Source organism: Blautia sp. AM42-2 (genome assembly GCF_003480245.1).
GTDB lineage: Bacteria > Bacillota > Clostridia > Lachnospirales > Lachnospiraceae > Fusicatenibacter > Fusicatenibacter saccharivorans.
This window is the reverse complement of the sequence record NZ_QUIM01000003.1, coordinates 57,672-115,342: the sequence shown is the minus strand read 5'-3', so window position 1 is coordinate 115,342 and position 57,671 is coordinate 57,672. Positions and strand designations below refer to the sequence as shown.

47 protein-coding genes, 2 pseudogenes, 1 riboswitch and 1 other annotated feature (2 of these 51 cut by a window edge) are annotated in these 57,671 nt (G+C 49.2%); of the genes and pseudogenes, 7 read left to right on the top strand and 42 right to left on the bottom strand.

Annotated features, from left to right (window positions below; translation table 11 throughout):
• Positions 1-263, bottom strand: partial view of a tRNA (N(6)-L-threonylcarbamoyladenosine(37)-C(2))-methylthiotransferase MtaB gene (gene mtaB, locus DW915_RS05790; protein ID WP_118741769.1) — the 5' portion only. 1,072 nt of this gene lie to the left of the window's left edge; the window shows 263 of its 1,335 coding nt (coding positions 1-263); it begins with the start codon at positions 261-263; the stop codon falls past the left edge of the window.
• 162 nt (positions 264-425) lie between these two features.
• Between mtaB and DW915_RS05785 the strand changes: the two genes are divergently transcribed.
• Positions 426-659 carry an HPr family phosphocarrier protein gene (locus tag DW915_RS05785; protein WP_022461844.1) on the top strand — a complete coding sequence of 78 codons (234 nt, stop codon included), beginning with the start codon at positions 426-428 and terminating at the stop codon, positions 657-659.
• A 134-nt stretch (positions 660-793) separates the two neighbouring features.
• Here the strand turns inward: DW915_RS05785 and thiI are convergent, their stop codons facing one another.
• From thiI to DW915_RS05735, 10 genes are all read right to left on the bottom strand, one after another.
• Positions 794-1,972, bottom strand: coding sequence for a tRNA uracil 4-sulfurtransferase ThiI (gene thiI, locus DW915_RS05780; protein WP_082424694.1), 1,179 nt, complete (start codon positions 1,970-1,972; stop codon positions 794-796).
• 9 nt (positions 1,973-1,981) lie between these two features.
• Entirely contained in the window at positions 1,982-2,638 is a 657-nt protein-coding gene (gene thyX, locus DW915_RS05775; RefSeq protein WP_118741768.1) for an FAD-dependent thymidylate synthase, read from the bottom strand.
• A gap of 29 nt (positions 2,639-2,667) precedes the next feature.
• Positions 2,668-3,822 carry a cysteine desulfurase family protein gene (locus DW915_RS05770; RefSeq protein ID WP_118741767.1) on the bottom strand — a complete coding sequence of 385 codons (1,155 nt, stop codon included), beginning with the start codon at positions 3,820-3,822 and terminating at the stop codon, positions 2,668-2,670.
• Positions 3,822-4,574: a 16S rRNA (uracil(1498)-N(3))-methyltransferase gene (locus DW915_RS05765; RefSeq protein ID WP_118741766.1), complete on the bottom strand. Its 753-nt coding sequence runs from the start codon at positions 4,572-4,574 to the stop codon at positions 3,822-3,824. Before DW915_RS05765 ends, DW915_RS05770 begins: the two co-directional genes overlap by 1 nt.
• Before the next feature lie 42 nt (positions 4,575-4,616).
• Positions 4,617-5,573, bottom strand: coding sequence for a 50S ribosomal protein L11 methyltransferase (prmA, locus tag DW915_RS05760; RefSeq protein WP_055227747.1), 957 nt, complete (start codon positions 5,571-5,573; stop codon positions 4,617-4,619).
• A 112-nt stretch (positions 5,574-5,685) separates the two neighbouring features.
• A complete protein-coding gene (locus tag DW915_RS05755) occupies positions 5,686-7,047 on the bottom strand; it encodes an MFS transporter (RefSeq protein WP_118741765.1) in 1,362 nt (453 codons plus the stop codon).
• A gap of 495 nt (positions 7,048-7,542) precedes the next feature.
• Positions 7,543-8,412 (bottom strand): dTDP-4-dehydrorhamnose reductase, encoded by an 870-nt coding sequence (rfbD, locus tag DW915_RS05750; RefSeq protein ID WP_022461851.1) that lies wholly within the window; start codon positions 8,410-8,412, stop codon positions 7,543-7,545.
• Positions 8,413-8,592: 180 nt separating this feature from the next.
• Positions 8,593-9,483 (bottom strand): glucose-1-phosphate thymidylyltransferase RfbA, encoded by an 891-nt coding sequence (gene rfbA, locus DW915_RS05745; RefSeq protein WP_117813014.1) that lies wholly within the window; start codon positions 9,481-9,483, stop codon positions 8,593-8,595.
• A gap of 265 nt (positions 9,484-9,748) precedes the next feature.
• Positions 9,749-10,972, bottom strand: a complete 1,224-nt coding sequence (locus DW915_RS05740; RefSeq protein ID WP_118741764.1) for a chloride channel protein — start codon at positions 10,970-10,972, stop codon at positions 9,749-9,751.
• Between the two features lie 37 nt (positions 10,973-11,009).
• On the bottom strand, positions 11,010-11,492 hold the full coding sequence (locus tag DW915_RS05735; protein ID WP_118741763.1) for a MarR family winged helix-turn-helix transcriptional regulator: 483 nt from the start codon (positions 11,490-11,492) through the stop codon (positions 11,010-11,012).
• Positions 11,493-11,657: 165 nt separating this feature from the next.
• Between DW915_RS05735 and DW915_RS05730 the strand changes: the two genes are divergently transcribed.
• Positions 11,658-12,086, top strand: coding sequence for a hypothetical protein (locus DW915_RS05730; RefSeq protein WP_055220783.1), 429 nt, complete (start codon positions 11,658-11,660; stop codon positions 12,084-12,086).
• Positions 12,087-12,217: 131 nt separating this feature from the next.
• On the opposite strand, the gene DW915_RS05725 is transcribed toward DW915_RS05730, so the two are convergent.
• Complete coding sequence (locus DW915_RS05725; protein WP_055220785.1) at positions 12,218-12,862, bottom strand: DUF4317 family protein; 645 nt, start codon at positions 12,860-12,862, stop codon at positions 12,218-12,220.
• 87 nt (positions 12,863-12,949) lie between these two features.
• Entirely contained in the window at positions 12,950-13,108 is a 159-nt protein-coding gene (locus DW915_RS15715) for a hypothetical protein (protein WP_158581028.1), read from the bottom strand.
• A gap of 109 nt (positions 13,109-13,217) precedes the next feature.
• On the opposite strand from DW915_RS15715, the gene DW915_RS05715 reads away from it, so the two are divergent.
• On the top strand, positions 13,218-14,135 hold the full coding sequence (locus DW915_RS05715) for a metallophosphoesterase family protein (RefSeq protein ID WP_118660030.1): 918 nt from the start codon (positions 13,218-13,220) through the stop codon (positions 14,133-14,135).
• A 148-nt stretch (positions 14,136-14,283) separates the two neighbouring features.
• On the opposite strand, the gene dapB is transcribed toward DW915_RS05715, so the two are convergent.
• The 3 genes from dapB to DW915_RS05700 form a co-directional block, all read right to left on the bottom strand.
• On the bottom strand, positions 14,284-15,045 hold the full coding sequence (gene dapB / locus DW915_RS05710; RefSeq protein ID WP_117510456.1) for a 4-hydroxy-tetrahydrodipicolinate reductase: 762 nt from the start codon (positions 15,043-15,045) through the stop codon (positions 14,284-14,286).
• A gap of 35 nt (positions 15,046-15,080) precedes the next feature.
• Entirely contained in the window at positions 15,081-15,971 is an 891-nt protein-coding gene (dapA, locus tag DW915_RS05705) for a 4-hydroxy-tetrahydrodipicolinate synthase (protein ID WP_022461866.1), read from the bottom strand.
• Positions 15,972-16,122: 151 nt separating this feature from the next.
• A riboswitch (Lysine riboswitch) is annotated at positions 16,123-16,297 on the bottom strand.
• 55 nt (positions 16,298-16,352) lie between these two features.
• Complete coding sequence (locus DW915_RS05700) at positions 16,353-16,982, bottom strand: single-stranded DNA-binding protein (protein ID WP_055220802.1); 630 nt, start codon at positions 16,980-16,982, stop codon at positions 16,353-16,355.
• Positions 16,983-17,387: 405 nt separating this feature from the next.
• Between DW915_RS05700 and typA the strand changes: the two genes are divergently transcribed.
• A complete protein-coding gene (typA, locus tag DW915_RS05695) occupies positions 17,388-19,217 on the top strand; it encodes a translational GTPase TypA (protein ID WP_055220803.1) in 1,830 nt (609 codons plus the stop codon).
• 87 nt (positions 19,218-19,304) lie between these two features.
• Here the strand turns inward: typA and DW915_RS05690 are convergent, their stop codons facing one another.
• The 15 genes from DW915_RS05690 to DW915_RS16545 form a co-directional block, all read right to left on the bottom strand.
• Complete coding sequence (locus DW915_RS05690) at positions 19,305-20,396, bottom strand: polysaccharide deacetylase family protein (protein WP_118741761.1); 1,092 nt, start codon at positions 20,394-20,396, stop codon at positions 19,305-19,307.
• A 380-nt stretch (positions 20,397-20,776) separates the two neighbouring features.
• Positions 20,777-21,991, bottom strand: a complete 1,215-nt coding sequence (locus tag DW915_RS05685) for a hypothetical protein (RefSeq protein WP_117761432.1) — start codon at positions 21,989-21,991, stop codon at positions 20,777-20,779.
• Between the two features lie 21 nt (positions 21,992-22,012).
• Positions 22,013-22,249 (bottom strand): hypothetical protein, encoded by a 237-nt coding sequence (locus tag DW915_RS05680; protein ID WP_055266947.1) that lies wholly within the window; start codon positions 22,247-22,249, stop codon positions 22,013-22,015.
• 308 nt (positions 22,250-22,557) lie between these two features.
• Entirely contained in the window at positions 22,558-26,274 is a 3,717-nt protein-coding gene (gene rpoC / locus DW915_RS05675; protein WP_118741760.1) for a DNA-directed RNA polymerase subunit beta', read from the bottom strand.
• A gap of 38 nt (positions 26,275-26,312) precedes the next feature.
• Positions 26,313-30,152: a DNA-directed RNA polymerase subunit beta gene (gene rpoB, locus DW915_RS05670; protein ID WP_118741759.1), complete on the bottom strand. Its 3,840-nt coding sequence runs from the start codon at positions 30,150-30,152 to the stop codon at positions 26,313-26,315.
• Between the two features lie 347 nt (positions 30,153-30,499).
• Entirely contained in the window at positions 30,500-32,050 is a 1,551-nt protein-coding gene (locus DW915_RS05665; RefSeq protein WP_118741758.1) for a carboxylesterase/lipase family protein, read from the bottom strand.
• A gap of 165 nt (positions 32,051-32,215) precedes the next feature.
• A complete protein-coding gene (locus DW915_RS05660; RefSeq protein WP_158581027.1) occupies positions 32,216-34,714 on the bottom strand; it encodes a GH39 family glycosyl hydrolase in 2,499 nt (832 codons plus the stop codon).
• A 114-nt stretch (positions 34,715-34,828) separates the two neighbouring features.
• Positions 34,829-36,502, bottom strand: coding sequence for an alpha-glucosidase (locus DW915_RS05655; protein ID WP_055266937.1), 1,674 nt, complete (start codon positions 36,500-36,502; stop codon positions 34,829-34,831).
• A gap of 149 nt (positions 36,503-36,651) precedes the next feature.
• Positions 36,652-38,346 carry a CocE/NonD family hydrolase gene (locus DW915_RS05650; RefSeq protein WP_158581026.1) on the bottom strand — a complete coding sequence of 565 codons (1,695 nt, stop codon included), beginning with the start codon at positions 38,344-38,346 and terminating at the stop codon, positions 36,652-36,654.
• 4 nt (positions 38,347-38,350) lie between these two features.
• The gene (locus tag DW915_RS05645; RefSeq protein ID WP_022462826.1) at positions 38,351-38,650 is read right to left on the bottom strand and encodes an AtuA-related protein; all 300 of its coding nucleotides are present in this window, start codon (positions 38,648-38,650) and stop codon (positions 38,351-38,353) included.
• Positions 38,651-38,654: 4 nt separating this feature from the next.
• A complete protein-coding gene (locus DW915_RS05640; protein ID WP_118741755.1) occupies positions 38,655-40,007 on the bottom strand; it encodes an acyclic terpene utilization AtuA family protein in 1,353 nt (450 codons plus the stop codon).
• Positions 40,008-40,202: 195 nt separating this feature from the next.
• Positions 40,203-40,685: a helix-turn-helix domain-containing protein gene (locus tag DW915_RS05635; RefSeq protein ID WP_055220827.1), complete on the bottom strand. Its 483-nt coding sequence runs from the start codon at positions 40,683-40,685 to the stop codon at positions 40,203-40,205.
• A 270-nt stretch (positions 40,686-40,955) separates the two neighbouring features.
• Entirely contained in the window at positions 40,956-41,330 is a 375-nt protein-coding gene (gene rplL, locus DW915_RS05630) for a 50S ribosomal protein L7/L12 (RefSeq protein WP_118741754.1), read from the bottom strand.
• A 71-nt stretch (positions 41,331-41,401) separates the two neighbouring features.
• A complete protein-coding gene (gene rplJ, locus DW915_RS05625) occupies positions 41,402-41,911 on the bottom strand; it encodes a 50S ribosomal protein L10 (RefSeq protein ID WP_022462822.1) in 510 nt (169 codons plus the stop codon).
• 37 nt (positions 41,912-41,948) lie between these two features.
• Positions 41,949-42,093: a sequence feature (ribosomal protein L10 leader region), on the bottom strand.
• 415 nt (positions 42,094-42,508) lie between these two features.
• Positions 42,509-42,604 (bottom strand): DUF5605 domain-containing protein, encoded by a 96-nt coding sequence (locus DW915_RS16545; protein WP_416822253.1) that lies wholly within the window; start codon positions 42,602-42,604, stop codon positions 42,509-42,511.
• Between the two features lie 13 nt (positions 42,605-42,617).
• Here DW915_RS16545 and DW915_RS05620 point away from each other — a divergent pair, with 13 nt between their 5' ends.
• On the top strand, positions 42,618-42,848 hold the full coding sequence (locus tag DW915_RS05620) for a hypothetical protein (protein ID WP_158581024.1): 231 nt from the start codon (positions 42,618-42,620) through the stop codon (positions 42,846-42,848).
• 295 nt (positions 42,849-43,143) lie between these two features.
• On the opposite strand, the gene DW915_RS05615 is transcribed toward DW915_RS05620, so the two are convergent.
• The 7 genes from DW915_RS05615 to trkA all read right to left on the bottom strand — a co-directional run bounded on the left by DW915_RS05615 (position 43,144) and on the right by trkA (position 51,706).
• Positions 43,144-44,931, bottom strand: a complete 1,788-nt coding sequence (locus DW915_RS05615) for a glycoside hydrolase family 2 protein (protein WP_118741752.1) — start codon at positions 44,929-44,931, stop codon at positions 43,144-43,146.
• A 195-nt stretch (positions 44,932-45,126) separates the two neighbouring features.
• Complete coding sequence (locus DW915_RS05610) at positions 45,127-45,339, bottom strand: small, acid-soluble spore protein, alpha/beta type (RefSeq protein ID WP_055220834.1); 213 nt, start codon at positions 45,337-45,339, stop codon at positions 45,127-45,129.
• 272 nt (positions 45,340-45,611) lie between these two features.
• Positions 45,612-45,896, bottom strand: coding sequence for an HPr family phosphocarrier protein (locus DW915_RS05605; protein WP_118741751.1), 285 nt, complete (start codon positions 45,894-45,896; stop codon positions 45,612-45,614).
• Positions 45,897-46,084: 188 nt separating this feature from the next.
• The gene (locus DW915_RS05600; RefSeq protein ID WP_118741750.1) at positions 46,085-47,461 is read right to left on the bottom strand and encodes an MATE family efflux transporter; all 1,377 of its coding nucleotides are present in this window, start codon (positions 47,459-47,461) and stop codon (positions 46,085-46,087) included.
• A 121-nt stretch (positions 47,462-47,582) separates the two neighbouring features.
• Positions 47,583-48,656, bottom strand: a complete 1,074-nt coding sequence (gene hisC, locus DW915_RS05595; protein WP_118741749.1) for a histidinol-phosphate transaminase — start codon at positions 48,654-48,656, stop codon at positions 47,583-47,585.
• A 161-nt stretch (positions 48,657-48,817) separates the two neighbouring features.
• On the bottom strand, positions 48,818-50,260 hold the full coding sequence (locus DW915_RS05590; RefSeq protein ID WP_118741748.1) for a TrkH family potassium uptake protein: 1,443 nt from the start codon (positions 50,258-50,260) through the stop codon (positions 48,818-48,820).
• Positions 50,261-50,275: 15 nt separating this feature from the next.
• Positions 50,276-51,706 (bottom strand): Trk system potassium transporter TrkA, encoded by a 1,431-nt coding sequence (trkA, locus tag DW915_RS05585; protein ID WP_279220261.1) that lies wholly within the window; start codon positions 51,704-51,706, stop codon positions 50,276-50,278.
• A 114-nt stretch (positions 51,707-51,820) separates the two neighbouring features.
• Between trkA and DW915_RS05580 the strand changes: the two genes are divergently transcribed.
• Positions 51,821-53,644 carry a S8 family peptidase gene (locus DW915_RS05580; protein ID WP_118741747.1) on the top strand — a complete coding sequence of 608 codons (1,824 nt, stop codon included), beginning with the start codon at positions 51,821-51,823 and terminating at the stop codon, positions 53,642-53,644.
• A 264-nt stretch (positions 53,645-53,908) separates the two neighbouring features.
• Here DW915_RS05580 and DW915_RS05575 read toward each other — a convergent pair whose 3' ends face one another.
• The 3 genes and pseudogenes from DW915_RS05575 to DW915_RS05560 all read right to left on the bottom strand — a co-directional run bounded on the left by DW915_RS05575 (position 53,909) and on the right by DW915_RS05560 (position 56,530).
• A complete protein-coding gene (locus tag DW915_RS05575) occupies positions 53,909-54,301 on the bottom strand; it encodes a VOC family protein (protein WP_118741746.1) in 393 nt (130 codons plus the stop codon).
• 225 nt (positions 54,302-54,526) lie between these two features.
• Positions 54,527-54,793: pseudogene (locus tag DW915_RS05565) on the bottom strand (GntT/GntP/DsdX family permease); the annotation flags it as partial.
• Positions 54,794-54,910: 117 nt separating this feature from the next.
• Positions 54,911-56,530 carry a mannitol dehydrogenase family protein gene (locus tag DW915_RS05560; RefSeq protein WP_118741744.1) on the bottom strand — a complete coding sequence of 540 codons (1,620 nt, stop codon included), beginning with the start codon at positions 56,528-56,530 and terminating at the stop codon, positions 54,911-54,913.
• A 250-nt stretch (positions 56,531-56,780) separates the two neighbouring features.
• Between DW915_RS05560 and DW915_RS05555 the strand changes: the two are divergent.
• A pseudogene (locus DW915_RS05555) lies at positions 56,781-57,286 on the top strand (helix-turn-helix domain-containing protein).
• A gap of 45 nt (positions 57,287-57,331) precedes the next feature.
• Here DW915_RS05555 and DW915_RS05550 read toward each other — a convergent pair.
• Positions 57,332-57,671: the 3' portion of a hypothetical protein gene (locus tag DW915_RS05550; protein WP_022462808.1), read on the bottom strand. 77 nt of this gene lie beyond the right edge of the window; only the last 340 of its 417 coding nucleotides appear in the window; its start codon lies off the right edge, out of view; it ends in the stop codon at positions 57,332-57,334.

Here is a 57,671-nt window from a genome sequence, read left to right as displayed (position 1 = left end):
AGTTTTTCCCCAGCCGCCTGCACATAACAGCCGCAGGCCACGACAACCGCATCGGGATTCATCTTTTTCGCTTTGTGCAGCATCTGCCGCGATTTCCGGTCCGCAATGTTCGTCACGGTACACGTATTGATAATGTAAACATCCGCTCCCGGTGCAAAAGGCACGATCTCGTACCCTCTGTCTTCGAGGAGCTGCTGGATGGCTTCCAGCTCATATGCGTTCACTTTACACCCAAGATTATGCAAAGCTACCGTTTTTTTCATGCCATACTCCTTTCTTCTTCATCTTTATTATTAAAAATCACGAAGATTCCACTTTATCTTTGTATGTTTTCGCATTGACTTTTTCCCCTCCAAACGGTAAGATAAAGCTGTTAAATGAGGGTAATAAATAATGTTAACCAAATAACAGGGAGGATTACAAACATGAAAACAGTACAGATTTCTCTTAATTCTATCGACAAAGTAAAATCTTTCGTCAACGACATTTCCAAATTCGATTTTGATTTCGATCTGGTATCCGGAAGATACGTAATCGACGCAAAATCCATCATGGGAATCTTCAGTCTCGACCTTTCCAAACCGATCGACCTGAACGTCCATGCTGATGGAGATGCTCTTCAGACCGTACTTGATGTTCTTGCTCCGTACATTGTATAATTACGATAGAACATAAGGGCCGCGCACTCGCCGCGGCTCTTTTTTTGTCTTTGTTTATCATCAGGACCGGATCTTGTTTTTCAGAACCCCCAAAACAAGATCCGGCCTTTTTTGTTCTTTAAAGCAAGTTTTCCTTAGCAGACCTCGATCGTCTCTGCGGTAGAAACTGCGCGTTCCATCATCTCATCGATCACGTCGTCCAGATGGCGCTCGGAGCATTTGATGACATTCAGGTTCGGTTTTGTCACCGGATGCTTTGCAACGAAGATCGTGCAGCAGTCCTCATACGGCAGAACGGATGTCTCGTACGTACCGATTTTTTCGGAAATATCGACGATCTCCTGTTTGTCGAAACCGATCAGCGGACGGAAGACCGGCATGGTGCAGACTTCGTTGGTAACGGCAAGGGAATGCATCGTCTGGCTTGCCACCTGTCCGATACTCTCTCCGGTGATCAGGCCAAGGCATTTGTCCTGACGTGCAAACGCTTCTGCGATCTTCATCATATAACGGCGCATGATGATGGTCAGCTCGTCGTGCGGGCATTTTTCGTAGATTGCAAGCTGGATCTCGGTGAAGTTGACCACATGCAGACGGATCGGGCCGCTGTAGCGTGCAACGAGTTTTGCAAGATCCACAACCTTCTGTTTGGCTCTCTCGCTGGTGTACGGCGGAGCGTGGAAGTAAACGGCATCAATCTTAACACCGCGTTTTGCGATCATGTATCCGGCAACCGGGCTGTCGATACCGCCGGAAAGCAGCAGCATGGCCTGTCCGTTTGTGCCGACCGGCATACCGCCAGGGCCTGCGATGCTCTCGCAGTACAGATAAATCTTCTGACGCAGCTCGACGTTCAGATAGATATCCGGCTCGTGAACGTCTACTTTGAGATTTGGGCAGACATCGAGGATGCGGCCGCCCAGCTCGCAGTTGACTTCCATCGTGTGCATCGGATAGTTTTTATTGGCACGGCGTGCGCATACTTTAAAGGTTTTCTCCTCGGTCGGATACAGCTCTTTCACGTAGGAAACCACAGCCTCTGCCAGATCTTCAAAGCCGGTGTCCTCTAAAATGACAACCGGGCAGATCTCGGCGATACCGAAGACTCTTGTCAGCGCGTCAACAGCGCCCTCATAATCAAAGTCTCCTTCGGTGTTGACATAGATTCGTCCCATCTCACGGGTGACCTGGAAATTTCCGTCTACCGGGGCAAGCGCGTGCTCCATTTGTACGCAGAGCGCTTTCTCGAACAGATGACGGTTCTTTCCTTTAATACCGATCTCGGCATATTTTACCAGAAATGCTTTGTACATCATCGTTTTTTATTCTCCTTTTTTCTCAGCCAGATCGCGGAAGAACAGAGGATATTCCTCAGAAAATTTCTTCAGGATCAGGTCAGATACCTGACGCATCTGCGGATGTGCGGCGTTGGCGCTTCTCAGCTTGATAAAGTGGCGCCACTCTCTTAAGTTCATGGTCATGACGATCTCGGTTTTCAGGGAGTTCGGAAGAATGCTTCTTGCCTCCTCCGGCTTTGCACCGAGTTCGAGCATCTGGAAGTAATACTGCTCTGCAGCTTCCATTGCCTTCTGCCATACCTCATATTTTTTACGGTCGTTTTCGTCGTTCAGATCATAGGAAAATCCGGTTGCCAGGTCGATGCATGTGATCTGGTTTCCGAATTTATCTTTCGAATAGTTGCAGTAGCGGGTGCTCTCCTGGCTGTAGCTTGCGATACGGTGGCGGACGATCTCATGGGTCACGCCGCGGTCGCACGTTACTTTTACGGTGATGGAACCGTGCTCAATGACAGATTCGTGGCCGCGTTTGATGATGCCTGCGATGAATTTCTCTGCAGTGCCTTCTCCAATGCGCTCCTCGCTCTTGTAGCAGACTCTTCCGATTTTCTCGATCCGGCGCAGCATGTCCTCGTAGGATTCCGTGCTCAGGATTTCAATTTCCGGCTGTATTGTAATCATGTTTTTTCCTCTTTCTATAATGATAACTCTTACTTCCTGGTAAATCTGCGCAGCATCGGTAACACTTCACGCAGTGTATCCAGGGTGTAGTCAATCTGTTCCAGTGTCGTAAATTCGCTGAAGCTGAACCGCACGGCAGACTCCATCTCGGCTTTCGATGCGCCGATAGCAGTCAGTGTCGGGCTTCCGGCTCTCTTGTGCGATGAGCAGGCGCTTCCGGCGGAGACGTAGATCTGGCGGTCCTCCAGTGTGTGCAGGAGCACTTCACTCCGCACGTTTAAGAACGATGCGTTGACGATCTGCGGTGCACCTTCTTCTTCCGGCATGCCGTGGATGACCACATCGTCCAGCTCCCGTAAGCCTTCGATCAGATGGTGTTTGCAGGCACGCATCTGCGCGGTCTGCTCGTCAAAATGCTTGTAAACGATCTCAGCGGATTTCGCAAGGCCTGCGATGCCCGGCACATTGTCGGTTCCGGAACGCATGCCGTTCTGCTGGCCGCCGCCTAAGATCAGCGGACGGATTTTTACTTTCTCATCAATATATAAAAAGCCGCTTCCCTTCGGTCCGTGGATCTTGTGGCCGCTCACGGAGAGCATGTCGATGCCCATCCGTTTCGGATAAATCCGGTATTTGCCGAACGCCTGGATCGCATCGACATGAAAATACGTTTTCGGATTTTTCGCCTTGATTCTGCGTCCGATCTCCCCGATTGGCTCAACAGCACCGATCTCATTGTTGACATACATAATCGAAACGAGAATCGTCTCCGGCGTGATCGCTTCTTCGAGTTCGTTCACATCCACAAGACCTTCTTTATTTACCGGCAGGCGCGTAATACGGAATCCCTGCTCCTCCAGAAATGCCAGCGGTGCCGACACGGCCGGGTGCTCGACCGCGCTTGTGATGATGTGGTTTCCCGTTCTCTTATTTGCCATTGCTGTTCCGACGAGCGCCCAGTTGTCGGACTCTGTGCCACCGGAGGTAAAGAAAATTTCTTTTTCTTTGACTTTCAAAATCTTTGCCAGCGTTTCCTGGGCGGTTCTGATATATTGTTCTGCTTCTACCCCTTTTTGATGCATCGCAGACGGATTTCCATAATGATTTACCATCAGATCACAGACGAGATCTGCGGTTTCCTGATAAACACAGGTGGTTGCGGAATTATCCAGATATGCTTCCATTATCTTGTTCGTTCCCTTCCTTCTAAAAGATACACCAGAATGGAAAGCACGGTCATTCCGGCCGTTTCCGTGCGCAGAATGCGCTTTCCGAGCGTAATCGGCTCTACCTTTGCCTTCATGGCCATTTCCACTTCCGCTTCGTCAATGCCGCCCTCCGGTCCGATCAGGATCGCAATAGATTCACCCGGTTCAATGGATTCCAGAATTTTTCTCGTTCCTTCCATCCCCTCTGCGTTCTCATACGGCATCAGGCGAACGTCTGATCCTGCTATCATTGCAAGCGCCTGCTGAAATGTAACAGGCATGTGTACCGTCGGAATCTGCATCCGTTTGGACTGCTTTGCCGCACCAAGCGCGATCGTCTGCCAACGCTCTGCTTTCTTTTCCGCCTTTTTCCGGTCCAGCTTCACAACGCAGCGTTTCATCTCCACCGGAACAATTTCCGTCGCACCAAGTTCCACTGCTTTTTGGATGATCAGTTCCATTTTGTCACCTTTTGGCAGACCCTGAAACAGCACAATTCGGGACGGGAGTTCTCTGTCTGCTGCTGTGACTTCTTCTACTGCGGCAAGAACCTCCCCTTCCGGGAAATCCGAAACGGCACAATGATATTCCTTTTCGCCTCCGGTACTGACCAGTATTTTTTCGCCCGGCCGCATGCGGAGCACATTTTTGATGTGATTAACGTCACTGCCCGTGATGTGGACAGTGCCGTCATAAATCTGACTTTCTTCTACAAAAAAACGGTACATGAATCTGTTCTCTTTCTCTTCTGGTGTTTCGCTTTTCTTAATTTACATCGGTTTTCTTGCTGTAACAGAAACCCATTCGCCCTGATGTGTAACTTCAACTACTTCAAGTCCCGCTGCAACGACTGCCTCTTTGACAACTTCCTCTTTCACATCGAGAATGCCGGATGTGATATAAACAGCGCCCGGCTTCATCTGGTGTACGATTACCGGCGTCAGCGGAACAAGAACATCTGCAAGAATATTTGCGGTAACGATATCGTATTTTTCGTATCCGACTTTGTCCTGTACTTCTTTGTCATCAATGATATTTCCGATCATCATATCAAACGCTTCTACCGGAATTCCATTGACTTCTTTGTTTTCCTCAACCGCAGGAACCGCACACGGATCGAGGTCTGTTCCGACCGCATGACGCGCACCAAGCTTCAGTGCAATAATCGAAAGAATACCGCTTCCGGTTCCGACATCAAGCAGCTCGGTATCCTTTGTCACATATTTCTTTAACTGACGGATGCAAAGCTGTGTTGTCTCATGCATACCCGTTCCAAAGGCTGTGCCCGGATCGATATGGATGATCATTTTATCCCGGTCTTCCGGCTTTACTTCCTCCCAGGACGGGATGATCAGAATGTCGTCTACATAGAACTGTTTGAAATACTGTTTCCAGTTGTTGATCCAGTCCTTGTCCTCTGTCTCAGACTCTGTGATGGTGCACTCTCCAAGGTCCAGGAACTCCTGCATTTCTGCAAGTGCCGCGCGGACATCTGCAAGAACCTTCTCCTTGTCCTCATCCACATCGAGGTAAAAATTCAGATAGGCAATGCCGTCGTCATCCGGAATATCCGGCATGATATCCACGAACATCTGCTGTTTGTCGCTCTCGGTCAAAGGCTGTTTGTCCTGAATTTCCACGCCTTCGATTCCCACATCAGCCAGAGTGGAGATCACAATGTCTTCCACTTCCGATCTTGTTTTTAATGTAAATTTATTCCATTTCATTGTTTAAACTCCTTTTTGCGCTTCTCTTTTCCATACGTGCAAAGAAAGCCACATTTATCATACACGATATCGTTCCTGTTGTAAATGTTATTTTCGGCTTTTACGGCCCGTCTCAATCCGAAATCTTTGTCAGAAAGCCATTTTTTTTCGCCTTCTGATAACGCCATATCAGCCCGAGTGTGGATAAAATGCGAACCCCAAGATCTATCAGGTTGAACCGGTACAGTGCCGTAAGATCTGCCCCAAATGCCGTATACAGACGGACACCAAGCAACGGCAGAACACTGTTGGTCAGCGTCGTCATCATCGTAAAGAGGCCGATCAAAAGCGAACGGTTCTTTTCCGGTGCGGCATTTAAAAGAATCTGTACCGTGCAGAGTGCAACGGCACACTGTGGAGCGTTCAGAACCGTCATCAGAACAATAAAAGTAACCCCGCGGTACGCCAACGGTAAATGTGGAACCAAAATCATAATAACCGGGCAGAAGCAAAGACCGATCCCGGCGAAAATCAGTGCAAAATCCGGCGATTTTTTCCGGACAACCTTCGCGATCATTCCAACTGCCGCAAGCTGGCCGATATTGAAAACACCGTTGCAGATGGAAAGTGTCATCTCCGACATTTTGCAATATTTGACCTGTCCTAAATACCACATGCTCCAGTCAAGCTGCCAGGTGATATAGAAAAAGACCACCGGCACGAAAAACCAGCGCAATGCTTTATTTTTCCCCACGCTTGTGATCGCCTCCAGCAGATCAGAAACAGAAAAACGTGAGGATGCCTTCCCCGCTTCTACCGGAGCTTTGCCCTCCTCCTGCTGTTCCACCGGAATTTTTTTGATTGCAGCGGCCTGCAACAAAACACAGACAGCACACAGATAAAAGAAGCTTCGGAGTACCAGAAGCTTTCCATCGGCCGTGTGGCATCTTCCCATCAGAATCCCGCAGATCACCGGTGCAAGAATGCCAATCACAAACATGAACTGATTCCGAAAGGCATAGACATCGTTTCGCTGCCGCAGTGAAACCGCAGCACCGAACATTGCCTGCCACTGCGCATTGTAAATAGCAAGCGCCCCCGCAGTAAATGCCAGTGATACAAAAAACAGCTCCATACATCTCTCGCCGAGTGCCGGTACACTTCCAAGAAATGCATAGCCGGCACACATCACAAGAAGCGTAAGCATCGGTATCGTCTTTGTCGACTTCAGACGATCCGCCAGAATTCCAAGCGGCAGCAGTGCTGCACACGCTACAATGTTCGGCACCATCTGGATAATGCCGATCTGACTGTCGGTTGCACCCATGTTTGTCGCATACAGATTCAGACCGAAACCGTTAATCGATGTGATATATTGCAGAAATACACCCTCGACGGCAAACAGCAGCATGATCTGCGCAGATGGCGGCATCTTTTTTGCCCGGTAAAACAGACTCTTTTTCATTGCTTCATCCCCCATGCCTTCTTTTGTCATCTTCACGTTCCTGCCCCCTGCCGGATACGTAAAGATTCTGCTTTCATAATGGCAATTTCATGTTCAAATGTCAACAGAAATACCCGGATCCAATGTGAGAATTTTAACGGCATTTTCTGTCAATATTCACAAAAGAAAAAAGGGCATTCTCCCTGTTGAATGCATGGGTTTGGCATAAGAAAAAGGAGCCCCCGTTTTACCTGGGAACTCCGCATATTGGAAATGTTTATAGCAATCTCAGAAACTATAGCAAGACCAGAAAATAACGCAAAAAAGGCAGTGCTGCAGGGCGCAAATTACAAGGAACGGATTTGAAGGCGTACCGGGGTACGACGAAAATCCGTGACGCAGTAATTCACGTTCTGCAGTGCTGAATTTTTTGCGTTATTTTCTGGTCTTGCTATAAATTCATCTCCCACCGCAGAACGTGTCTTCTTGCCGGAAGAGGATAAAAAATTCAGAACTGCTTTTTTGCGTTATTTTCGGGGTTTGCTATCAGAATTCGATCTCGCGCAGATATCTGTGCAGCGCATCCTGCCAGGTCGGCAGTTTTTCGAATCCGTTCTCGGTCAGTTTCTCTTTGCTCATGCGGCTGTTGGACGGACGTTTTGCTTTTGCCGGGTACTGGTCAGAGCTTACCGGTGATACACTTACTTTTCCGTAAGCCGGATCGATCTCAGCGGCCTGTTTGAAAATCTCGCAGGCGAACTCATACCAGGAGCAGAGTCCCTCGTTTGTTGCATGGTAGCGGCCGTAGTTCTCTTTCTCTGCCATGTCGACAAGCAGGCGGGACAGGTCGTAGGTGTAGGTCGGGCTTCCTACCTGATCATCTACAACAGTCAGATGATCGTGTGTCTTTCCAAGGTTCAGCATGGTCTTGATGAAGTTCTTTCCGTTCACGCCGAATACCCATGCGATGCGGACGATGTAGAATTTTTTCACCCATTTCTCTACCGCGAGCTCTCCCTCGTATTTCGTCTGGCCGTATACGTTCAGCGGATGACGCTCATCATCCGGCTCCCACGGGCGGGTACCCTGGCCGTCGAATACGTAGTCGGTGGAGATGTAGATCATTTTGCAGTCAAGGTCATGGCAGACTTTTGCGATGTTCTCGGTTCCGACTGCATTGACCTGATGTACTTTTTCTTTTTTGTCATCATCCTCAGCAAGGTCTACAGCGGTCCATGCTGCACAGTGGATTACGACATCCGGGTTTGCTTCGGTAATGACTTTTCTTACGCTTTCTGCATCGGTGATATCCATTTCTTCAATATCAACGCCGATTCCTTCATGACCGCGTTTTGCAAGTTCATTCATGACGTCATGGCCGAGCTGGCCTTTTACACCTGTTACAAATACTCTCATAATGGTTCTCCTTTTTTCTGATTTTGTTATCGTTATGTTTTGTCTGTCTCTTGTTTTTCAGTCTGATTTTCTGTTTGTACCATGAGTATAAAGGATGACGTTATGTCATGGTCAAGCACTTTTTTCAAAAACTGCCCCGGATTTTTCTTCCGGGGCAGTTTTCTTCAACGCTGTTCGCTTTTATTTGTCGATATATTTTCCGTTCATCACATCCATCAGATACTGACCGTACTGATTTTTCTTCAGCGGCTCGATGTCGGTCAGAAGCTGGTCTTTGCCGATCCAGCCGTTCAGGTAACCGATCTCCTCGAGGCACGCAATCTTGCGGTGCTGATGGGTCTCGATGGTTTTTACGAAGTTGGTTGCCTCTACCAGGCTCTCATGTGTACCGGTATCCAGCCAGGTGAAGCCCTGTCCGAGAAGCTCAACGTTCAGGCTGCCGTCTTCCAGATAGATCCGGTTCAGGTCGGTGATCTCAAGCTCTCCGCGCGGTGACGGTTTCAGGTTCTTTGCATACTCTACGACTTTGTTGTCATAGAAGTACAGACCTGTAACACAATAGTTTGATTTCGGTTTCTCCGGTTTCTCTTCGATGGAGATGGCTTTTCCCTCGGAGTCAAATTCTACGATTCCGAAACGCTCCGGATCATCTACATAATAGCCGAATACGGTTGCGCCTTTTCCGGTCTCAGCGTTTTCTACTGCTGCTTTCAGGCGTTTGTTCAGACCGTGTCCGAAGAAGATGTTGTCGCCGAGCACCATGGCAACGGAATCATCCCCGATGAACTCCTCGCCGATGATGAAAGCCTGTGCCAGTCCGTCCGGGCTCGGCTGCACTTTGTAGGTAAGCTGTACACCGAACTGATGGCCGTCTCCGAGCAGTGCCTCAAAACGAGGGGTGTCCTGCGGTGTGGAGATGATCAGGATGTCGCGGATGCCTGCATTCATAAGAACAGACAGCGGATAATAGATCATCGGCTTGTCATAGATCGGGAGAAGCTGTTTCGATGTTACCATAGTTAACGGATAAAGACGTGTGCCGGAACCTCCGGCAAGTACGATACCTTTCATAATTCGTTACTCCTTTTTCGTATATGATACCTCTAGTATAACCTCATTCCCGGAAACGCGTCAACCCGTATCGTAACGTAACCGTTACTGTTCACTCAGCAGTAAAACACTTGCTGTTTCGCTGCGTAAGAACATGTTTCAGGTGTGAGCAACCCTCCTTTTGCGAAGCAAAACTTTAAATGAGGGTTGCGAATGTTACAGTTCGCTGGGCACCAGTGAACTGTAACACGTAACGGTGTGTGATAACTTTGTGACGTTTCTGTTATCAGCAGCTGTATTTCGTCAGTTTCTGGCGGGAATAGATCGAGCTGTTGCGGTTGAATACGTAGGCCGCGGTGCAGACAATAAAGAAATATGGCAGATAATCGTAGCCAAAAATCTCGCCGCCGATGAAAATAGCCGCCAGTAAGGTATTGGTTCCGCCACCGAAAACCGCCGCATAGCCAAGCGCCGCGGAAAGCTCCACCGGAATACCGAACAGATTGCCAAGGACTGCTCCCAGGGTTGCTCCGATGGTAAACAGCGGTGTTACCTCGCCGCCCTGAAACCCGGCGGACAGCGTCAGAATTGTCAGGATAAATTTCAGCGCCCAGTCATATGCATATACCTTTTCCCCATGAAATACCGCTTCCACCAGATTCGTTCCAAAGCCGCAATACCGTCCGCGGTACAGAAGCAGGAACAGAATGCTAAGGATAACACCGATGGAGAAAACACGTACCAGCGGATTTTTGATTTTTTCGCCGAGATATTTTTTCGTGTGCTTTAAGCACCAGGCGAAGAGGCCGCCTGTGATTCCAAAAATAATACCAAGTGTAATCAGACGCACCAGCAGGAACGGTGTCAGGCTTTCGCTGATGTGGATAGCCAGATTTTCTTTGCGGATTCCAAGCAGGGAAGCTACAGCGCTCGCAGAGAAAGATGCGGTAAACGCCGGAAGCAGTGCCTCGTACCGCATTTCACCCGCAGCGAGCACCTCTACTGCAAAGATCACAGCTGCAATCGGCGTTCCGAACATGCCCGCAAAGCCGGCGGCCATACCGGTTACCAGAAAGATACCGGGCGCGTTTTTAAACGGTAATTTTTTGCCGGCAAAATAGGAAAACACAGCACCGATCTGAACGGCAACGCCCTCCCTGCCGGCACTTCCACCGAACAGATGCGTCAACGCCGTTGAGAGCATTGCCAGCGGAATCATGCGCAGCGGAAGCTCTGTTTCCTCCTCATACGCTACATCAAAAATCAGACTCATGCCCCTTTTTCCCCTGCCGCCGAATTTCTGATTGACTGCCACGATCACAAGACCTGCCATAGCGAGAAACGGCAGACACCAGAAAAGATGTGCCACGCGAATAGCCGTGACTTTCAAAAGCAGACGGCAGAACAGCGCCTCAATCAGACCGACTGCCGCACCGAGCGGAACGCCGGTCACACCGAGCAGCAGCAGGGCGCCGTAGGTGCGAAGGGATTTCTTCAGTTCTTCTTTCATTCTCTTTCTCTCCTTTTCGAATTCTGCTGTTATCATATCACGAAGCGGACAGATTGTGAACTATGGATACCTTTTCCTCCATACTCTTTGCCAGTGCGTCGGCAAATTTTTCCTGCATCCGGATTACTTCTGTCATCTCCTGCTCCGTAAACTGCGCCGCAGCTTCCTCCTCGGACTGAAACAGCGGAAGAATCAGCTCTCTCGCATACTGTTTTCCCGTTTCAGTCAGACTGATGATTTTTTCCCGCCGTTTTGCCGGATTGACTTCCATTTCGATATATCCTGTTTTCAGCTGCCGTTTGATGATGCTGTTGATCGACGTTTTCGGCGCATCCAGCTCGTCGCAGAGCTCTTTCTGCGTAATATACGCCTGCTCCTTCTGAAGACTCCGTTCCATGATTCGGTAATAAATCTGCATCTCATACAGCGTCATCCCATGAGCAGAAGCCCATTTCCCGTAAACCTGGTTTACTTTCTGAATTGCCTCATAAATTCCATCCACGCGTTCTCGTTTTGTCATGTTCCTCTCCTGTTTTCGTTTTTAGTCCATTTTCGTACTTTTTGTTTTAGTGTTTTTTTCTTCCTTTGTCAAGATTTCCAAAAGCCTCTTTTTTCCGTATATTTTCCGGCATTTTTCAAATACTAGCAACTGTCCAGACACTGTTAGGGAAAGGAGATTTTGAAGATGAGAAAAATCAGAAGAGTGTGTATGACGCTGGCATTGGCGGTATTACTGGCCGGGATGACGGCCTGTGGAAACAACACCACGAACGACACCGGAAATGGCAATACCAACACGGAGAGCGACATGGGACAGACGGATAACAGAAACGATGTCAATACGACAGAGATGCCGTCAAACGACAATGTAAATGATGTGACGGAGGGCACCGATGGGAATGCCAACGGTACGAACGGTACAAATACCGGGGATAGAAATACCCTTGGAGATGATGTCGGCGACGCCGCTGAAGATGTGACCCGTGGTGTCGGTAAGGGCGTTGAGGATGTCGGCCGCGCGGTGGACGATGTGGTAAGCGGCGGCGACAATGAGACGCAGAATCCGCAGGAAAACGGAGCAACTACACAGAATGGAGCGGGGATGGCACAGTAAATATGCACTTCTGCTGCTCCCGGATCTAAAAAACTTCCCTTGGCGAACGATATATGCAGGTTCGCCGGGAAGTTTTTTTACTGCCAGGCACATCAGCACCTGGTTTGATCCGTCACTTTTGATTTTTTCTTTTACAGACCGCATCTGAATTTTCTGCCCTTCGCGCCAAGAATGCTGGCCATCTGATCGCCCCACGCTGCACGCTCTGCATAAATATCAACCCGTTCCAGATCTCCGCTCCGGTCCACAAAGGCAGGGAACAGGAATCCACAGATAGGATTTCCCGGCTCGTATTCTCCAACCAGCGGGCAGACAGCGCAGATCAGATAGGGGAACATCTCCTCGGATTCCCCCAGGCGCTCTTTATCGGAAGCCTTTGCAGGAATATCATACCGGTCATAAAACATGTAAATGGCATAAGCCCCGTGAATCTGCAATCCTTCGATCAGGATATCATAGAACGTTTCCAACAGCGCATCGTTCTTCAGTCCGCATTCCCGCAGCGCCATCAGCATCTGCCAGATACTGCCCGGCCCCTGGGATGTTTCCGGAAAACGGTATTCCCGCAGCTTCTCATTCGATTCCGCAAACGGAATTTTCTTGGCAATCGCCAGATTCCTGGCCTTTTCCGAACCGGACAGTTTCAGAAAATGAATGTTGAAACTGCCGTCATACTCCCCATCCGAATCCGTATAGCAACCCGCCATCCGCACAAACGAAGTCCGCGCCGGCGTCATCCTCCTCGTCAGCTCCAGCATGTCTTCCCGATTAATCATACATTCCCTCCGACAGTAAATATATTCGAAACTCTCTGCCTTTGATCTTATCATAACATGCTTTTTCTGTCAGCAGGTTTTTCGGAATCAGATGGGATACTTAGTGACCAGCTTCTTAAATTCCGCCACAGACACTGCCATACAGTCGGCGGCATCCTGAATGCTGATCGTTTCTTTTTTTAATAAATTTGATAACACCTCAAGTTTGCCTTTTTCAATGCCTTCCGTTTTGCTGTCTTCCATCATTTCATCAATTGCCTGGCTTATATTTTTATAAATTGCGTTCCTTCTCACCATTTGATAAAATCAAGACAGTATCTCGCATTTTATGATTTTGACATAGAAAGGAAAACACATGAAATTAGCAGTAATCAGTGATCTTCATGGGAATTATTATGCACTCTCGGAGGTGATGGAGTTTCTTCGCAGGCAGCAAATTGACGGTATCATCGGGCTGGGGGATTTTGTGACGGATGGGCCGTTTCCGCAGAGGATGATGGGGGTGCTCCGCGAAATGCAGGAGGAGTTTCCGTGCTATCTGGTGCGCGGCAACCGGGAGGAATATCTGCTTGAGAATCTCTGGCAGCCGCAGAACTGGAAGGCGGGTTCTTCGACGAGCGGGCTTCTGGATTACACGTTTCGGAATCTTACCGATCAGGATCTAAAATTTTTTGAGCAGCTGCCGACAGACGGTGTTCTGATTGGAAAGCTGGATGAAGCCGGGAAACTGGTTCCCGTTTTTGTGCCGCAGGAAGAAGTTACACCGGACACCTGCCGTGAATCCCTTTTCCCGGCACTTCGGCTCTGCCACGGCGCACCTGGTGAAATCCGAGGGAATTTCGGGCTGCATCCGGAGCTCCTGCTTTCTCATCTGGAAAATCTCGATGCCTCCATCCTGCTTGGCGGCCACAGCCACAAGCAGGAACAGAAAGAATACGCAGGAAAAACGTATCTGAATCCAGGATCCCTTGGGCTTGCGCTTGATGATGTCGGCGGCCATGCGCACTTCGCAATTCTGACGTTGGAAAACAGCACATGGCAGATCGAATGTTTTCAGATCCCCTATGATCTCGAGGGCTATCTCGCCGAGTTCGACCGTGCCGAACTGGAAACCCACGGCAGTGTACTTGCCCGCTCCTTAAAGCGGACGCTGACCTGCGGTATCAATTACTTTTATCTCACGGTAAAACGGGTGCGGGAACTTGCGGATGCACTGGCGCTGACTGATCTTGACGAAGAGCTCTGGGAAAAAGCGGAACGGGAGCTGAAATAGATTTTTTGACAGAGGAACGTATTCCTATTACGCTGCATAAGTGAAAAAACTCATTGGCTAAAACAGAAAAGCAGCTCGAAAGAAGGCAGGCTGTGCAACTGCACACAGCCTGCCTTCTTTTTTATCTTTTCTATTTCCTGCTTCTGCCTTACTTCGCGGCAATCACATCCTGCATATCATACATACCGGCTGGCTTTCCAGCCAGGAATTTTGCGGCCTCTACAGCACCTTTTCCAAAAACTCCCTTGGAATATGCCCTGTGGGACAGAGTAACAACTTCATCCGGTCCCGCGAAGATGACGTCGTGATCTCCGACGATGGTGCCGCCGCGTACAGCAGAGATTCCGATTTCTTTCGGGTCACGCTGCTCGTGGCGCTGGCTTCTGTCGTATACGTAGTGGTACTGGTTGTCCATTGCCGCGTTCAGGCTGTCTGCCAGGGCGATGGCGGTTCCGCTTGGAGCGTCGCATTTCAGTTTGTGGTGTTTCTCCACGATCTCCATATCAAAGCCTGCTTCGGCAAGCACTTTTGCAGCTGCCTGTACCAGTTTCATCAGCGTATTCACACCAAGGGACATATTTGCAGAGCGGAGAACCGGGATTTCTTTGCTGGTCTCCTGCACTTTTTTGAGCTGATCCTCGGTGAGGCCTGTGGTGCAGAGGACGAGTGGAAGTTTTTTCTCCTTGCAGGCATCGAGCAGTGCGTCGGCTGCCTTGTAGGAAGAAAAGTCAACGACTACGTCTGCCGGAACATCGCATTCTGCCAGGCTTTTGAATACCGGATAATCGTTCTGGCCGTTGTCGTTCATATCGATTCCGGCTATGATTTCTGCATTTGCATCTTCTTTTACCAGGCCGGTGATGACCTGTCCCATATGGCCGTTGCAGCCATGCATAATAATTTTAACCATTGTCTTTTTCCTTCTTTACTTCGTGTATTCTTAACTTAAGCCAGTTTGATTCCAAAATCTTTCATAGCCTTTGCCAGGCGCTCCTGGTTCTGCGGCTCCATCTCGGTCAGCGGCAGACGAAGCGGTCCAACCTCTTTGCCCATCAGGTTCAGCGCTGCTTTTACCGGAATCGGGTTTACTTCGCAGAACAGCGCATCGATGAGCGGCAGTGCTCTCAGCTGGATTTCTCTGGATCCGGCCACATCGCCGTCGAGGAATTTCTGTACCATGTCGTGGGTCTCACGCGGTGCTACGTTGGAAAGAACGGAGATTACACCGCTTCCGCCAAGGGAAAGGATCGGCACAACCTGATCGTCGTTTCCGGAGTACAGATCGATCTTTCCATCGGTCAGCTGCATAATTTTTGCGACCTGGGAAATGTTTCCGGAAGCCTCTTTGACTGCAACGATATTCTCAACGTTGTTGAACAGATAGACGATCGTTTCCGGTGCAATGTTTACGCCGGTTCTGCCCTGAATGTTGTAAAGGATGACCGGCACTTTGACGCTGTCTGCGATTGCGGTAAAGTGTGCAATCAGGCCCTTCTGTGTTGCTTTATTGTAATACGGAGAAACGAGAAGAAGTCCGTCCACGCCGTATTTTTCTGCTTCCTGAGACAGATAAATTGCTGTCTCCGTGCTGTTGGAGCCGGTTCCTGCAATTACCGGGATTCTGTGATTTACTTTTTCCACGGTATATTTGATGGCATCCAGATGCTCCTCATGGGACAGGGTCGAAGCCTCACCGGTGGTTCCGCAGATAACGATGGCGTCGGTTCCGCCGGCGATCTGCTCCTCAATCAGTTCTCCGAGTTTTTCGTAATTCACTTCCTGTGTTTCGGTCATCGGTGTGATAATTGCAACAGCTGCACCTTTAAAAATAGACATTCTCTTTTCCTCCTGTATGTTGTGTCAGATAAAACCATAAGAAATCAGTCGCCGGAGCTTATCTCCCACGGAAAATTTCACTTTCCGTTAAAAAAAGAGGCGCCTCATCCCAGATAAGATCGCCTCCAAATTCACACATACGCAGTATCTATGATCAGATAGCTCTCCATCTCTCGATGACAGTCGCAGATTTTTTCAACCTGCGCCCAGGAGCATACCGGTTCAGCGCCGGATGTCCTTCGGCATTCTTCCCTTTTCCTCTTCTTCTTTTGCTGCTGAGGCATCCGAAAAGGTACTCTTGAAGTAATGCGACCTCTATCCACTTCAGTTCTGCTTTTACTATAGCATCATTAAATTTTCTTGTCAACAGCGGATCGCGCTTTAACTCTCACTATATTCCAGCTTGCTCACCGAAACCTCATACGCGGTCCGCTTTTCCATTTCCGTCTCGCTCAGCCGCTTCATATATTCCCGGCTCTGGATCCGTCCCCAGATGAGAACGTGGCCGCCCACGGCAAACGCAGAGGCATACCGCGCATTCCGTCCCCAGCAGATGCACGGGATATAATCTGATTTTCCATACGGACGGTTGACCGCGATCAGAAGGTCGGCGATCTCTCTTCCCAGAGGTGTTTTCCGGTAGACCGGCGGTTTACATATGTATCCATCGAGGTAAATCTGGTTGGATTTGACGGAATCGTCCTCTTCCTCCACGAAGCTTAATTCCCGCGCAAATACGGAGAGTACCAGACGGTTCTTCTTCTCCTCGTGGCGGTTGTAGGACCGAAACTGACCGCTGATGCAGATCCACTCACCCTGGTAATCCTGTGATACGTCCACCAGCCGCTCGGAGACCATCACCGGAATGATGTCCTGCGATTCACTCAACCGCTTGACCATCACATCGACGAGGTAAAAGCCCTCTCCGAATACCTGATGGCTGAATGTAAACGGGGAGACAATCTCTCCCATGATAACCACCTGATTGTTTTCAATCATCTTGTCTGCCATAATGAAAATCCCCTTCCTTTGTCTTTTCTTTCTGAATATTGATTTCTGATCGGTACTTTGCTGATCTATAATCCTAATGTATGAACCACATTTCTTTTTCAGAACCACTTTTTTCCAGATTTTTTTATTTCTATTCAAATCAGCATTCTGCCCAATTTTTTGTATATGTTTCTGTAAAAACCGCACCACATGCTTCGTATTTTCTACCATTGCAATACAAAAAATGTCACATCTTCCCTGTTTTTTTTCTCTGTTCTGTGCTATAATAGTTCAGATAGGCAGGCATCCAGCAGAGACAAAACGGCAAGGCACCTGCCTTTGTGCTGTGATAAACATTCCCGGCCGGCTTGAAATTTTGAAAAATTGAACCCGGCAGGGTCAACTCATAGGAAGAGGAATGAAGAAATGAAAACAACGAGAGAAGATGTAAGAAACGTTGCCATCATCGCCCATGTCGATCATGGTAAAACTACACTGGTAGACGAGCTTCTGAAACAGAGCGGCGTTTTCCGTGCCAATCAGGAGGTTCAGGAACGTGTCATGGACTCGAACGATATCGAGCGTGAGCGTGGAATCACCATTCTTTCCAAAAATACAGCAGTTTACTACAAAGGAACGAAAATCAACATCATCGACACCCCAGGCCATGCGGACTTCGGCGGCGAGGTTGAGCGAGTTCTGAAAATGGTAGACGGCGTTATTCTGGTTGTAGACGCATTCGAGGGCGCTATGCCGCAGACCAAATTCGTGCTGAAAAAAGCACTTGAGCTGGATCTGTCCGTTATCGTCTGCATCAACAAAATCGACCGCCCGGAGGCACGCCCGGATGAAGTTATCGACGAAGTGCTCGAGCTTCTGATGGACCTCGATGCATCTGACGAACAGCTTGACTGTCCGTTTCTGTACGCATCCGCAAAGATGGGTCATGCGGTACTCGATCTGAACGATACCCCGAAGGATATGACTCCTCTGTTCGAGACCATCCTGAAATACATCCCGGCTCCGACCGGCGATCCGGAAGCTGGCACACAGCTTCTGATCAGTACCATCGACTACAACGAATACGTTGGACGTATCGGTGTCGGCAAAGTTGAAAACGGAACGATCCGCGTGAACCAGGACGTTATGCTGGTCAACCACCACGATCTGACCAAGAAGAAAAAAGTAAAGGTCAGCAAACTGTATGAATTTGACGGACTGAAAAAAGTAGAGGTTACTGAGGCAGGCATCGGTTCTATCGTTGCTGTTTCCGGTATCCCGGATATCCACATCGGAGATACTCTCTGCGGCGATCTGGACAACCCGGTTTCCATCCCGTTCCAGAAAATCTCCGAGCCGACCATTTCCATGAACTTCATCGTAAACGACAGCCCGCTGGCAGGTAAAGAAGGTAAATACGTTACCTCCCGCCACCTGCGCGACCGTCTGATGCGTGAGCTGAACACCGACGTTTCCCTGCGTGTCGAGGAGACTGATTCCGCAGACTGCTTCAAGGTTTCCGGCCGTGGTGAGCTGCATCTGTCCGTCCTGATCGAAAACATGCGCCGTGAGGGATATGAGTTCGCAGTAAGTAAGGCAGAGGTTATCTACAAAGAGGACGAGCGCGGACGCAAACTCGAGCCAATGGAAATCGCATACGTTGACGTTCCGGACGAGTTCTCCGGTACTGTCATCCAGCTCCTCAGCGAGCGTAAAGGCGAGCTTCACGGCATGAGCCGCGCAAGCGATGGTTCCACCCGTCTGGAGTTCGAAATCCCGGCACGAGGCCTGATTGGTTTCCGTGGAATCTTCATGACTTCCACCAAAGGAACTGGTATCCTGAACACCGAGTTTGAAGATTACGCACCGTACAAGGGCGACATCGAATACCGCAAACAGGGTTCCCTGATCGCTTTCGAGGCAGGCGAGTCCGTTACCTACGGTCTGTACTCCGCACAGGAGCGCGGTACTCTGTTCATCGGACCTGGCGAGAAGGTTTACGCCGGTATGGTTATCGGACAGAACGGTAAGGCCGAGGATATCGAGCTGAACGTCTGCAAGACGAAACACCTGACCAACACCCGTACTTCTTCCTCCGACGAGGCACTGCGTCTGACTCCGCCGAGAATCCTTTCCCTGGAGCAGGCTCTGGACTTCATCGACAAGGACGAGCTTCTTGAGGTTACTCCGGTTTCCTTACGTATCCGTAAGAAAGAGCTGGATTCCAGACTTCGTAAGAGAGCGGCAATGAAATAAATTTTCATAAAATGACATAAGAACCGCCGGTTCACTCTTGATTTGAGAGTAAACCGGCGGTTCTTTGTCGTTTTTCTATTCTGTTTTCTATTCGTTTGTCGTTCCGCCATGGAAGCCGTAATACGTCTCTCCCGCTGCAAGATCCACGCCGTTTGCCGCTGCAAGAGTATGAATCGTGACAAGCTCATACCCGCGGTTGATCAGCTCCGGCACGATCGTTGCACACGATTCTACGGTCGTCTCGTGGATATCATGCATCAGGATAATGTCTCCCGGGCTTACACTGTCGAGAACGGCGCTGATGTTTGCCTGTACATTTTTTGTCTGCCAGTCCAGGGTATCGACATCCCACATGATGCTCGGGCGGCCGATAGATGCGAGCAGTTCATCGGTGCTGTTTCCATACGGGAAACGGATGACAGTTGCACCCTGTCCGTTGTTGTACTGGGCGATCAGATCATCCGTCATCTGGAACTGGGCAAGGCCGTCGTCGGTGCTCAGTTCTTTCATATTCGGATGCGCATAGGAGTGGTTTCCAAGCTCACAGCCGATCGCCGCCATGCGCGGGATCACATCTGCACCGTATTTTTCCACATTGCTGCCGAGCATAAAGAACGTCGCCTGTGCCCCGTACTGCTCCAGCGTATCGAGAAGCGTGCTGGTATAGACGCCTGGGCCGTCATCAAAGGTCAGGGCTACCATCATCGAGCCGTTGCGGTCTGGCTGGTAAACACCCTGGTCATCAAAGTAACAGCCTTTTCCGCCGATCGCTTTCCAGCCGGTCGCCATGTAACCATTGGAATCAAAATGGTACTGGTTTCCGTCGATATCTGCCCAGCCGTTGACGTAGTACGTTGTGGCATCCGTTGCGTACCACCAGCCCGACGAGCTGTACTGCCATCCCGGCGTCTCATTCGGCGGCATGGTCTCCGCAAGCTTCTTAATTCCCGCATTTCCCGATCCGTCCTCCGCCTCTGGCGCCGTCTCGCTCACCGTCTTTGCGGCTGTGTCATTACTCAGTACAATTCCTTTTTTCGCAAGCTGCGCTCCCGCAAATTTCCAGATAAGCGCAAGAAAAAGAAGGCCGATTACCACACACAGGGAAATCCGTGATACTTTCTGCATCATCTGTCTGCGGCGCATCTGCTTTCTTCTCTGTTTCAATGATTTTCTTTCCATATGATCTGTTTATACTCCATCGTCCCGCCCCTTTGCGGAACTTTCTTCCATCGTAACACAAACGTTTTTCGACATTTTTCTACTTACTATCATAACGTGATCTGACCTAAGATGCAAGGCACAAATTCTTACATTTTTCCACTTCTGGTAAATTAATGTTTATCGTTTCTTAACATCTTGTCACAAAAAAAGAGTGACTCTGCACCCATGGTAAAAGCGGATACAAAATCACTCTTTGTCACTCTCTTTTAAAAAACCTGGTTTCTTTCTGGTGCTTTGCCACCAAATCACAAGTCTTTCACCTGTCCAGCCTGATTATCCTCTCTGCTTAAGAGTAACTGCAAAGTTTTAACGTTGCCAGAACAATGGAAGCAAACACCTTATGCCTCATGTCCTATTTTAGTCAGGAAATCGCTGCCCATCACCCATTTTTCGTTTTCCAGCGTCACAACGGACTCGAGTTTCCAGGTGACGGTCTCTATTTTGGTTTTGCGGAAGAAATGGAGGAAACGGGTTCGTCGCTCGATCGCAGCGGTCACGTTGGTTTCGATCTTCATCTGGTTGGATTCGTTGGTTACGGTTGTGGAGACGCTGCTCACGGTGATGCTGGTGATTCCGGTGTTGGTGTCGCTGTTCAGGTAGGCATCGCAGAGCTGCTGGTACTGTTCTTTGGCGGTTTTCTGTACGGCGGTGTCGGCGGAAAATTCATTTTTGATGGTGCTGAAGGATTTTCCGGCGGCTGCGGCTGTGAATACCTTGTCCAGGGACTCTTCTGCGCGGTCGGCGATGGTTTTGCCGGTGGAATCGTTGAGTTTTAAATCCGGCAGGAATTCCATGCTGCTGTTGTCCTGCACGAGGACGATCTCGCGGTATGGGTCTTTCTGTTTTTCGGTCAGTTCAATGGTGTGGCCGCCGAGGAAGAGATACGGGATTTTGTAGATGCTGACGTTATCTGCCGTCTCTTTTAAATACTTTTTCCCGACCTGCACGCCGTCCAGATAGAACGAGGCATCCGCCGGGACGGTGATTTCGACATCCGTCACGCAGCTGTCTTTCGGCACAACGTACCACTCTTTGAAGTTCCATTTTACGGTATCCCCGGCGGCGATCTCCAATGTTTCTTCCTGCGAGTCGCTCATGCCTTTTAACGTGTACCGCACAGTATAAATCCTGTTTTCCCCGGTCTCAAGATTCTGTTTTCTGCGCATGAAAAAGCTCTTGATCTCCGGTGTTTCCTGCCCGTCAGTGCCGTCCTGTTTTGCTTTCCAGGTCATTGCATTGACGTAGTTCTTCCGCGACAGAAACGTGCTGTCCGGGAACTGGCATACATCGTACGCGCTGTTCCAGTCTCCTGCCAGGCATGCTTCCACGTAATTCCGTCCTGCCGCCTGCGGCGCATACAGATACGCGCCTGCCATAAAAAATACGGCGCACAGAATCAGAAACAGACTGAGATTCACGATCAGAATCCGCAGACTCATCGGCAGATCACGAAATTTTGCCGCCCGTATTTTCACAGAAAGCTCCGTCGTCTCTTCTCCGTCTTTTTCCACATGGCGGAATCTTTTTCCTTTTCTTTTCCACTTCTGGAGCATAGTTTACCTCATCTTTTCCTCTTATTTAGACTGTTCTTTCACCGCATACGTATGCACCCGGTCGCTCTTCTGGCTGTATGCCTCTCCCTCGGAATAATACTCCTCCGATGTCGTGGAAAAACGCGTAATCGTCTCTTTCACACGCTCTCCCGCCGTTTGCTGGTGGAGAAACAGCGCTGCAATCATCAGAATCACAAATATATCCAGAATCAGTACCGCCGCATTTGCCACGATGCCAGGTAATTTTTTTATCCACATAGGCTTCCCTCTTTTCTGTCTCCATTGTAACAAAATGCTCCCGAAAACACAAGGAAAGCAGAGACCCCGGCGAACCGAAAATTCTCTGCTTTTCACAAATGACATATTTATTTTTTAACCTTGTTTCAATCCACAGTCGGTAATTTCACAGAGTCTGACATGTCAGCAGAATGCTGACTGTGGTTTGCCTCATGTCAGTGGGGGATACCGATTTCTCTCCGCCCGCCACTGCTGTTAACTTTCTTATTTGCAATTCATCTCACCACCTATAGAGGTGGGAGAATCCTTGCTATTATTTGTTGAAGGGTTTACTCCTCGGTATCATCCTTTGACGGAATCATTTCCTCAAAGTCGAAGTCGAGCATCGGCTCTTCCTCTTCAGCTGACGGTTCTTCAACCGGAGCTTCTGCTGCCGGAATTTCGTCCTCAAGATCTTCGGTCAGAATCAGATCCTCGTCCTCTTCTTCCTCGATCATGCTGTCGGTATTCAGATGAATGTTGCTGTAGCACTTCATACCGGTACCGGCCGGGATCGGTTTACCGATGATAACGTTCTCTTTCAGACCTACCAGGTGGTCAACTTTACCTTTGATAGCGGCATCGGTCAGAACCTTGGTGGTCTCCTGGAAGGATGCTGCAGACAGGAAGGAATCGGATGCCAGGGATGCTTTGGTAATACCAAGCAGAACCTGTTTTCCTTCTGCCGGCTCTTTGCCTTCTGCGATCAGCGCTTTGTTGGTCTCATCATACTCCAGGAAGTCTACCATGTCGCCCGGAAGGAATTCGGTATCTCCGTTTTCCTCGATGCGGATCTTCTTCAGCATCTGGCGAACGATAACCTCGATGTGCTTATCGTTGATTTCTACACCCTGCAGACGGTAAACTCGCTGTACCTCGCGGAGCATGTAATCCTGAACGGCACGTACGCCTTTGATCTTCAGGATATCGTGCGGGTTTACAGAACCTTCGGTCAGCTCGTCTCCGGCTTCCAGAACCGTTCCGTCAGCGATCTTGATACGGGATCCGTAAGGGATCAGGTATGTCTTGGATACGCCATCGTCCGGATTGGTAACCACGATTTCGCGTTTTTTCTTGGTGTCTTTGATCTGTGCAACACCAGGGATCTCGGTGATGATAGCAAGTCCTTTCGGCTTTCTTGCCTCGAAAAGCTCCTCGACACGAGGAAGACCCTGTGTGATATCTCCACCGGCAACACCACCGGTATGGAAGGTACGCATGGTCAGCTGTGTACCAGGCTCACCGATCGACTGTGCTGCGATAATTCCGACAGACTCACCAACCTGTACTGCCTCGCCGGTTGCCATGTTGGCACCATAGCATTTTGCGCAGATTCCGTTACCGGAACGGCAGGTAAGAATGGTACGGATTTTTACTTTTGTATAATGCTCACCGTTCTCGTTGATGCCGTCTTTGATGACACGGGCAGCACGTTTCGGGGTGATCATATGGTTTGCTTTTACAATGACGTTGCCGTCTTTGTCTTTGATCGTCTCGCAGGAGAAACGGCCTGTGATACGATCCTGCAGACTCTCGATCTGCTCTTTTCCGTCTGTGAACTCGCTGACCCACATACCCGGAATTTCGTCCTTGCCCTCGGCACAGTCGATTTCACGGATGATCAGGTCCTGAGAAACGTCTACCAGACGACGGGTCAGGTAACCAGAGTCGGCGGTACGAAGCGCGGTATCGGACATACCTTTTCGTGCTCCATGTGCGGACATGAAGTATTCCAGTACCTGAAGACCTTCACGGAAGTTTGACTTGATCGGCAGCTCGATGGTGTGTCCGGTTGTATCGGCCATCAGTCCTCGCATACCGGCCAGCTGTTTGATCTGCTTATCGGAACCACGGGCTCCGGAGTCAGCCATCATGAAGATGTTATTGTATTTATCCAGTCCGTCGAGCAGTGCTTTTGTCAGCGCATCGTCGGTCTTCTTCCAGGTATCTACAACCTCTTTGTAACGCTCTTCGTCTGTAATCAGACCACGTTTGAAGTTTCTTGTAATCTTGTCTACCGTTGCCTGTGCTTCGGCGAGCATCTCCGGCTTCTGCGGCGGCACGGTCATATCGGAAATGGATACGGTCATGGCTGCACGGGTGGAGTATTTATATCCGGTTGCCTTGATATAGTCCAGAACCTCTGCGGTTTTGGTAGCTCCGTGTGTATTGATAACTTTTTCCAGAATCTGTTTCAGCTGTTTCTTTGCAACGAGGAAATCAACCTCAAGCGCAAGCTCGTTACCCGGAACCGTACGGTCTACGTATCCCAGATCCTGCGGCAGAATCTCATTGAAGAGGAATCTTCCGAGTGTGGAGCTTACGTTCTGCTGCATTACAGTACCATCTTCCATCTCTTTTTCGCAGCGGATGGTAATCTTGGTCTGCAGGGTAATGTATCCGTTCTCGTATGCCAGGATGGCTTCGTTCATATCGCGGAAGAAGCTTCCTTCGCCCTTCTCGCCCGGACGCTCCTGTGTCAGATAGTAGATACCAAGAACCATATCCTGGGAAGGAACGGCTACCGGACCACCATCGGACGGTTTCAGCAGGTTGTTCGGCGAAAGAAGCATGAAACGGCACTCTGCCTGCGCTTCTACAGACAGCGGCAGATGGACAGCCATCTGGTCACCGTCGAAGTCGGCGTTGAATGCGGTACAAACCAGCGGGTGCAGCTTAATCGCTTTACCTTCTACCAGAATCGGCTCGAACGCCTGGATACCCAGACGATGCAGCGTAGGGGCACGGTTCAGCATAACCGGATGCTCTTTGATGACGTCCTCGAGAACGTCCCATACCTGCGGCTCGAGTTTCTCGACCATTTTCTTTGCATTTTTGATGTTATGTGCAGTGCCGTTGGAAACCAGCTCTTTCATAACGAACGGTTTAAACAGCTCGATTGCCATTTCTTTCGGCAGACCGCACTGGTAAATCTTCAGTTCCGGTCCTACGACGATAACAGAACGGCCGGAGTAGTCAACACGTTTACCAAGAAGGTTCTGACGGAAACGGCCGGATTTACCTTTCAGCATGTCGGACAGAGATTTCAGAGGACGGTTTCCAGGACCGGTTACCGGACGGCCGCGGCGGCCGTTGTCGATCAGGGCATCAACTGCCTCCTGGAGCATACGTTTCTCGTTGCGCACGATGATATCCGGCGCACCGAGCTCCAGCAGTCTCTTCAGACGGTTGTTACGGTTGATGATACGGCGGTACAGGTCATTCAGGTCGGATGTTGCAAAACGTCCTCCGTCAAGCTGTACCATAGGACGCAGATCCGGCGGAATAACCGGAACCGCATCAAGAATCATCCACTCCGGACGGTTTCCGGACTCACGGAATGCCTCAACAACCTCAAGTCTCTTGATGATGCGGGCTCTCTTCTGTCCGGTAGAATCTTTAAGACCTGCCTTTAATTCAGCAGACTCTTTTTCCAGATCGATTGCCATCAGAAGCTCTTTGATGGATTCCGCACCCATACCTGCACGGAAGCTGTTTCCGAACTCCTCTCTGGCATCCTGGTATTCTTTCTCGGTCAGAACCTGTTTGTACTGTAATTTGGTATCGCCTGCATCAAGAACGATGTAGTTTGCGAAATACAGAACCTTTTCCAGAGTTCTCGGAGACAGATCCAGGATCAGTCCCATACGGGACGGAATTCCTTTGAAATACCAGATGTGGGATACCGGAGCTGCCAGCTCAATGTGTCCCATACGCTCACGGCGCACACTGGATTTTGTTACTTCTACGCCGCATCGGTCGCAGATTACGCCTTTGTAGCGAATTTTCTTATATTTACCGCAATGGCACTCCCAGTCTTTGCTTGGTCCGAAGATTCTTTCACAGAACAGACCGTCTTTTTCCGGTTTCAGCGTTCTGTAGTTGATGGTCTCCGGTTTTTTTACCTCGCCATGGGACCACTCCCGGATTTTCTCCGGGGAGGCAAGTCCTATTTTGATGGCATCAAAGCTCATCTGGTAATTTTCTTTTTTTGCTGTTTCTGGCATTTGATTACCCCTTTCCTCGCAAAGCGAAGATCTACAAGTTACATGTCATCATCTGAACTTTCATCCAGATCAAGATAAGAGTCTTCTTCTTCATCCTCTTCCACATCTACCATTTCTTCTCCGTCAAACTCTTTCTTGGAGAATCCATAGTCACCAAATCTCTCGTCCTCTCTGTCAGAGTAACGGTCTCCCTCGATGATGTGGTTCAGATTGGTATCACCGTAATCAACTGATTCCATAATTTTAACTTCGGTATTGTCATCACGCAGTACGCGGACATCGAGTGCCAGGGACTGCAGCTCTTTCAACAATACTTTGAAGGATTCCGGAATACCAGGCTCCGGAATATTGTCGCCCTTGATGATGGCTTCGTATGTCTTCACACGGCCAACCACATCGTCAGACTTCACAGTCAGGATCTCCTGCAGCGTGTAGGATGCACCGTACGCCTCAAGAGCCCAAACCTCCATCTCTCCGAAACGCTGTCCACCGAACTGAGCTTTACCACCCAGAGGCTGCTGTGTAACGAGGGAGTATGGGCCGGTAGAACGTGCATGGATCTTATCGTCTACCAGGTGATGCAGTTTCAGGTAATGCATGTGTCCGATTGTCGTTCTTCCATCGAACGGCTCACCGGTACGTCCGTCGCGGAGCTGTACCTTACCGTCTCTTGCGATATCAACACCCTTCCACAGTTCTCTGTGATCCAGATGCTCTTCCAGATACTGATATACTTCCGGAAGCAGAATATCTTTATATTTCTCGGAGAATGCATCCCATTCCATGTTTACATAATCGTTTGCCAGTTCCAGGGTATCCTGAATATCTTTCTCGTTTGCGCCGTCGAAAATCGGGGTGGATACGTTAAATCCAAGCGCTGCTGCTGCAAGGCTTAAGTGGATCTCCAGCACCTGTCCGATGTTCATACGGGACGGCACACCCAGAGGGTTCAGCACGATGTCCAGCGGACGTCCGTTCGGCAGGAACGGCATATCCTCTACAGGAAGCACACGGGAAACGACACCCTTGTTTCCGTGACGACCAGCCATCTTATCGCCGACAGAGATTTTTCTCTTCTGTGCGATGTAGATGCGGACTGCCTGGTTTACTCCAGGAGAAAGTTCGTCGCCGTTTTCACGGGTAAATACTTTGGCGTCCACGATGATACCATACTCACCGTGCGGTACTTTCAGGGAAGTATCACGTACTTCTCTTGCTTTCTCGCCAAAGATGGCACGGAGCAGACGCTCCTCTGCGGTCAGCTCAGTCTCTCCCTTCGGAGTTACTTTTCCGACCAGAATATCACCGGCACGTACCTCTGCACCGATGCGGATGATTCCACGCTCGTCCAGGTCTTTTAAGGCTTCATCGCCGACACCCGGAACGTCTTTTGTGATCTCTTCCGGTCCAAGCTTGGTGTCACGGGCCTCTGCCTCGTACTCCTCGATGTGGATGGAAGTGTAAACATCATCCTGTACCAGACGCTCGCTAAGAAGAACGGCGTCCTCGTAGTTATATCCTTCCCAGGTCATAAATCCGATCAGCGGGTTTTTACCAAGTGCAAGCTCGCCCTGGTAAGTAGACGGACCGTCTGCGATTACTTCGCCGGCCTCTACATGGTCACCTTTAAATACGATCGGTTTCTGGTTGTAGCAGTTGCTCTGGTTGCTTCGCATGAATTTGGTCAGATGGTAAACATCTTTTGTTCCGTCATCATTGTTCATGCGGATCTCGTTGGAGCAGGAGTAGGAAATGGTTCCTGCTTTTTTTGCAACGACGCAGACACCGGAGTCTACGGCTGCTTTTGCTTCGATACCGGTTCCTACTACAGGAGCATCGGTGATCATCAGCGGTACGGCCTGACGCTGCATGTTGGATCCCATCAGCGCACGGTTCGCATCGTCGTTCTGAAGGAACGGGATCAGCGCCGTAGCAACGGAGAATACCATCTTCGGAGACACGTCCATGTAATCAAACATGTGCGGCTCGTAGGACTGGGTCTCATCCAGATAACGTCCGGAAACGTTCTTGTTGATGAAGTGTCCTTCTGCATCCAGCGGCTCATTTGCCTGTGCTACATGGTAATTATCCTCTTCATCTGCGGTCATGTAGACTACTTCGTCTGTAACACGCGGATTTTTCGGATCTGATTTGTCAATTCTTCTGTATGGAGCCTCAACGAAGCCATACTCGTTGATGCGCGCATACGATGCCAGAGAGTTGATAAGACCGATGTTCGGTCCCTCAGGAGTCTCGATCGGGCACATTCTTCCGTAATGGGAGTAGTGAACGTCTCGAACCTCGAATCCGGCACGGTCACGGGACAGACCGCCAGGTCCAAGGGCGGAAAGACGTCTCTTGTGCGTCAGCTCTCCAAGCGGGTTGTTCTGATCCATGAACTGGGACAGCTGGGAAGATCCGAAGAACTCTTTGATTGCAGCTGTAACCGGTTTGATATTGATCAGGGACTGCGGAGAAATTCCGTCGATGTCCTGTGTTGTCATACGCTCACGTACCACACGCTCCATACGGGACAGACCGATGCGGTACTGGTTCTGAAGCAGCTCACCTACGGCACGGATTCTACGGTTGCCCAGGTGGTCGATATCATCGGCATTTCCTGCGCCGTATTCCAGATGCATGTTGTAGTTGATGGAAGCGAAAATATCTTCCTTTGTGATATGTTTCGGAATCAGGTCGTGGATGTCACGTTTGATCGCCTGTTTGATCTCTTCGATATCGGTATTCTCCTCCAGGATCTTTTCCAGAACCGGATAGTATACTTTCTCGTTGATGCCAAGCTCTTCCTCGTCAACATCTACCCATGCTTTCAGATCTACCATTAAGTTGGAAAGAACTTTTACGTTTCTCTCCTCGGTCTGGATCCATACATACGGTACTGCTGCGTTCTGAATCTTGTCTGCGAGTTCCAGAGTAACGGTGGTGCCTTTTTCTGCAAGGATTTCACCGGTGGACGGATCTACAACATCCTCAGCGAGGATCTGGTTGCGGATACGGCTGCGCAGCGCAAGTTTCTTGTTGAATTTATAACGGCCTACCTTTGCCAGGTCATAGCGACGCGGGTCAAAGAACATGCTCATGATGAGGCTCTCTGCATTTTCTACTGCGAGAGGCTCGCCCGGACGAATTTTCTTGTACAGCTCGAGAAGACCTTCCTGATAGTTGGTGGAAGTATCTTTGGTGAAGCTTGCAAGAATCTTCGGCTCTTCACCGAACAGCTCTACGATCTCTGCATTGGAGCTTACTCCAAGTGCACGGATGAGGACTGTGATCGGAACTTTTCTGGTACGGTCTACGCGGACATAGAAGACGTCGTTGGAATCGGTCTCGTACTCCAGCCATGCTCCACGGTTCGGGATTACGGTACAGGAGAACAGTCTCTTTCCGAGCTTATCATGTGCGATGCCGTAATAAATACCAGGGGAACGTACCAGCTGGCTGACGATTACTCGCTCTGCACCATTGATAACGAATGTTCCTGTTGCTGTCATCAACGGCAGATCACCCATGAAAATTTCGTGCTCTGTGATCTCGTCTTTTTCCTTATTATATAATCTTACTTTTACCTTTAACGGTGCCGCATAAGTAGCGTCACGCTGTTTACACTCTTCGATTGAGTATTTTACGTCATCTTCACACAGTGTAAAGTCTACGAATTCAAGGCTCAGCCGTCCGCCGTAGTCGGAGATTGGTGAAATGTCATCAAAGACTTCCTTGAGTCCGCTTCTCAGGAACCAGTCATAGGAATCCTTCTGGACTTCAATCAAGTTGGGCATTTCCAATACTTCTTTTTGTCTCTGGTAACTCATTCGCATACTTTTTCCGGTAGGTATCGGACGTATTCTGTTTTTCTCCATTGACGTTGTCACCCCTTGTGTTATAATATATTTATTACCGCTCATGCCTGAACAAAAGGTTTTAGGCATATCTTGCCATAATAGTGCATTTTCTAGATTATCATGTTTTTTCAAGTGTGTCAACAAAACAGATTGTATTTTTTTAGTACAATCTGTTTTTTACTGGTTTTTCCGCCGGGACCCTGTTAGAATAGTACTTTAGATGTGATTGAAAACACTGAATTTTCAGAAAAAAGCCGCCTGTTTGATTTTATTTGTCAAATCAAACAGGCGACTTTTTTTATTTGTCAAAGCGGATATTCGCAATCCGATCCAGATTCCGCTTATGCCGCATTGAACTGTTCCTTTTAATGCTGAATATTGTCGGTCATCATGTCCATAAAGCTCCATGGCTTCAGAACTTTGTTGATTTCCGCAAAGACTTTATCGTCATAGTTGTGTTTTACTTCGGTCTTTTTATCAAACACCATGGTATCCGCATCCTCTGCTTCTGTTTCCGGCCAGTGCGGGAGTCCCTCGTGATCCGGGGTTCCGTTCTTTGCAAAGGCGAGCAGGGCGCCAAAGATTTCGCTTTCCAGTTTATCACTGACATCCGGGATTCCGCAGATTTCTACGAGATCGCTATTGCCGAAGAAATACGGGATGTCGGAGCAGTGCCATGCCGGTTTGCCGTTCTGGAACGGGAATTCCAGGGCGAAGTTGTAGAGATATGCTTTGCCGCCGCCTTTTGCGAACAGTTTGGCAAGTTTTACGGTAGGCTCACGCATTGCGCGGTCGATCGCAAGAACATCTACACCGTTCTTCTCCGGATATGCTTCTTTGAAAGCGTCCAGAACCTTTTCGGCATTGTCTCCATAAACCTTTTTGAGGATTTCCAGAATCTCTTCCGCTGTCAGTTTGTTCTTATCATAAGCTGCTGGTGCAAACGTTGCGAACTCGCCGTATACGGTTCCGATCATCATCGGAATCTGATGTGCATGCTCACGGAAGCCTGCGTCGAATGGATTTCCGCAGAAGTAATCGCCCTTTTTCGGGCCGCCGCCGATGTAGCCGCCATTCTGTGCGATAGCCGGGGATACCTTTGCATATGCTGCGGCAAGCTGCGGATACGGTACGGTTTCCAGCTGCGCCACATCATCAAAGCCAAGCTCTTTCATCATTGCCGTGACAATCTCTGTTCCGTCTTTTTCTCCTGCGCCGAGCGGATCCCCTTCCATCACACCGCTCATGACAAGGCCTTTCTGGAACAGGCCGTCTGCTGATGGAATCTGCATCAGGTCAATCACCTTCATTCCGCCGCCGGACTGGCCGAAAATGGTTACATTCTCCGGATCGCCGCCGAACAGGGCGATATTGTCATGTACCCACTGCAGGGCTGCTACCATATCGGCGTGGCCTGCGTTTGCGGAGTTTTTGTATTTTTCCCCAAACGGAGACAGATCCAGATATCCTAAAATATTCAGTCTGTGGTTGACAGAAACAAGAATCGAATCACCTTTCTTTGCGATGCTGACGCCGTCATACGCAACCTGCTCAATGGAAGATCCCGCTGCGTATCCACCGCCGTGGAACCATACGAGAACCGGTTTTTTGGCTTCCGGATCGAGTTTGTTTGTCCAGATATTTAAGGACTGGCAGTGCTCATCCTGCGGCCAGTAGCGGTGCGGAACCATAAGCTCGCCGTTCGGTGTATCCTGATTCTGGAGCGGGCATACAAAACCATAGTTTGTTGCGTCTTTTACGCCATTCCATTTGGACGGAACCGGCATCTGGAAACGGTCTGCGTATGCATACGGAATTCCTTTGTAAATGTAAACACCGTCATAAAAATAACCTTTTAAATCGCCGGATGTGGTATGCAGCACCGGCACGCCATCGTAATCAAATATTTTCCCCATTTTGAAATACCTCTTTTCTGTAGAATTTAGCATTTATGTTGTTTTCAGTATAAACAATATTTTCGTCCTTTTCTACTCGAATTACCGCAAGATCTTCTTATATTGTTGCTTTTTTTCCACTCTTTCTCTGTATTCTCCCACCGCGAGTGCAATTTTTTGAAGATTTTACAGAATCTGCTCCACCTCAATCAGCGCCGTCTCGTGCGGCTCCAGGCGTTCCTGCACCGTGAGGCTGCCTTCCGGGTCGGTTTCCTGCTCCCAGACACGGTATTCCGGGTCCGCACTGTGGCACAGCATCGCGCGCTCCATCCGGTTCATCCGCTCCGGAGCTCCCATCCGCACCCACGCATCGTAGCTGCTGCCGTGCTCTTTCGTCACTTTATACAGCCGCAGGCAATATTTTCCCGGTTCCAGTCCGGTCAGCTTCACTGAAAAGGTCCGGATTTCCCCCATATTGAATACGCGGTAACGGTCCGTGCGGGAAATATTCACGGCATGGCGGTAGCGGTACAGCATATCGTAGTGAACATAGTTGTACAGGTAAATCTGGCTTTGGTTTTTCTCCGGCTCCGTGCTGATAAAATAGCCGTCCCCACGCTTCACCAGACGAGATCCCATTCTGCCGAGCAGCCGCAGCGCAGTGCAGACCGCCTTTGGAATGCCGTTCATCGTGAACAGCCCAAAACCTCCATGATACGTTTCCCGCGCCGGAAATACTTCATCTAAACGGTCATTGACCGAGAAATACGCAATTCCCTGCAGCGCCTCTTCATTTTCCAGAAGATTTTTAAACAGCCATGCCGCTTTATAACAGGTATCGTTGCACAGATCCCTCTGCCAGATGTTGCTGCTGCACTCATCCACCAGAACCGGCAGTGCACCAAGCCCAGCCTTCTGCAGCAGACCTTTTACCTTCTCCCCGCGGTTCCGCAGAAAATCCGGGTCGCGGCTCACAATCATATTGATGCTCTCGTTGTTCTGGATCAGATTCATTTTCTCCTCTTCCTCTCCATAGATCACCGTGCCAAACGAGCGGAATGCAAAAATTTCCGGCACACATTCCTTTTCCTTCATAGTTTCGATAAAGGCTTTGAGATGTTCCTCCGGTCCAAGGCCAAAGGAAAGACATGTTACAAGATCCGGGCTCACACGTTTCATCTCCTCGTACGATGCTTTCCACGTCCCAAAGAACTCATCTCCTCCATCAATCGTGATCACGTCTCCGCTGATCCACGGGTTGAAAATCCAGCGCCGCATCTGGTTGATTCCATACCGTTCCCTTAGATGTTCCATCAGGTTTTTAATCAGCATGCGCCACTCAGCCAGATCTCGCGGAGAGCTGCTTAGCGCCGGACGCATCGTTCTTCCCGGGTCTGTTTTTGCCAGCAGCAACGGCATATGACCGAATTCCAGCAACGGCTTCGCTCCCGTGGAAAGGATGAAATCGATCACCTCATCAATATAGTTCCAGCAGAACTGAATCTCGCCCCACATATTCCGCCGAAATACGCACATATCATCATCAAGAATTCCTTTTACGCGGATCAGCTCATAGCCGAGCTCCTGCACCAGCTGTTCCAGCTCATCCTGCACCTCGCGGTTCAGCACACTTGCCGCATAGCCAGCATTGATCACGCGCTTCCAGTGGCCTGCCACTCTTGGTTTCCGTCCGTTTACTGCCACCGTCACGGAAACGGCACTCTCATTTGTCGTCTCAATCTCCTGCTCCGTGACCGCTGCATACTGCAGGAGACTCTGGAAAATATCATGGTCTCCCGCCGCCTCTTCCCGCTCTTTTCCTTTCTTTTCACGCTGTTTTACTGTATATTCCATCTGCTTCCGGTATTCGCTCGGTGTCATACCGCGGTATTTGCGGAATGCGCGGATCATCGCCGTCTCATTGACAAATCCATTGTGATAGGCAATCTCCGTCAGCGTTGCGCCGCTGTGCATTTCCTGTACGGCATGCGCCAGGCGCACCTGCGTCACGTACTCCCGAAATGATACACCGAAATACTGCGGAAAACTCCGTGAAATATAGGCACGGCTCAGATAAAGATGATCCGCCATATCCTCCAGCGTAATCTCTTCCCGGCAATGCTGCAGAATATAGTCTGATGCCTGCTGAATGCGTTCCCGTCCGCCCCGGCCCTGTTCCACCTTTTCCCCGGATGTAAAGTAAGAAAGCAGATCCTCCAGAAGCGCCGTCACACGGCTTTTCATATAGATCGGTTGTTCCTCATTATTCTTGTACATCTCAAGAAAGATCCGTGCCATATCCCGCCGGATCAAGTCAAATTTTTCCTGCTGATCTTCCATATAAAAAAACGACTGACATTTGACTTCACATTTCAGCAGCTTAATGTGAAATGAAGCAATCGTCTCCGCTGAAACGCAGAGCGACAGGGCAAGTCCGTCTTCGTCCAGATCCAGGTCACAGATCTGAAACCGGTTGATCGCAAAGATAGATCCCATCGGGAGATTGTGAACTTCCCCGTCCTCGTAGCTGACTCTTCCCCTCCAACGAAGCAGAAATAAAAGTTCAAAATCCGGATTCCACAGTTCCCGTTTCTTCTCCGGCCGGAGTAGCCGAAAACGGAATCCCGGCATTTCCTGTTTTGTTCCTCTCATCATTATGTCTTCGTCTCTGTTGTCTCTTTCCATTCCACACCTCATAATAGATTTTTTTCTATTGTATTGTACCACAAAAAAGATCCCACAAAAAGATCTTCTCCTTTTGTGGGACCGATTTTTCGGTTTTTGTTTTAGTTTTTGCAATTATTCCTTCACCTTCAGAACCAGACACTGATACGGCTGCAGACGGATCGTTTCCTCGCCTGCCTCGCAGGTGTCATAGTTATTCAGAAGTACTTCTTCGATTGTATCTGTAAATGGCAATGTAATGCCATCCGCAAGAGAAGTAGTAAGGATCAGAATATTATTCTTCTCATCCTTCCTGCGATACGCCAGAACGCCGCTCACCGTCTCGTATTCCGGAATCAGCGTTCCGTAGAGGAAGGTTTCTTCCAGATCTTCACGTCGTCTTACTGCCACCATTTTGCGGTAGAACCACAGCAGGGAATCAGGATCTTTTTCCTCGGCCTCATAGTTCAGTTCCGTATAGTTTTTATTCACCGGGAACCACGGTGTACCTGTTGTGAATCCCGCCTCAGCAGATGCATCCCACTGCATCGGAGTTCTGCTGTGCTCGCGGCTCTCGCGGTTGATCTGCTCGAGCGCTTCCGCATCCGTTTTTCCTTCGGCAATCAGGCGGTCGTAAATAGCAAAGGTCGGTTTATCGACGAATCCCTGAATGGACTGTTTCGGATCGTCGCGCATGCCGATTTCCTGTCCCTGATACAGGAACACAATACCCGGCAGGAAGAAATTGGTGACCGGAAGCATCTTTTCGCTGTAGCGGTTCTGGTCCTCCGGCATCAGGAACCGGTCGATGATGCGCGTTTTGTCATGGTTTTCGAGGAAGTTGCAGAGCATGCCGCGGCCATCCACGATTTTCTGCGCCGCAAAAAGCTGATCGCGATAATCGTCAAACAACGCCACGGTATTGCCCCATTTCGGGTTACGCACATTGTCGAGGGTGTGACAAAAATCGAAAACGGACGAGAAACTGCCGTTTTCCCCGATCACATCCTCCACATCCTCCGGTCCCATGTGATCGTACTCTCCGATCGTCAGCGCATCGGTCGGCGCAAAGGTGCGCTCCTTCATTTCACACAAGATATCAGCAAGACCGTCTACGTTGTTAAAATACTCGAACGCCATATTGTACTCGTCCGGTCCATCCGGCGGAAGGTTGGTGTACTGATAATTCTTTTTCAGATGGCTGATCGCATCAAGACGGAATCCGCCAAGTCCCAGATCCATCCATTTTAAAATCATCTCATAAATTTCTTCCCGCAATTCCGGATTCTCCCAATTGAGATCCGGCTGCTCTTTTGTGAAGATGTGGAGGTAATACAGGTTATCATATCCCGGTACTTTCTCCCATGCGCTGCCGCCAAAAATCGACCGCCAGTTGTTCGGCTCTTTGCCGTCTTTTCCTTCCCGGAACACATAATACTTTCCGTACTTTCCAAACGGATCTTGGAGTGCCGCCTGAAACCACGCATGCCGGTCAGAGGAATGATTCACGACAAGATCCATCAGGATGCGGATGCCGCGTTTTTTTGCCTCCGCGATCAGCTCCTTCATGTCCTCCATCGTTCCAAACGACGGGTCGATATCCATGTAATCGGAAATATCGTATCCGTTATCCACCATCGGGGATGCAAACACCGGGCAGAGCCAGATGACATTGGCTCCCAGCTTTTCTATTTTGTCAAGATGACGGATCACGCCTTTCAGATCTCCGATGCCGTCCCCGTTGGTATCCTGAAAACTCTTCGGATAAATCTGGTATCCAACCGTTTTGTGCCACCACTTTTTCTCCATTGCTTTTCTCCTGTTCATTTTGTTTTTATAATGCGGGCCGTTCTTTAGGTTTACCGCAAAACCTATAGTGTTTTCACTATATCACAAAAGAATGGATTATGCTACTTTTTCTTTTTGATTTTTCCCGATGTCCGCTTTACCGTTACGGCTCACTGTTTTTTCATCAGCGGCAAAATCACGCAGGAAGCAGCTTTTCCGCCCATATGAATGGTCTGATGTGCAATTTTATTCTCCGTTTTTTCCGACCACAGCCCTTTCTGATTGCTGTGAACATGATACTGCGGGAAGTCGGAGGAGGAAACATCTACACGAATGCGGGAACCCTTTGGAATCGTGTATACAATATTCCACATAGTAATCTGTACCTCTGCCACGCTGCCCGGTTCATAGGCTCCGGCCTCCGTTTTTCCCTGCTCCAATGTTGCAATCGAGGAACGAATGTTGTACGCTTTTCCTTCCGGCGTTACCTCCATGATTTTAGCGGTAAATGCCGTATCCTCGCAGTCACTTTCCACAAACAGACGGACGGAAGCTTTTCCGTTCAGCGTAAAAGTTTCTTCCAGCGGTTCTGATACAAAACTCAGGACATCCTCACGATAGTCCGGTTCCGGCTGAAGATGGCTGCCGATCTGCGGCATCGTATGCAGAAGGGCTTCTCCGCCGATACTCTCGACCGGAGTGGCCGGGTCAAACGTGTAGTTTCTCGTTTTTCCCCGTTCCGGCGCGTCTTCCCGCAGTGTTTTCTCATCCAGATACAGCGTCATGCTTCCCGCAGTTCCTTCTTCTCCCAGTCCGTCGGACACGATGTCAATCCACCGGTCCGCTCCGATTTCATAGGCACGGATCCGCTGTGTTGGGATTTCTTTTTGTTTCAGCGTCAGCTCAAACCATTCCAGCATCTTTGGAATTTCTTCATTCTGCGGGTGCAGCACCTCTTTATCTTCAAGACAAATCTGGAAAAAGTGGTTCCATGCACCGATTTCCAGCCAGCTGTGCTGTTTCGTCTCCTCATTCAGTCGCTCCCACGTTTTCATACTGCTGCCGTGGTGATGATCGTACCAGCCGCTTAAAAGATAAATCGGAACCTTCGTTTTTGATGGAATTTCCCGCAACTGTTTCCACCAGCCCGTCTGCCAGAGTGCCGCATCCGGGCTCGGGCTTGTGATGTATTCGCGGTAGGACGGAACACGCTGTCCCCACAGCGCCTTGTCCACTTCAATCTGCGGCAGATAACGGCAGCTTTCGCGATAGTCAGCATTCACTGGTTTTTCCGCATTTTCCATCGACCATGCGGTCAGGATATCGTGGCGGAAGCAGCCCTTCTCGTAGGCTGATACAAAACGATCCGTTCCATAGTCCTCCAGAAACATTGCGGCAACTTTCCCCTCCGCGGCATCAGCGAACGCCCAGCCGGTCATGCTTGTGTAGGAATGGCCCCAGTAGCCTAAGATTTCGCACCATGGCTGCTCCACAAGGTAATCCATGGTGTCAATGCCATCGTTCCGCTCATTGATGTTTGGCTCCCATTTTCCTTCCGACTGCTCTCTGCCGCGGCAATACTGGTAGACATACACATAACCTCTGCACGCCAGTCCCTCACCGTAGGCACGGTGAATACGGTCGTTGCCCGGATAGCAGGTACGAGTCAGGATGACGGGATATTTCTTGTTTTCTCCTGATCCGCCTTCCCTTGGAAAATAATAGATTGTATGCAGCTTCACACCATCGCGCATCTCGATCTGGCTGTCTTTTCTTTCAAACGCTGCACAGCTTTCGGAAACGCCGCTTTTCGCAAACTGTTCCTCCACGCGTTTTACCGCAGCCGCCATAAAATCTTCTGCCATTGCCCTAGACCTCCATTTCCAGCAGTGCCATGCCGAGTGTCTTTCCATGTTTGTCCAGCGCCAGCGATCTTGTGACACCGCCGCCGAGTGTCTTGTCGAGGACAAAGTTCAGCGCATGGATTCCGTCCAGTTCGTAGCGGGTTACTTTTCCGTGGCAGATTTCGCGGAAGTATTCTGCTACGCGTGCTTCTGTTACTTTTTCTTTCAGCATTTCATAATTGTTCTCATCATATGGGATCACCGAAATATTGGAGATCTCGCCTTTATCGCCTGTTCTTGCATGTGCAATCTCTTTTAATTTCATCGCCTTATACCTCCCGGAATGTGACTTTTGCTTCTACTGCATCGCGCGGCACAAAAATTGAGCAGACCGAGACAATCTCGGACACCCGTTTCACTGCTCCGCCGCCTCCTGCGGGACCGTTGGTATAGAGAGCCTCCACCTCGTTTGCCAGCAGAACGGCATTTTTCCGGTCTTTCGTTCTGCCTGCGGCGCGGAGACGCACTTCACACAGAGTTCCACTTCCGATCTTCTTGGAAATTGCATCACGATACAGGGAATTGCATCCGATAAAATCAGTACGGTACTCTTCCAGCTCGATGCCTGTCAGTTCAATCCGCTTCTCCAGAATCTCCGCCGCCAGCTCCGCCCGTGCCATACAGTTGCTTCCGCCGTAGGAAATTTCACCCTCACCGATGAAGCAGTCCTTGTAGCCGACGCTCACTTTCAAAGTTTCCGGTCTTCCATGCGTTGTCGCATGCTCGGCGCGAACCTGGTTTTCCCCGATCTGCCGGAACGTCACCTTTGAAAAGTCCGCTGTTGCATCCGGGGTCAGGTAAGCCTTTGGGTTGTGGATTTCGTAGATCATCTGCTCTTTACAGGTATCCACACTCACCAGTCCGCCACTTCCCTCGACCTTTGTCACGGTAAATGCGCCTGTCTCGTCAATCTCAATGAGCGGAAATCCAAGTTTCCACAGATCCGGCACATCCTTGTAGCCCGGATCCGCAAAATAGCCGCCTGTCACCTGTCCGGCACACTCCAGCAGATGGCCTGCCAGAACCGCCTGTCCCATCTGATCCGGGTTGTCGTCAATGTTCCATCCGAACTCATGTACCAGCGGTCCGATCGTCAGTGCAGGATCGGAAACGCGACCGGTAATGACAAGATTGGCACCCTCTTCCAACGCTTTTGTGATGCCCTCCGCACCCATATAGACATTCGCAGAAATCAGAACATCTTTTTTCTCTTTTAACAGCGTGCCATCCTCCAGCACTTTTTCATTTTCATACTTATCCAGTTCGTCTGTAATATCATCGCCGGTCACACAGGCAATCTTCAATCCACCGACACCCAGTTTTCTGGCAATTTCACACGTCCGTTCTGCAGCAGATACCGGGTTGGCAGCTCCCATATTGGTAATAACTTTTACTTTGTTTTTCGCCATCAGCGGGAGAATTTTTTCCATTCGGTAGTCGAGCAGCTGGTTGTAACCCTTCGACGGATCTTTCTCTTTGTCCTGCTGCCCGATCGCAACGGTGCGTTCCGCCAGACACTCGAAAATAATGTAGTCCAGATTTCCTTTTTCCATCAGCTCCACTGCCGGCTCAATGCGGTCTCCCGCATAGCCTGCGCCGCTTCCGATTCTGATTTTTTTCATGTTCTATGGCCTCGCTTTCTTTGATCTGAGATCATTGTAATGCGATATCCGGGCAGATACTACAAAAGGGATCGTAATTTCTAAAATTTTAGAAATCATGATCCCTCTTTTATGTGAGTTCTGTTACAGCAAAGACAGAAAATACCACAAAGCCCCAAAGCTGCAGAAATTCCGGCATTTCATTCTCCTTCTGTCTTATTCTTTGATTTTATTGTATAACGTTGCCAGCGAAATTCCGAGTTCCTTTGCCGCTTTTTGCTTCCCCTCCATATCCCGTCCGTACAGCAACAACGTATTTTGGATCTCCTGCCGTTCAAAGCGGCGCACCCGCTCTTCCAGCGTCATGTGAGCCTCTGATTCCCGTTTTTCAAACTGTACGAGACTCGTCACAATTGAGATGCTTCCGCGGATCTGATGCTCTTCCCAGATCGGATAAACACTTGCAAAGTATTCCTGCGTTCCCTCTCTCCGCACCATTCCCTCGACCGGGATGCCGCTCCAAATGACTTCCGGAGCAATGGCAGATTTGCGGTAATCCGTGATTTTATGACCTTTCGCGGTTTCAAGCGGAACGCCGATGAAATCGCTGTAGACTTGATTGAAGAACACAATCCTGCTGTGCTGATCGCAGATCAGGATTCCCTGCTGTAAAGATTCCAGAACGGAATGTACCTGCATTTTTCGTTCCTCCCGTTTTCTCTTTCTGTACTCTCAGAGTCTTTCTGTCATGAGGATATTTAGCCCTTATACTCCTCCGTAAATATCTTGTATGAATAGATCACATTCTCAATTTTATCTCCACGGTCGCAATTACATTTTGATATCACATGGCATCACCATACCTTCCGGCAATTTTTAACTTTATTGCCACAAAGTATGGACTCACTTCAAAAAAACGCACGGCAGGAAATCCCGCCGTGCGTCCATAGATTCTGATTTACGCTTAAATTATTTAAGAGTAACTTTAGCGCCTTCAGCCTCAAGTTTAGTTTTGAGCTCTTCAGCTTCTGCTTTGGAAGCACCCTCTTTGAGGACTTTCGGAGCACCGTCAACTACTTCTTTAGCTTCTTTCAGGCCAAGTCCTGTAGCTTCACGTACAACTTTGATAACTTTAACTTTGTTCGGGCCAACCTCTGTCAGCTCTACGTCGAACTCGTCTTTCTCCTCAGCTGCTGCTACATCGCCTGCTGCTGCTGCAACTACAACGCCTGCTGCTGCGGATACGCCGAACTCTTCCTCACATGCTTTTACAAGATCGTTTAACTCTAATACAGATAACTCTTTGATAGCGTCAATAAACTCTGCGGTTGTTAACTTTGCCATTTTATTTTCCTCCTTGGATATTTTCTGAATAATGTTCTCAGGCTGCGTATTTCACGCTGCCCGCTTGAGGCTTAGGCCTCTGCTGCGCCGCCTTTGGACTCTGCGATCTGGTTGAGGACGCGAGCCAGGTTTGCGATCGGGGACTGGATGCTTCCAAGCAGTTTGCCAAGAAGTTCTTCTCTTGACGGAACGTTTGCCAGTGCTTCCATTCCAGCTTTGTCGTAGTAGTTTCCTTCTACAACACCAGAAACCATCTCCAGCTTCGGAGTGGTTTTTGCAAATTTAGCGATGATTCTTGCCGGAGCTGTTGCATCGTCCTTGCTGATTGCGATAGCGTTTGTACCATCCAGGTCTTTGGTAAGAGACTCAAAAGCAGTACCAGCGAATGCACGTTTCATCATTGTATTTTTGTATACTTTGTAATGAACGCCTGCTTCTCTTAACTCTTTACGCAGCTGAGTATCCTGAGCAACGGTTAATCCGCTGTAGTTTACCAGCAGCACGCACTGTGCGCCTTCTACCTGTGCGCTGATCTCTTCCAGGACCGGCTTCTTCAGATCGATTTTTGCATTGATTGCCATGATTGCACCTCCTTGTAGTATTTCGTACCTACGCTTTGGAAGTATAAAAAAAGCTCTTCGCGAAGATTGGCGAAGAGATCTCAAAATTCCATAACATGAACCTTGTGTAACTTCTCCTCGGCAGGCGTTTGAAACTTACGCCTTGCGGCACCTGCTGTCTTCGGCGTGATACAGGTGGTATGATATCATATGTGAGGCGGGTTGTCAAGATCAAAATGAATTTTTTTCATATTTGTGCAACTTCATCAAAATATACGTTCTGTTTTTTTCAAACCGTTTCTACACATATCATGTTATACTTATTTTGTTGTCTCACCTACACCAAGGCAACTTGGAAAGGAGGTGACGTTGTTGGAGCCTATTACTTCGCTTATTGTTTCCGTTATGGCAGGTGTGATTTGCCACCTCATCTGCAAATGGTTGGACGAAAACGATTAAAAGGACAACCAGCCTAAAAGTTTAAGCCGCTTTACGGAATAGAAAACCCCGGAGACTGCCATCTCCGGGGTTTTCGTTGTTGAAACCTTTTAGCTTCGCTTTGCCTACGGCAAGTATATCATATGCAGAATCGAATTTCAAGATTCCTCTCCCACATTTTTATTTCACTTTTACCAATCTCACCGCCATATACGATCTTGACGGCATGTCGATCGTGAATTCTCCGCTGTGGCGGCCTGCCGGGGTGATCGTCATGTTCCAGGTGTCGATGATTTCCGATGAAGACATCCTGAAGCTCAAAGATCTGCCGATCTGGTTTACACACGCAAAAACCGACCCCGTTGTCGTTCCGGATGACTTTGTCGTTCCGACCTATGAGCGTCTGGCAAAGGTCAACCCGAATGCACACTTTACCTACTGGGACAAGGTACTCGATCACACCGGAACCCAGAAAAATGCAGACGGCACCCCATTCGAATACATCGGCCACTGGTCCTAGATCCCGATGCTGAACGATGAGTGTGTCCTCGATTATGACGGCAAACCGGTTATGACGGACGGAAAAGAGACTCCGATTCTGGAGTGGATGGCTGCACAGAAAAAAGCATAACACAGCACTTGCCGGATTCTCCGCCTACGGCGGATTGTTGCAGTAAAAAAACAGATGGTATGAAATCGGACTTCAAAGCTGATTTCATACCATCTGTTTTTGTCTATTCTTGTCTTTTTTTCTCTGTTCTGTTTGATATCATCAACCGTGCAAGTCGGCTGATCTTTTTGAAAAGCTCTTGCCCCTACTGTTCTTTTCTTTTCAGCTCTTCATAAAATTTCTGCAGCACATAAAATGCCGGTTTGCGGTACTTTTTGTCCTCAGAGAGCAGCCCCTTCCGGTTATAATATTTCTGGATCAGGCTTGTTCTGCGCGGGCAGCGGAAGTCGTAGAGAATCCATGGGGTCATGCCCTTGATGTAGTCAATGTTCCGCAGCGTTGCAATCTGTTTTTCGTACACATCCGCCTGGCATTCCTCGGTTCCTTTGTCCGAGATGGTTCCATGGTGATGCGGCAGCGCGTCTGCGCCGAACTCCGTTACGATAACCGGCTTGTCCGGCTGGCTGTTTTCCATCAGTGCCGGCAGCATCGCAAAATCCGGGGTGTACCAGCCGCAGTACTCGTTGATGCCGATGATGTCAAGGTATTCCATCAGACGGTCCTCAATCTTATTTTTCGCAGCATTAACCAGGCAGGCCGCAGACACCATTCGCGTCTCATCCTCCCGATGCGCGCATTCTGCCAGTACGCTCATGAATTTCAGCCGTTCATCCGTATCGGCATTCTCATTTCCGACAGACCAGATGATCACGCTCGCGCGGTTCCAGTCACGGTTGATGAGTTCGCGGAGCTGATTCTGGGCATCCTCATATGTTTTTTCACGTTCAAAACGAATTGCCCAGTAAACCGGAATTTCCTCCCACAAAAGAAGCCCAAGCTCGTCGGCGAGTTTTGCCATTTCTTCGTTATGCGGGTAATGTGCAAGGCGCATGAAGTTGCATCCCAGTTCTTTCGCAATGCGGATATTTTCGATCCGTTCCTCTCTTGTCAGGCCTTTTCCGTTTTCCACGCTGTCTTCGTGGCAACTGATACCACGCAGGAAAACGGGCTCTCCGTTCAGCAGAATGTCTCTGCCGTTCACGCGAATTTCACGAAAGCCGACCCGGTCGCTGACGGTATCGGTTCCACAGGTTACTTTTACATCATACAGCTTCGGTTTTTCCGGTGTCCAAAGCTCCGGTTTTGCATCAAAAACAACTTCTCCGGCTCCGTTTTCCAGCTGGATTTTCCGGCTCACGCCAAGCTCCTCGATGACAAGCTCTGCCTTGGCTGTGATTTTTTCCGACAGTGTCACTTTCGCTATAACATGTCCAAATGTTCCGTCCGGCACAAGCGCAATTTTAAAAGTTTTGATATGGCATTTCGGAACACGGATCAGTGCGATATCGCGGTATACGCCGCAGTAGTTGAACCAGTCGGTATTCTCGGTCGGCACCTGCTCCGGCCGTCTCGTTCCGTCAACAGCAAGCACGATGCGGTTCTCCGCTTTCAGGTATTCTGTGATATTCCAGAACGCCGGTGTCGATCCGCCGCGATGCATACCGACGTATTTTCCGTTTAAGAAAACGCGGCACAGATAATTGGCTGCGCCCACCTTCAGAAAGACTGTTTCCTCTCGTTCTGCGATATAGGAAAATTTTCTCGTAAAGACCATTCTTCCCTCATACAGGAGATACATCGGATCGATGGTATTCCAGCTGCACGGAAGCTGCATCACCGGCCACTCGTCAAAGGAATAGTCGATTGGCACAGTGAAGCCTTTTTCGTCGCGGTATCTCTCTTTGTACCATTTCTGGCGCAGACAGGTATCGTACTGATCGACTGCATAATGCCAGCCGCCGTTCAGCAGCTCCTCTCTTCTTCCCCCTTCAAATATCATCGTGTCCACTGTGGCAAATCCCGTTTCGTACTGTTCGGTATAATCCTCGAGATGGATATCCGACATATACTTTTTCTCTTTTTTTGCTTCCATAAACTTTTCCCTCACTTCTCCAAACGATCCGAAACACGCTCTGCGAGTTTCTCAGGGTATCGCGGCAGTCGCCGGGTCTCGTGCTGACACGGACTTTGGCGCGGCACCACCCATTCCTTGTTTTTATTATAACGCTTTCACAGGAAAAATCTATGATCAAAACTGTTGAGGATATTGCAAAAATTGCGGTACCGCTTATTTTTCTTCGTTTTCGTTCTTTCCTTCCGCCGCCATCTGCCGCTTCCTCCGTGTCACAAGGCCACCGATCCGGCCCGTTTCTTTTGCCGTGAGTGATCGCCAGCCGTCATTCAGCACGCGTTCTAAAAGCCCCAGCTCACCTGCGATTTCGTATTTCATTTTCTCCTTCTCCGTCATATGTTCCAGATCAATTTTCTTCTGCCTTGCCATTTTTTCTGCACTCCTTTTCTCTGCATTTTTGCTTTATCCAGAGTGTAGACACTTTTTTCCGGCCTTATACCTCCTGTTGTCAAACGGATATTCGCAATCCGCTTCGCAGCTTATCTTTTCATCCCTGCTTTCGAAATCCCCCCCCGAAGGCAGGAATCTTTTATCTGCCGCCACACAAAAACCTCGCTTTTTGAAATACGGTCCGGTTTCCCATTCCGTTTTTTCAAAAAGCGAGGTCCTTTTCTTTATTTCTATTCTATGTTCCTATCTCCTCACTCCGGCGTCTCTCCGAGCCCGCTTTTAATTGCAGCAACGGCAGCCTGAAGTGCTTCCTCTTCATCCTCCCCGCTGCTGCAGATCTCAATGATGTCTCCCTGCCTGATTCCTGCGGCGACGATACTCAAAATACTCTTTAAGTTAACCGTTCCCAGCATCCCGTTGTTTTCATAGGTAAACGACATGGAAGATTTGTACCGGCTTACACTGTTTGACAAATTTACCGCGTTTAAAAGATGCAGACCTGACGGATTGACAATCGTTACTTTTTCACTTACCATCTTACGTTCCACCTGTCTTTCCTTTGTAATCCGCTCATTTTTCTTTGAAAAATGGCTACTTACTCATTTTTTGCCGTGTCCCGAGTTCAAAAATCCTCCTGCAAGCTTTGCCTGCATCGGTTTTTTGACCTTTTGACACTGATATTTTCATGATAGCACAGTTTTGTTAATACAGTTTGAACATTCTGTTAGATACTCCTCAATTCTTTCCGCTTACTCAGCTGACTGAAGAACAGGTAATAAATAAAGTATGCAATCGTTGTGATTACCCACGACAGCGGATAGCAGAAGGCAGCTCCTTTTAAGGAGTGGAAATGCGGCAGAACCGCCGTCATCCACACGATACGTACTCCACAGATTCCTATTCCGGTGATAAACATCGGAATCCATGCATCTCCGACACCACGGAGTGCACCGGAAAGGATTTCGATGGAAATGTAGGTAAAAAAGGTCGGAACCAGGAAATGGATCAGTCCGTGACAGATTTCACGCACAGCCGTATCTGTGGTAAACAGAGAAATCAGTGTATCACCGATAAACCACATAAACACAACCATCAGACCCGTCATCAGGAATGCCATGATCATGCTGGTGCGCACACCGCGGTGTACACGATCCATCTTTTTCGCACCGTAGTTCTGACCGACAAAGGTTGTCGCCGCAATACCGAGCGCATTGATCATCATCCAGAAAAGACCGTCCACCTTTCCGTAAGCCGCCCACGCAGCCACATTGTTGGTTCCCAGCGAGTTGACAGCAGACTGAATGATCACGTTCGATACCGAGTACAGAATCGACTGTACGCCTGCCGGAAAACCAATGCGGATAATTCGTTTCAGCATAATCCAGTCGATGCTGATTTTCCGCAGATGAAGCCGGTAAATGTCTCTGGTCCGCATCAGAGAGCCCATAACAAGAACCGCACTGATGATCTGCGACAGAATGGTCGCAAGCGCCGCGCCCATAACACCCATCTGCAAACCGACAACAAATAAAAAGTCAAGCACGATATTGGTCATACAGCAGATGATCAGATACAGCAGCGGACGTTTCGAGTCGCCGACCGCACGCAGGATACCGGAACCCATATTGTAAATCAGGTTTCCGATGGTTCCAAGGAAATAGACACGCATATAAATCAACGCATAGTTTACAACGTCATCCGGCGTGCTCATCAGATCGAGCATCCATCTCGAGCATCCAATGCCGACTACCGTCAGCACAATACCTCCGAGAATGGAAAAGGCAATGGACGTGTGCACTGCCCACTGAACCTTGTCCTCTTTATTGGCTCCGTAATGCTGTGAAATAACAACTGTCGCACCACTCGAAAGGCCGACGAAAAATCCGACCAGCAGATTGATCAGCGTACCTGTCGTTCCGCCGACCGCCGCAAGTGCCTGTTTTCCGAGAAAGTGTCCGACAATCATGGCATCTGCCGTGTTGTAAAGCTGCTGGAAAAACGTTCCGAACAGAATCGGCAGGAAAAAGATCAGAATCTGCTGCCAGATAACACCCTCTGTAATCTGATTTACCTTTACTACTTCTTTCTTCTCTTTGTTCATACCCAAATACCTTCCAAAACTGCCGCTGGATCTCATATCCGAGTCCGACGGCAGTCCCCCTTTAAAATTTTCTTCTGCTCCTTTGCAGATACTTTTCTTCTGTTTTATATTTTTTGCTGTTTCATCCCTCTTTTAAGTAATCTTTCAAAAATTCAAACAGCGTCTGCATTTCTTCCCTCGTACCAATCGTAATACGCAGATAATTGTCAATACGGGGTTTTTCAAAATACCGCACATAGATATGGCGTTCCCGGAGTGCCTGAAAAATCTTCCCGGCCGGTACGCTTTTGTGTGTTGCGAAAATAAAGTTCGATTTCGAATCCTCGAAAGAAAATCCAAGCTTTTTCAGTTCCTCCTTCGACCATTCTCGCGTTTCCATCACTTTTTTCACCGTCTTGCGGAAATATTCCACATCGCGGATCGCTGCGGCTCCGGCGGCGATTGTGGTCTGATTCATGGTGTAGGAATTGAATGAATATTTCACATCGTTCAGATACGAAATCATCTTCTCATTTCCGATTGCATAGCCGATGCGCATGCCGGCAAGCGAACGGGATTTTGATGTTGTCTGCACAACCAGCAGGTTTTCATATTTTTCCAGCAGCGGCTGCGCAGTGGCTGCTCCGAAATCCACATATGCCTCATCCACAATCACAACCACATCCGGGTTGTGCTGTAATATCGATTCGATCGCAGAAAGCGAAAGCTCCACACCCGTCGGTGCATTCGGGTTCGGGAATACGATTCCGCCATTTGGATGGTTTTCTGCAAAATACTGCTCCGGCACAATGCAGAAATTTTCATCGAGCGGGATCTGCTCGTACGGAATGCGGAATTCCTCCGCCCAGACATCGTAAAAGGAATACGTAATGTCCGGGAAAAGAATCGGTTTGTCAGAGTTAAAATACGTCATAAACGCCATCGCCAGAACATCATCCGAACCAACGCCGACAAAAACCTGCTTTGTGCTTACGTGGTAGACATCCGCAATCGCCTGCACCAGTTCTGCCGCGGTCGGATCCGGATAGAGACGGAGGGTATCCTCTTCTGCTACCCGTCTGATCGCCTCTGCGGCTTTTGGTGACGGCGGATACGGATTCTCATTCGTATTCAACTTAATCATGTCAGCCTCATGCGGCTGCTCGCCCGGTACATACGGCACAACTTTTCTTACATTCTTTTCCCAGTTACTCATAAGTTCCTTCCTTTCTGCCTGTGGTCAGGAAATGCACCCTGACTTTATTCCGTCTTTCTGTTTTTTTGGAAAACCCTGTGAATCGTAACCATTTTTTCTTTTCCTTCTGCTCCGGCAGTTTCCCGCCGACGCAAAGTCCCTCTTTTTCCCGGTGAACCGCTTTATCCTCTCTTCTTCCAGGTAGACGGATAGAAAAGGATCAGCATCGGAAACAGTTCCAGACGGCCTGCCAGCATATCAAAAATCAGAATCAGCTTGGAAACCGGACCGTATCCAAAGAAGTTACTGGTCGGTCCTACCAGGTCAAGACCAGGTCCGATGTTGTTCAATGTTGCGGCAACTGCCGTGAAGTTTGTCTCGAAGGAAAATCCATCCACACTGATGATCAGCATGGAAAAGCTGTAGATCACCAGATAAACAATCAAAAATACGTTGATCGCCCGCAGAACCTCATGCTCTACCGGGTGATCGTCGAAACGGATGCGTTTGATACTGCGCGGATGCACGATCGAACCAAGCTCTTTTTTCACGGTTTTTAAGAGGATCAGGATTCGCGAAACCTTGATTCCGCCTCCCGTTGAACCGGCGCAGGCTCCGATGAACATCAGCATCACCAGAATACATTTTGACAGCTCCGGCCAGAGGTCAAAGTCCGTTGTGGAATAACCCGTTGTCGTGATAATCGATCCGACCTGGAAAAAGGCGGTTCGTACCGTCTCACCGATGGAATGGTACATCGGGTAGGTATTCCAGGAAATCACGCCTCCTGCCAGAAGGATAATCAGGAAATACGCTCTTACCTCCTGGGACGAAATGGCGGCCTTTCCCTTTTTGCAAAGCATCAGATAATAAAAGTTAAAATTCACACCGAACGCAATCATGGCGATTGTCAGAATCCACTGCTGCAGTGGTGTGTACACTGCACAACCGCTGTTCAACACGGCAAAGCCTCCTGTTCCGGCAGCTCCCATGGCGAGTGTGACAGAATCAAATGTCTTCATGCCGGAAAGCAGCAGGGCAGCAATGGTAAAAAGTGTCATGCCAAGATAAATCTGATACAGAATTTTAGCGGTTCCGCGCACTCTCGGAACAAATTTGGAAACAGTCGGTCCCGGGCTCTCTGCCTTCATCAGGTTCATGACGGAACCGCCCTTCATCGGAAGCAATGCAAGAATGAACACAAGAACGCCCATACCGCCAATCCAGTGGGAAAAGCTTCTCCAGAACAGGCTGGCGTGTGAAAGTGCTTCCACATCGCTCAAAATGCTGGCTCCTGTCGTTGTGAAACCGGAAACGATCTCAAACAGCGCATTGATATAAAACGGAATTTCCCCCGTAATTACAAACGGCACCGCTCCGAAAACACCAAGGACAACCCAGCTTAACGAAACGCAGACAAATCCGTCGCGGGAATAGATTTCCATATTGGACGGTTTTCTGAAGCAGAGGATCAGACCGGCCGCAATGCAGAGCAGTCCCCAGATAAGATACGCAAAGCCTGTCTTTTCCTGATACATGGCTCCGACCAGCGCCGGAAGCAGCATCAGCATACCTTCCACTTTCAGCACCCAGCTGATGACAAAACGAATCATTTTATAGTTCATAATCCGCTTCCCCCGTTACTCTGCCAGAATCTCATGGATATCCTGAAGACCGGTTTCCGTTGTTACGATAATGACGGAATCTCCTGCCTTAAAGGAATCCTGTCCGCCCGGAATGATGACCTTTCCCTGTCTGTTAATCGCTGCTACCAGAAGGTTCGGCCGTGTTTTCATATCCTGCAGACGGATGCCGATCATACGGCAGTTCTGATTCACGATAAACTCAAGCGCCTCCACGCGGTCTTCCATCAGCTTGTACAGCGTCTCAACGTTGCTTCCGATGGAGTTTTTCATTGCCCGGACATACTGCAGAATGTACTCTGCGGTGATGTGTTTCGGGTAGATCAGGCTGTCCAGGTTCAGGCTGTGGATAACATCATTAAATTCCAGATGGTTGATTTTCGTTACAACCTTTGAGGATACCTTCTCTTTCGCATACAGCGACAGAATGATGTTTTCCTCATCCATATCGGTGCAGGCCACAAAGGAATCCATATCCTGGATGCGCTCCTCTTTTAAGAGCTCCTGGTCACTTCCGTCACCGTAAATAACGGTTGCATCCGGCAGTGCTTCGCTTAAAACCTCGCAGCGATCCTTATTTTTCTCGATAATCTTGACATCGACGTTCATATTTGCCAGTGATTTTGCGAGATAATACGTAATTTCACCGCCGCCGACGATCATCGTATTGTGTACCTTGTTTGTATGAACACCAATTTTCTTAAACAGGCTCTCTGCGTTCTGCGGTGTGGTAATGATGGAAAGGCTGTCTTTTGCCTGGATCACAAAATTTCCATCCGGTATGTAAACCTCGCCGTTTCGCTCAACAGCACAGACCAGCAGACTGTACTGAAGCGCTCCGGCCAGCTCACGCAGCGACATATGGACAATTTTCGATGTTTCCGGCACTTTAAAGCGCAGCATTTCGATTCTTCCGCGGGAAAAACTGTCGATCTCGATCGCAGACGGAAACCGCAGCAGTCTTGCCATTTCCATGGCGGCCGCGTGCTCCGGGTTGATGATCATGGACAGACCCAGCTTTTTGCGGATAAATTCTCTTTCTTCCCGATACATCGGGTTTCGGACTCTTGCGATGGTGTGACAGTCTGCCGCCTGTTTTGCGATAACACAGCAAAGCAGGTTCATTTCATCACTTTTGGTTACGGCAATCATCAGATCCGCATGCTCAATATCCGCCTCCTGAAGCACCTGATAGCTTGCTCCGTTTCCTACAATTCCCATAACGTCGTAGGTGTTGGAGACGTTGCGGACGACAATACTGTCTGTGTCAATGACCGTCACAAGGTTGTCCTCACGGCTCAGCTGGGCGGTCAGTGCGGTTCCGACTTTTCCGCAGCCCACAATGATAATTTTCATGTTCTCTCCCTTCAATGCAAAAGCATTTCGCGTAAAATAGTAAAGACCCGCCAGGCGGCATCGTAAAACCATTTTTCGATGCACTCCAAAAAGCAGATCTGTACCCCTATTGTACGATGGCGATTATATCATATTTCCCGGAAAAGCGGAATAGATTTTAACAACATTTTGGACGGAGTTTTTGTAATGATTGATCAAAAAAGGGAAAACCTGTTGAACCTTGCGCTGGCCGCAACGGAAGTCGAACGGCGGCGTGTGCCGGAGCTTTCGGCAGGTTATAACTCTTACAGCAAAACATGGGAAGTAATTGTACAGTATCAGGGAGACCTGGCTTTTCTGGAGGGGCAGGGAGTTCGTGTGACGCTGCTGCTGTTTTCGTATGCCATTCTTCTGGTTCCGGAGTCCCTGATGGATTACGTGACAGGACTGCCGCAGATTACGTATCTGGAGAAGCCGAAGCCTTTGTTTTTCGCGGATGCGTTTGCCCGGAGCGTGTCCTGTATTTCACCGGTACAGGAGGGAATTTCCGGGCTGTATGGGGACGGAGTGCTGCTCGCGTGCATCGATTCCGGCGTGGACTATGCACACCCGGATTTCTGTGCGGCAGACGGGACAAGCCGGATTGCACTTCTATGGGATCAGACGATTCCGGGAAATCCTCCGACTGGGTATGCTCTGGGATCGGTATATACACGGCGGCAGATCAATGAGGCACTTGCGGCTTCTTCGCCCACGGAGCGGTTTGCCCTCGTACCGTCCCGCGATGTGACGGGGCACGGGACGGCAGTTCTCGGAATTGCCGCCGGAAACGGGCGATCCTCTGCGGATGGATCCATGCGGGGCGTGGCACCGGAAGCAACGCTCGTTGTCGTAAAGCTTGGAAATCCTGATCCTGCGGATCTGCCGCGGACATCGCAATTGCTGCAGGCGGTGGATTTCTGTGTACGGTATGCGCTGCTGGTGGAACGGCCGCTCGTCATTAACTTGAGTTTCGGGAATAATTATGGTTCGCACAGCGGGCAATCGCTGCTGGAAACGTATCTCAATGCAGTGTCAAATTTAGGGCAACATGTGATCTGTATCGGGGCAGGGAATGAAGGGGATACCGGACGCCATTATGCCGGTAACCTGAGGCCGGATCGCAGGTCGGCCGGCCAAACGCAAACCGTCCGCGCGACGTCCGATCCGACTGCGACGTCTGCGGTCTCGGCAACGACTGACCGCGCTGTCTCCGTTGAATTTCAGGTCGGTACTTATGAATCCTCGTTCAGTCTCCAGATCTGGAAGGTTTATGGGGATGAAATCTCGATCGAACTGATTTCCCCCGGCGGCATCCGCTCCGGCACGCTCTCTCCTGTCCTCGGCACGGCACGTCTGACGCTTGGTCCGACAGAACTTCTCCTGTTTTATGGCATGCCATCCCCCTACAGCCAGGCGCAGGAAATTTACCTGACCTTTCAGGGCGCAGGAAACCATCTGTCCGTCGAAAACGGCATCTGGACCTTGCGTCTCACCCCCGGCCGCCTGATCTCCGGTTCCTTTGACCTCTGGCTTCCCGGCGGAAATGCCATCGGTCCACAGACCCGCTTCTTCTCTCCCACTGCCGATACCACACTCACCATCCCTTCCACTGCCCGCTCCGCTATCACGGTCGGTGCCTATGATCCCCGCCTCTCCTCCTATGCCAGCTTCTCCGGCCGCGGCTATACCCGTATTCTCCACGAAATTAAACCTGATCTCGCCGCCCCGGGTGTCGACATCCCAGCTCCCCGTTCCGGCGGCGGCTATGCTTCCTTCACCGGCACCTCGTTTGCCACGCCTTTTGTATCGGGAAGCGCCGCTCTTATGATGGAATGGGGTATTCTGCGCGGAAATGACCCGTTTTTATATGGTGAAAAGCTGAAAGCTTATCTCATCGCAGGCGCAAAACCCATCGCATCCGAGAGCGAATACCCGAACAGGCGGGTGGGATGGGGACAACTCTGTTTGGAAAGTAGCCTGCCAGATTAAAGTTATTGAAGGATTCGATAGCGGAAATAAAAGCGTAATAATTTCCTGCCCCGTTTTTGTAACTGCAGATAAATTTTGCATCTCCTTTACTCTATAGGGATAATTTGCGCTTTTTTGACTATCCGGTAGTATTTGTTTCAGAGTAAGTAAAAAAGCCTCTGCCGGGCAAAAATTTTGCTTCCCGGCAGAGACTTTGCTGGTCGAACGGATATTCATGCGAGCATGATTCGCAATTTTTCTTCCATTTCGCATGGCTTGGAATCATTACAAATACTGGCTGAATTCTACTTTTTCTTTATTCGGCCCTTCGATCGTGAAGAAACGGACACCATTTTTCCAGAACGGAAGGAAATGTACTTCATCCTGCGTCGTATTCAGACCGGCCCCGGTAATCATTTCGTGAACCTTTTCGATATCCTTTACGTCAATCGCCACATGGTCGATTGCGCCGGATCTCAGCGCTGCAGCTTTGTTTTCGTACGTTTCGATCACAAGTGTTCCAAGCTTTAAAAATGCCACTTTCTCATCCGCCGCCTCATTTACGGTACGGAATGCCATTTCAAATCCAAGTTTTTCATAAAATGCAATCGTCGTCTCAATATCGTTGGTTGGAATACCAACATGCTGGATTCCATTTAACTGCTCTCTTAATTCCATTTCTTATCCCCCAGTCTTTTTTCCACCTGCGCCAGATTTGGCATGGCTAAAATAGCACCTTTTTTCTCCACACAAAGGCTTGCAACGGCGTTTCCAAAACGGGCAAATGCTGCCAGTTCTTCCTGCGGCTGTAAAGATATGCTCCATTTCCGCCAAGTGTCACTACTACTATTTTTACACCCTGATGATATAATATTTCCGCTGCTTTTGCAACATTTTGCTCTACTACGCAAACAGACTAATCACAACGGCACAGACCAGACCAGTCAGGCCAACGATGGTTTCCATGATCGTCCACGATTTTAATGTCGTTTTCTCATCCATTTCGACCAGCGAACTGACCAGCCAGAAACCGGAATCATTTACATGGCTGAACGCAGTCGCACCACCGTTGATGGCACAGACCATCGCCGCAAGATAAACCGGGGACAGCTGTGCGACACCCGGCATAGCTACCATAATTCCGGCTGCCATCGTCATGGCAACCACCGCCGCTGCCGCAATAAGAAACCTTGCCGGCTCTGCCGCAAATACCACTTCCGTCATCTTACTCTTACCTCCTGCCCGCTCGCTGCCGATTTTCAAGCAGCAGATGGGGATTCTTTTTTCTTATTTCTGTACATATTTATGAATCGTTGCTTTTACAGCTCCAGGTCCTGCGATCATTTCGCGGAACATATCCTCAATCTTTTCTCCTACGCCGTCTTTGTAAAGATCGGTAAAGAACAGACGCTCATTGGAAAGGATCGGACGAAGCTGATTTGTAAAGGTTTCCGGTTTTCCTACCACGATATCTTTGAACTGCTCCTGAATTTCCTCATTCATCGGATCCGGCGCAAGCTCGAATTTCTGTCCGTTGTCATCCACACCGAGCATATAGCGCAGCCAGCCGGCAATACCGAGCGGAATAGCCGTCAGGCGGGATGCATCGCCGAATTTCTTCACATATGCTTTAATCGTTTCGCCGAAGCGGATGCCGACCATCTGGGAAACATCAACCGCAAGACGGAGGTTGGTGTCGCCTAAATACTCATTCGGGAAACGGTCGTTGAACAGCTCATCCACAAAGGCCTGCGGGGAAAGGATTCCCGGGTCTGCCACAACCGGAAGTCCCTCATTGTAAGCGATCATACGCGCCATTTTCATCATATCCTCGTTGGTGTTCAGCATGTGTGCAAACAAGTCATAGCCAAGTACGACACCGAGCGGGCCGGTTGCGGAGTGTACCGGATTCAGGCATACCGTTACCTTCATTCTCTCGGACAGATTTACCGTATTGCGGTCTGCCATGTAAACGCCGAAGCCTTTTTCCAGGGCCGGTCTTCCATTTGGGAAGCTGTCCTCGATGACAAGGTACTGCGGTTTCTCTGCATTGACAAACGGTGCAATGTATGTTTTCTTTCCGGTGATGACCGGCTGCATCTCTTCTACACCAAGTGCTTCCAGATCTGCTGCGATCTGCTCACTCGGACGCGGGGTGATTTTATCAATCATGGTCCACGGGAATGCAACGGTTTTCTCATCGCTTACATATGCCATGAAATCGTCATCCACAAAACCGGCTTTCTTCCACTCTTCTGCCATAGTCAGAACAGATTCGCGCAATTTTGCACCATTCTGGGAGCAATTGTCCATAGAAACGAGTGCAATCGGATATTTTCCTGCTTTATAACGGGTCAACAGCATCGCAACGAGAACTGCCATTGCGCCGGTCGCTTTGTCCGGTCCATTTTTGATATCTGCTTCAACGAACGGGAACCAGGTTCCGTCTGCCTTCTGCAGAGCGTAGCCTTTTTCCGTAATGGTGAATGAAACCATCTGCAGAGACTTGCCTGCAAAAATTTCCTTCAGACGGTTCCACTGTACCGGATCCGAGGACTGTGCCTTTACTGCCTCTGCGAGTGCACCGAGCACCTTGTACTCACGTGTTCCATCGCCATGAAGAATAACGTTCAGTCCCAGATTGTCATATGGTTTGTAGATTTTGTCCACGACATCATAATCAAATGTTTCCACGCAGGTGATGCCGCGATCCAGAACACCTTCCTCTAAAAGTCCGTCTGCGATGCCGCCGATGAAAACGCGGAAAATATTGCCGATTCCAAAATGCACCCAGCCCGGCTCTTCCTTTGCCTTTTCGGACACTGCCTCCACATCATATCCCGGAAGCGCAATTCCTGCCTGCTCCCATGCTGCACAGTCTTTGATTCCATCTCTTGTTAATTTCATGTTGATTCCTCCTTGTTTTTCTTTTCATTCCACTTTCGTCTTTGACTTATGTTTATATCTAAGTTGTAAGTGTATTATATATCTATGTGATGTAAAATTCCATTGACAAAAAACACAATTTTACAATTTCGTTTTTAGCTATTTTTACCAGATTTCAAAATTCTGTCTTTCATGATCCTTCTTGTTAGCCCGCGCCAAATCAAGTATAATAAGCTTTGTTATGCATATATTTTGAAAGATACGAGGGAGGATCTTCTCATGGGAAAATAAGACAATTTACCAGATCTGCCGCGAAGAAGCCGGGCTGACCAGAGCGGAAGCCAGTGAAAAAATGACGGCTGTTTCTGATTCTAAAATCGAAAAGTTTGAATATGAAATGCAGGAGCCTGCACCTTACGATATTGTCCAGATGGCGGACGCCTATCACCGCCCGGATCTCTGCAATTATTACTGCTCGCACAAATGCGAAATCGGCCAGCGTTACGTTCCGGAAGTGGAGGTATCGGATCTCCCAGTCATCATTCTCGAAACCATCGCCAGCCTGAACGAAATCAATCCGCTCACCTCACGCCTGATCCAGATCGCACGCGACGGGAAAATCAGTGATGACGAATCAAGGATTTTGCCTTTATCAGCAACAAACTGGACGAAATTTCTCTGGCTATTGATTCCTTAAACCTCTGGGTAGAGAAAACTGCCGGGGAGCAGGGGCTGAATATGGAAATACTGCGTGAAGAGAAAGAAAAGCAGAAATAGGCACAAAAAAGGCAGTGAACTTTTTCTTCGTTCACTGCCTCATTTTTACATCTGCTGTAACTGATCTACGATGTTTTCAATTCTCCGGATCGCCTCTTCGACCTGGCGTTTTGCGGTGCTGATTCGGTCCTGGACCATCCAGTCTACGAAGAAGCCGTCGAAGAAATAATCTGCAAAGGTGAGAAAATCTCCGATGTCAAAATTTAAGTCGCAGGCCATATTCACATCCCGCAGTTCTCTGCTGAAATTCCGCAGATCGTATTTGGCCTGCTCCATATTTTCTTTTGCCTGGTCGATTTTAGAATGTTTGATCATGGTGGTAAAGAATCCGCCGCCGAACATATCGACCAGGCCCCAGTTTTTTGCGCTGTTCAGATTATCTCTT

Bases quoted from the DNA above. Each gene is read 5' to 3' on its own strand.
- DW915_RS05785 (WP_022461844.1), top strand. From the start codon at position 426: ATGAAAACAGTACAGATTTCTCTTAATTCTATCGACAAAGTAAAATCT.
- thiI (WP_082424694.1), bottom strand. From the start codon at position 1,972: ATGTACAAAGCATTTCTGGTAAAATATGCCGAGATCGGTATTAAAGGA.
- thyX (WP_118741768.1), bottom strand. From the start codon at position 2,638: ATGATTACAATACAGCCGGAAATTGAAATCCTGAGCACGGAATCCTAC.
- DW915_RS05770 (WP_118741767.1), bottom strand. From the start codon at position 3,822: ATGGAAGCATATCTGGATAATTCCGCAACCACCTGTGTTTATCAGGAA.
- DW915_RS05765 (WP_118741766.1), bottom strand. From the start codon at position 4,574: ATGTACCGTTTTTTTGTAGAAGAAAGTCAGATTTATGACGGCACTGTC.
- prmA (WP_055227747.1), bottom strand. From the start codon at position 5,573: ATGAAATGGAATAAATTTACATTAAAAACAAGATCGGAAGTGGAAGAC.
- DW915_RS05755 (WP_118741765.1), bottom strand. From the start codon at position 7,047: ATGACAAAAGAAGGCATGGGGGATGAAGCAATGAAAAAGAGTCTGTTT.
- rfbD (WP_022461851.1), bottom strand. From the start codon at position 8,412: ATGAGAGTATTTGTAACAGGTGTAAAAGGCCAGCTCGGCCATGACGTC.
- rfbA (WP_117813014.1), bottom strand. From the start codon at position 9,483: ATGAAAGGTATCGTACTTGCCGGAGGTTCCGGCACACGTCTTTATCCG.
- DW915_RS05740 (WP_118741764.1), bottom strand. From the start codon at position 10,972: ATGAAAGAAGAACTGAAGAAATCCCTTCGCACCTACGGCGCCCTGCTG.
- DW915_RS05735 (WP_118741763.1), bottom strand. From the start codon at position 11,492: ATGACAAAACGAGAACGCGTGGATGGAATTTATGAGGCAATTCAGAAA.
- DW915_RS05730 (WP_055220783.1), top strand. From the start codon at position 11,658: ATGAGAAAAATCAGAAGAGTGTGTATGACGCTGGCATTGGCGGTATTA.
- DW915_RS05725 (WP_055220785.1), bottom strand. From the start codon at position 12,862: ATGATTAATCGGGAAGACATGCTGGAGCTGACGAGGAGGATGACGCCG.
- DW915_RS15715 (WP_158581028.1), bottom strand. From the start codon at position 13,108: ATGATGGAAGACAGCAAAACGGAAGGCATTGAAAAAGGCAAACTTGAG.
- DW915_RS05715 (WP_118660030.1), top strand. From the start codon at position 13,218: ATGAAATTAGCAGTAATCAGTGATCTTCATGGGAATTATTATGCACTC.
- dapB (WP_117510456.1), bottom strand. From the start codon at position 15,045: ATGGTTAAAATTATTATGCATGGCTGCAACGGCCATATGGGACAGGTC.
- dapA (WP_022461866.1), bottom strand. From the start codon at position 15,971: ATGTCTATTTTTAAAGGTGCAGCTGTTGCAATTATCACACCGATGACC.
- DW915_RS05700 (WP_055220802.1), bottom strand. From the start codon at position 16,982: ATGGCAGACAAGATGATTGAAAACAATCAGGTGGTTATCATGGGAGAG.
- typA (WP_055220803.1), top strand. From the start codon at position 17,388: ATGAAAACAACGAGAGAAGATGTAAGAAACGTTGCCATCATCGCCCAT.
- DW915_RS05690 (WP_118741761.1), bottom strand. From the start codon at position 20,396: ATGGAAAGAAAATCATTGAAACAGAGAAGAAAGCAGATGCGCCGCAGA.
- DW915_RS05685 (WP_117761432.1), bottom strand. From the start codon at position 21,991: ATGCTCCAGAAGTGGAAAAGAAAAGGAAAAAGATTCCGCCATGTGGAA.
- DW915_RS05680 (WP_055266947.1), bottom strand. From the start codon at position 22,249: ATGTGGATAAAAAAATTACCTGGCATCGTGGCAAATGCGGCGGTACTG.
- rpoC (WP_118741760.1), bottom strand. From the start codon at position 26,274: ATGCCAGAAACAGCAAAAAAAGAAAATTACCAGATGAGCTTTGATGCC.
- rpoB (WP_118741759.1), bottom strand. From the start codon at position 30,152: ATGGAGAAAAACAGAATACGTCCGATACCTACCGGAAAAAGTATGCGA.
- DW915_RS05665 (WP_118741758.1), bottom strand. From the start codon at position 32,050: ATGGGGAAAATATTTGATTACGATGGCGTGCCGGTGCTGCATACCACA.
- DW915_RS05660 (WP_158581027.1), bottom strand. From the start codon at position 34,714: ATGGAAAGAGACAACAGAGACGAAGACATAATGATGAGAGGAACAAAA.
- DW915_RS05655 (WP_055266937.1), bottom strand. From the start codon at position 36,502: ATGGAGAAAAAGTGGTGGCACAAAACGGTTGGATACCAGATTTATCCG.
- DW915_RS05650 (WP_158581026.1), bottom strand. From the start codon at position 38,346: ATGGCAGAAGATTTTATGGCGGCTGCGGTAAAACGCGTGGAGGAACAG.
- DW915_RS05645 (WP_022462826.1), bottom strand. From the start codon at position 38,650: ATGAAATTAAAAGAGATTGCACATGCAAGAACAGGCGATAAAGGCGAG.
- DW915_RS05640 (WP_118741755.1), bottom strand. From the start codon at position 40,007: ATGAAAAAAATCAGAATCGGAAGCGGCGCAGGCTATGCGGGAGACCGC.
- DW915_RS05635 (WP_055220827.1), bottom strand. From the start codon at position 40,685: ATGCAGGTACATTCCGTTCTGGAATCTTTACAGCAGGGAATCCTGATC.
- rplL (WP_118741754.1), bottom strand. From the start codon at position 41,330: ATGGCAAAGTTAACAACCGCAGAGTTTATTGACGCTATCAAAGAGTTA.
- rplJ (WP_022462822.1), bottom strand. From the start codon at position 41,911: ATGGCAATCAATGCAAAAATCGATCTGAAGAAGCCGGTCCTGGAAGAG.
- DW915_RS16545 (WP_416822253.1), bottom strand. From the start codon at position 42,604: ATGACGATCACCCCGGCAGGCCGCCACAGCGGAGAATTCACGATCGAC.
- DW915_RS05620 (WP_158581024.1), top strand. From the start codon at position 42,618: ATGATTTCCGATGAAGACATCCTGAAGCTCAAAGATCTGCCGATCTGG.
- DW915_RS05615 (WP_118741752.1), bottom strand. From the start codon at position 44,931: ATGGAAGCAAAAAAAGAGAAAAAGTATATGTCGGATATCCATCTCGAG.
- DW915_RS05610 (WP_055220834.1), bottom strand. From the start codon at position 45,339: ATGGCAAGGCAGAAGAAAATTGATCTGGAACATATGACGGAGAAGGAG.
- DW915_RS05605 (WP_118741751.1), bottom strand. From the start codon at position 45,896: ATGGTAAGTGAAAAAGTAACGATTGTCAATCCGTCAGGTCTGCATCTT.
- DW915_RS05600 (WP_118741750.1), bottom strand. From the start codon at position 47,461: ATGAACAAAGAGAAGAAAGAAGTAGTAAAGGTAAATCAGATTACAGAG.
- hisC (WP_118741749.1), bottom strand. From the start codon at position 48,656: ATGAGTAACTGGGAAAAGAATGTAAGAAAAGTTGTGCCGTATGTACCG.
- DW915_RS05590 (WP_118741748.1), bottom strand. From the start codon at position 50,260: ATGAACTATAAAATGATTCGTTTTGTCATCAGCTGGGTGCTGAAAGTG.
- trkA (WP_279220261.1), bottom strand. From the start codon at position 51,706: ATGGTTTTACGATGCCGCCTGGCGGGTCTTTACTATTTTACGCGAAAT.
- DW915_RS05580 (WP_118741747.1), top strand. From the start codon at position 51,821: ATGATTGATCAAAAAAGGGAAAACCTGTTGAACCTTGCGCTGGCCGCA.
- DW915_RS05575 (WP_118741746.1), bottom strand. From the start codon at position 54,301: ATGGAATTAAGAGAGCAGTTAAATGGAATCCAGCATGTTGGTATTCCA.
- DW915_RS05560 (WP_118741744.1), bottom strand. From the start codon at position 56,530: ATGAAATTAACAAGAGATGGAATCAAAGACTGTGCAGCATGGGAGCAG.